Here is a 57,144-nt window from a genome sequence, read left to right as displayed (position 1 = left end):
TCGGCAAGTCGCGGCTCGCGCTGGAGGCGGCGCGGCGGGCGGCCGGACGCCGCGTGACCATGGTGCGGCTGGCGCCCGCGCAGGGCGATGGCGCCGTGACGGCCGCGCTGGCCTCGGCCGCAGGACACGACGGCGAACTGGCGGAGGTGATCGGCGCGCTGGACGGTGTGGTCGTCCTCGACAACGCCGAGCATCTGCTCGACCAGGCGGCCGAGGTCGCCGGAGCGCTGCTGGCGGGCGGGCTGAGCGTGCTGGTCACCTCTCAGCGGTCGTTGCTGGTCGCGGGGGAGGAGCCGTTCCGTGTGGAGCCGCTCGACCTCGCTGCGGCGGCCCGGCTCTTCGGGGAACGCTGCGCCGCCGACGCCCGGCCCGCGCCGGAGCAGGCCCGGGAGATCTGCGCGGCCGTCGACCGGCTGCCGCTCGGGGTGGAGCTCGCCGCCGGTCTCACCCGGACGCTGACCGTACGGCAGCTCGCCGAACGCCTGCACGACCGCCTCGGGCTGCTGGTCGGCGGCGCGCGCGACGAGGGCGGGCGGCACGCGAGCATGCGGGCCGCGCTGGACTGGAGCCACGACCTGCTGCCCGAGCAGGAACGGCGGGTGCTGCGCGGGATCGCGGTCTTCCGCGGCGGCTTCGAGCTGGAGGCGGCCGAGGCCGTCGTCGCCGCTGCCGATGGCGCCGCGGCCCGCGGTGGCGTGGCCGGTGGTGGTGTGGCGGCGGCGCTCACCGAGCTGGTCGACCGGAGCCTGGTCGCGGTGTCGTCCGGCGACGGGCGGCGGCGCTTCGGCCTGCTGGAGTCCGTACGGGACTACGCGCTGGCCAAGCTGGACGCGGCGGGAGAGACACAGGACGGGCGCGGCCGCCATCTGCTGTGGTGCCTCGCCCACGTTCGGCAGGCGGGCGAGCCCGACGACTTCGCGTCCGCTGAGGCGGTCGCCGCAGTTTTCGCCGAGTGGCCCAACCTCAAGGAGGCGCTGGAGAAGGCGCCGGGCACCGACCGCGCGGCCGACGGGCTGCGGCTGGCGCTCGAACTCCACACGCCCTGGCTGATCCGCGGCTGGTACGCCGAGGCGCGCAGGCACATGGCCGCGCTGGTGAACGCCCCGGGCGCGACGGCCGCCGAACGGGCCACGCTGCTCAGCGACCACGGCTTCGTCAGCACCATGGCGGGCGAGCCGGCCGAGGCGGCCGACCTCCTCGACCGCGCCGCCGAGCAGGCCGCGCGGGCCGACGACGACATGCTCACGATGACCGTGCTCTACCACCGCGGCATCGTCGAGATCGAACGCGGCCGGCTGCGGGACGCGTTCGCGCCGCTGCTCGCCGGTGAGGAGCTCGCCCGCAAGGCGCGGCACGAGCAGCGCATGTCCGCGTTCGCCGACGCCCTCGGCACCCTCCACCTCTACTCGGGCGAGCCGGAGATCGCGCTCGAACGCTGCCGTACGGCCGCCGCCTCGGACCTCGCGCTCGGCGACGAGCACGGGCTGGCTCGCGGCCTCAGCAACCAGGCCCAGGCGCTCCTGGACCTGGACCGGCACGCGGAGGCCCTGGTGAAGGCCGCCGAGTCGGATCGGTATGCGCGGCGGCTGGAGGACGTTCACATCCTCGGGCTGAACGAGCTCATCCGTGGCCTGGCCGCGCGTGCGGTCGGCGACCTCGCCGCCTCCGAGCCGCATCTGCGGGAGGCCGCCGCCTCCGAGGGACCCGGCATGGCCGCGGTCGATCTCGCCGACGTGCTCATCCTGCGGGACGCGCTGGACGAGGCCGATGACCTGCTCACCTCCGTCTACGCCGAGGCCGCCGAGGCAAGCACGCCCTGGCTGGCGGCCCGTACGGTCTCGGTCGCGCTGGCCGCGGCGCGCGGGGACCATGCCTGGGCACGCGAACTCGCGAACGAGACCGCCGCCGCGCACGCCGCCGCGGGCTTCGGCTGGCGGCGATATGCCGTACGACTCCAGGAAGTCGCACGGCATATCGACGAACAAGCGCCCTAGCGAACGGCTAGCGAACGCGCACGTGGCGGTTCGCGGACGCGGACTTGTACCAGGTGCCGTTGCCGGTGAACTGCGCCCCCCAGTCACCGGTGGCCCGCGCCTTGAACTTCTTCAGGAACTTGCCGTTCCGGTCCGTTCCGACGACCGCATAGCGAACCCACTTGCGCGTGCCGGCCTTACGGAAGTAGATGACGACGTGGCCCTTCTTATAGGGAGCCCACCGGCCGACGCTGTTCAGCCCCTTCAGCTGGCCGGAGAGGCTGATCGCCTTGCCCTTGCGCGCGACGCCGGGCGCCGCCTTGAATCCCGCGAAATAGGTCCCCCTGCGCAGCTGGAAGCGCGCGTGCGCCTCCGAGTCGTCGGAGTCGGCGTCCATCGCGGTGACGCGCACGTCGTAGGCGCCCGGGTCGTCGACCCAGTTGAGCGAGCCCGTGCCGGTCCAGAGCCCCGGGCGACCTGCCGGTCGCAGCACGCTGACGGGCCCGCCCGTGTGCCCGAGCCTGTTGACCTGTGCCCGCACGCGGGTCGCGTCGGCGACGAGGACGGTGATCGTGACCTTGCGCTCGCCCCTGCCGGTCAGCACGACGGTGGACGGCTGCGCCTTGACCCAGAAGATCGCCGGCGCGGCGGCGGCGGTGGTCGTCCCCGCGTGGGCGGCGGCCGTGACGCCGGTCCCGGCCAGCGCGGTCGCCATGGCCGTCGTGAGAAGTACGGTGCGCTTCATTACGGTGAGTGCCCCTCTCATCGGTTTCGTTGTCATCGATCATGGAGAGGGCGGGTTTCACCGGCCTTTCACGCGCGTCTCACGGCTCCCGGAAAACTCAGATGCCTTGAGCCGGCGTCCTTTGGGACCATCGCGGCATGGACAAGTTAGGCAATTTCGCCGGTGACTTCGAGGTCCATCTGACCGTGGCACCTGGCGACGTCGGGGCCTTGGAGCGGTGGGCGCATCCCCACGGGCTGAAGCTCACGCACATCGTGCTCGAGCGCGGCCGCACGGTCTCGCAGCCGATGCTGACGCTGCGCGCGACCGGCGGGCTGCCCGAGGTGCGCGCCGCCGCCGAACGAGCCGCAGGACAGGTCCGTTCGGCGGGCTTCGCGGTGCGGCGCCTGAAGATCGAGGCCGCACCCTGGAACGAGGGAGTCCCCGTCACCGACGAGGATGCCGTCGCCCAGCCCGTGGACCGCTACTTCGAGCATCACGTCAAGCTCGTTCTGAGCGTTGGCGGGCTCGATGATCTGGCCGCCCTCGCCGTTCCGCACAACGCGCACGTCTCGCGCAACGCGCGCCGCGTACGCCCGGACGGCAGGCAGGAGCGCTTCGTCACGCAGCGGTGCACGCGCGTCGGAGACCGTACCGCCGCCGTACGGCTGGACGCGCTGACCAGCGCGCTCCGCGCCGCCCGCTACGAGATCGCCTCGGTGGAACGCGAGTACGTGGTCGTGGACACCGACGCGTCCCTGGACGACGGATGGATCGACCCGATCGACGAGAGGAGGAATGGACGATGAGCTCTCCCTGGGACGAGCTGAAATACGGCCCCTGGCCCGAGGACGCGGAGGTTCCGCACGACCGTCCCGACGCCGGAACGCGCAAGCGCCTCGGCCTGCCGGCGACGCTGCGGCCCGTGCCCGGCGCCGTGCAGCGGGCCGTGTTCGACCCCGCGCTCAAGCACCACGCGAAGGCCTTGCGCGCCGGGGAGCCGGCGTTCGAGTCGGCCGAGATCAGTGAGCGCTGGTACGCGGCGCGCCGCCAGGCCATCGACCATGTCCTCGCCGTCATCGCCGGTTCGGAGTGGGTCGACAACCTGGTGCTGCGCGGAAGCATCCTGCTGCGCGCCTGGTACGGCGAGGCCGCCCGCGAGCCCGGCGACCTGGACTTCGTCGTCGTCCCGCGTACGTGGGGCATCGCTGAGCGGCGCACGCACGCGATGCTCGACGGCATCGCGCGGCAGGCCGAGGCCACCGCCCCCGAGGGGCTGCGGATGGACGCGCGCGACGCCGTGGCCGAGGACATCTGGACCTATGACCGGGTGCCCGGCCGCCGCCTCGTCCTCACCTGGCAGGCGGGTGGGCTCCCGCACGGCTCGGTGCAGCTCGACTTCGTGTTCAACGAGCTGTTGCCCGCCGACCCGGAGCCGACGCGCGTGCCGAGGTTCGACGGCGGCCCGGCGCCGCTGCTCATGGCGGCGACGCCCGAGCTGTCGCTCGCCTGGAAGGTCATGTGGCTGCTGGACGACGCCTACCCCCAGGGCAAGGACCTCTACGACGCGCTGCTGCTCGCCGCGCACACGTCCCTGTCCTACCGTCTCCTCGCCGACGCCATGGTCGCCTCCGACCCGCACCGGGCCCGGCGGCTGCCGACGCTCGACGAGGTCGCCGCGCTGGACGTCGACTGGGAGGAGTTCCGCAAGGAGTACCCGGAGTTCGCGCCGATGCCGGGCACCGCCGAGGACACCGTCCAGCGGCTCGTGGTCGCGCTGCGGCCGACGTTCACCCGCGAGCACGACCTGCCCGAGGGCGAGTACGCGCGGCGCGCCGAGCTCCTCGGGCCCCGCATCCGCCGCTACGCGATCCTCAAGGCGGAAGGGGGCCTGGACCCGGTCATCGCGATGATGGCCAAGGAGGACGGCATCCCCGTCGAGGAGGCCGTCGTCATCGTCAACGAGCTGCTCGGCCGGAGCGCGAACGCCGTGCCGCACTCGCTCGACCTGGTGATGCGCGGCTACGAGCTCGCCGGGTCGTCGTGGATCGGCTACTACCGGCGCAACCCGGAGAAGCGGGAGGAGATCCTCACGGCGTTGCGATGACGTCGGGCACGCGGTTCTGGAAGTCGAGGACGCCGACCCACGTGGGCCGGAGCGCGATGCGCGCCATCCTGGTGTCCGGGTGGGCGGCGCCCTCGACGTACTGCCTGCCGCCCTCCTCGCCGAGGAAGCGGCGGGCGGCCTCGGCCTGCTCGGGCACCATCCCCTCCACCTCGGTGATGGTGACCTTGCCGCGCATCATCAACACCTCCGGCGGCTGCGGCTCGGTGTCGATCGTGACGGCGACGTTCGGGTCGGCGCGCAGCGCCTTCAGCCGGTACGCGGGCTTGGTCATGCCCATCGGCGGGCACAGCAGGTAGGTCGCCATGACCAGCTCCTCGCCCGACCAGACCCACCACGTCGACATCACCCGCGGCGTCCCGTCGAGCGCGGTGTAGGCGAGCCGCGCCGGGATCGTGGAGCTCAGCAGGCGCTGTGCGACGTCGGTCTCGAGCAGCCGGAGGTCCCCCTGGGGCACGTTCATGAGTCTTCTCCCTGTTCGGTGATGTCCGGAGGTTGAGACCAGGCGCGGCGCCGAAACTCATCGCCGGTATCGGGATCAGCCAGTATCGGCATGATCCACGCGAAACAGTCGCAGGTATGCCAACCTGACATCCGTGATCATCCGGCGACATCGCGTGACGCTGCTCGTGACCGGGGCCTGCGTGCTCTCCGTCGCGTGCGTCGGCTTCACGAGCGCCTGGTACATGGGCTTCTTCACCGCCAAGGGCCGCTTCGGCCCGCGCGACCCGTGCCGGATCCTGCCGCCGCCCGCCAAGCTCGCCGGGCTGGTGCGGGGCGGCGCGCGCGAGCCGGGGGACTCCAAGCCCAAGACCCTGCTCGGGCTGGGCGGCGACGCCTCGGCGGAGTGCAAGTGGAGCAGCGTCCCCGCCGGGCAGGACGAGCCCTTCAGAACGATCCGGATCCACGTCGAGACCAAGACCCGCGAGGGCCGTTCCTCCGCCGAGACCAGGGCCGAGCGAGGCCTGGAGAGCTGGCGGAAGGCCAGGCTCCAGAGCCGCGGCCCGGTCATCGCGGTCCGCGGCGTCGGCGAGAAGGCCTACGGCAACACCGACCAGATGGACGTCCGGATCGTCTTCAGCCGCATCGTCGTGTACGACCTGCATGTCAAGTTCCGCATGTCCAACGCGCTGGTCGACGTCTCGGCGCGCACCCACAGGCACCCGGGCTTCCACGAGGAACGGCTTGTGGAAGGCCTCGCCCGCGAGGTCGCCAAGGAACTCGACCAGACCGCCTGACCCCGGCCGGGACGCGGCGGAGTCGGGGCGGACGGTCATTCCGGAGAAGTTCATCTGGGCGACGCGATGTCCGCCTAACCTGCGTGAAATGCGAAACGATCAAGGAATTTCACGCCGTGCGGCGCTGGCGGGCGGCGCCGCGATCGCCGGGGCGGCGCTCGTCCCGTTCGGCGGCGGCAGCGCCCTCGCCTCCGTCTCCGCCGCAGCGCCGCGCCGCCGTCCCCTCCGGGTGCTGGTCGCGACGAACGAGCCCTGGGGCACCTACCACGTCTCGCCGCTGCTGGATGAGGCCGCCCGGCGCGGCTGGAGCCTGACCCAGCTCGTCCCGGACATGTCGCAGATCAAGCCCGGCGACCCCGTGAAGGTCGCGACCCCGGACCAGGTGACCCGCGCCGACCTGCTGGTGGTGAACGGCGCGAGCGACTGGCCGGTCGCGTGTGCCGAACGGTTCCGGCACCTGCCGCTGGCCGCGAGCTCGCTGGCCTACCTGAACCCCGAGGAGGTCCCGGGCGCGCGCAAGTTGCGGCGTCGGCTCCGCGTGATCACTGCGTCCTCCGCCGCCGAGGCCCGCTCGTTCGCCGCTTACCTGGGCACCGGCACCCGGCGCACGATCGCGGTCGTCGGCTCGGCGCAGACCGACGCGCTGCCCGTCCGCAAGCCGGAACCCGGGCTCGTGCTCGTCCTCACCAGCGTCACCCACCCCGACCCGACCGGCGGCGCGGCACCGGGAACCGAACTGCTCCTCGCCGCCGCCGACAAGCTGCACGCCGCCGGACGCCACATCCTGGTCGGCCTGCACCCGCGCGAGGACCGCAAGCTGTGGGAGAAGTACGAGATCAGCGCGGTCCCCTCGATCCAGGCGTCGGCGCGGGCAGAGGCCGCGATCGGCATCCCCGGCACGGTCTTCCCGCTCGTCGCGGCCGTCGGCACCCCGGTCGTCGGCTGCATCGGCCCCGCCCTCACCGTCCCCGGCTACCTGCTGTCGGTCTGCTCGTCGACCATCCGCGACGCCGGTCAGGCCGTTCCGGCGATCGAGCAGGCGCACCTGCCCTCCGCCGACGTCCTGAAGGACGCGGTCGGGCCGGTCGGCGGGTCCGCGCATCGCCTCATGGATGCCTGGAGCCTGGCCGTTCGCAGCCACGGCCATCACGGTCACCACTGATCGACATGTGGCGGTCCCCGTCTGGACGATCACTGGTAACCGCTGCCGCCAAGCCTGATCGCAGTCTCTTCGGAAGGTGGCGGTGACCATGGCTGAGGTTGCGCGGCGGCGGTTTCTGGCCGGAACGGCGGCGGCCGGGATGGCCGCGGTGGTGATGGACCCGATGGGTTTCGCGCAGGGCGCGGCCGGCAGCGAGCAGACCAAGACGCTGACCGGCCACATCGACTACGGCGCGCCCGACTGGGTGTACGTGCCGGTGGACGTGCCCGACGGCGTCAACCGGATCACGGTCTCCTACGGCTACGAGCGCCCGGCCCCGCCCGAAGGCCAGAACGGGAACGCGCTCGACATCGGCGTCTTCGACGAGAGCGGCCACCAGCTCGGCAACGAGCGCGGCTTCCGCGGCTGGTCCGGCGGCGCCCGCACCTCGTTCACCATCTCGGCGTCCGACGCCACGCCCGGCTACATCCCCGGGCCGGTGAAGCGCGGCCGGTGGAACGTCATCCTCGGCCCGTACACCGTCCACCCGCAGGGCCTGAACTGGACGATCACGGTCAAGCTGGAGTTCGGCCCGGACGGCGCGCCGTTCAAGCCCAACCCCGCCCCGCACAGCGCCAAGGGGCGCGGCCGCGCCTGGTACCGCGGCGACATGCACCTGCACACGATCCACTCCGACGGCGGCCGCACCCCGGCCGAGCTCGCCGCCGGAGCGCGCGCCGCCAAGCTCGACTACATCGTCTCGACCGAGCACAACACCCAGTCCGCGTCCGGGGTGTGGGGCGAGTACGCGGGCGACGACCTGCTCATCATCGACGGCGAGGAGGTCACCACCCGCAACGGCCACTACGGCGCGTACGGGCTGCGTCCGGGCTCCTGGATCGACTGGCGTTACCGCGCGGTCGACGGCGGGCTGCCGCGCTTCGTGCAGGAGATCCACCGGGCGGGCGGCCTCGCGATCGCCAACCACCCCGCGGGCTCGTGCGTCGGCTGCTCGTGGAAGTTCGGGTACGCGGGCATGGACGCCGTCGAGGTCTGGAACGGCCCGTGGGACAACGAGGACGTCGCCGTTCTGCAGGACTGGGACAACCTGCTGGCCGCGCAGGCGCGGTCTGGGCGCTGGCTGCCCGCCGTCGGCAACAGCGACGCCCACCGCGAGCCCAACGTCATCGGCCTGCCCCACAACGTGGTGTACGCCGACCGCCTGGAGCGCGGCGCGATCCTCGCCGGGGTGAAGGCCGGGCGGCTGTGGATCGCCGAGTCCGCGGCGGTCGACCTCTCGTTCACCGCGTCCGGTGCCGGGCGCAAGGCGGACATCGGCCAGCGGCTGGAGGCCGCCGAAGACGCGCCGGTGACGCTGTCCATGACGGTGAACGGGGCCGGTGGCTGCGAGGCGCGCTTCTACACCGACCAGGGGCAGCGGTTCAGCGCCAAGCTTCCAGCCGAGGGCGCGGGCACGGTGACCTGGCAGACCAACGCGCGCAACGCCACGTACGTGCGCGCCGAGGTGCGGCGCCTCCAGGCGACGGCGACGACCCCGAACGCGATGGTGGCCCTCACCAACCCGATCTTCCTGGGCCACCGGTCGCGGTAACTGTCAGTTACTTCTTGATGGCCATGCCGGTGTAGTGGAGCTGCTCGGCGACCGTGAGCATGCCCGGCGCGCGACCGTCCGGACGCCAGTGCGGATTGGGGACGACGCCGGGCTCCAGGAGTTCGTAGCCATCGAAGTAGGCCGTGATCTCCTCGGGGGAGCGGAACCGCCCGGTCCCGAGCAGCCGCAGGAACTTCTCCTGCAGCGCCTCGGCGACCGGGCTGAAGCTGCAGAAGTGGGTGATGAACACCGGGCTCCCGGGCGGGACGGCGTCCATGTAGGCGTCCAGCAGGCCCTTGGGGTCCTCGTCGTCGTGCAGGTGGTGCAGGATCGCCACCAGCATCACCCCGACCGGCTGCTCGAAGTCGATGAGCCGGGTGACCTGCTGCTGCTTGAGCACGCTCTCCGGCTCGCGCAGGTCGGCGGTGATCACGGCGGTCCGGTCGTCCTCGGCCAGCAGGGCCCGGCCGTGCGCCAGCACGATCGGATCCTTGTCGACGTACACCACGCGTGACTCCGGCGCGATCGACTGCGCCACCTGGTGGGTGTTCTCCGCCGACGGGAGCCCGGCGCCAAGGTCCAGGAACTGCCGTACGCCCAGCTCACCGGCCATGACACGGACCGCACGGCCCAGCGTCCTGCGGTTGATCTTGGCCATCTCGGCGACCCCGGGCGTGCCCTCGGCCAGTTGCGCCAGCACGACCCGGTCGACCTCGAAGTTGTCCTTGCCGCCCAGGGCGGCGTCGTAGACGCGCGCCACGCTCGGCTTGGTGACGTCGATGCCCTGTGGTGCCCATTCCGCTTCCATGGAGCCCCTACCAACGGCCGCTATTTGGCATTTGACCTTATATGCGGGGTGCGGGTCAGGGAGGGATGTCTAGGATCAAGACCACTGTCGGACCGGCCGATCTGGAAGGCGGCTGCATGGCCGAGAACCTGCCCCCGGGACTGGACCTGAGCGTCCCGTCCGCTGCGCGGATGTACGACTACTTCCTGGGCGGGAAGGACAACTTCGAGGTCGACCGCGAACGCGCCGAACAGGTCATCAAGGGCTTCCCCGAAGTCCGCGACGTGGCACGCGCCAACCGCGCCTTTCTCGGGGCCGCCGTCCGTACGGTCGCCGAGGCGGGCGTCGCGCAGTTCGTCGACCTGGGTGCCGGACTGCCTACGCAGGGTCACGTTCATGAGGTCGCCCGCCCGATCCGGCCCGACACCCGCGTGGTCTACGTGGACATCGATCCGGTCGCGTGCGTGCACGCCAGGGCGCTGCTGCCCGACGAGGCCACCGCCGTGGTGAACGCCGACATCCGCCGACCCCAGGCCGTCCTGGACGATCCCGCGGTCGGCCGGCTGATCGACTGGGAACGGCCGGTGGCGCTGCTGCTGGTGTCGGTCCTGCAGTTCATCGTCGACGAGGACGACGAGCCGGGCAGGATGCTGGGCGTGTCCAGCATGCTCGGCGCGTTCACCCGCCGCATGGTCCCCGGCAGCCACCTGGTCCTGTCGGTCGCCTCCGGCGCCGAGGACTTCGACGTCGACTCGCTCGCCGACGCCTACAAGGGCTCGGGAACGGGGTCGGGCGGCCTGCGCTCGGCCCAGCAGATCGAGAAGTTCTTCACCGGGTCCGGCTTCGAGCTGCTCGAACCCGGCCTGGTCGACGTCCATGACTGGCCCGTACCGGCGCCCGGACCGCGCGCCGCAGGGCCGATTCGCCTTCTGGGCGGCGTGGGCCGCAAGCCCTGACCGGGCTGGGAGGCGTGGGGCGCAAGGCGTGACCAGAGTCTAGGTATCGGCTTTGTTGAGGTTTGTTGTCATTGCTTGCGCAAGAAGTGAACGGGACACTAGCTTCCTCATAGGTTTGGCCCGCGACTACCCCTCGCCGCGGGTGGCCTAGGGCCTGGGGTCTGGGGAGCCATGAACAAGCGCACCGACAGGAAGATCGCCATCGGCGGCGTCGCCGCGACGGCGGTCCTAGTGCCGAGCCTCCTGTTCGTTCTCAACCAGTCCGGGATCGGGCACCTGTCCGGCCACCCCCAGGCGGCGGCCGACACCCCCACGCCGGGCCCGACGAACGGCCTCGCCCCCGACCAGGGCCTCCCGACGTCGTCCCCGACCTCGCCGACGCCCTCCACGTCACCGAGCACCAAGCCGCCGGCCACCTACCCGTTCAACAACGGCAAGGCCAAGCCGGCCTCGGACGACCCGGACCTGCGCAGGCACGACCACGGCAAGAAGCCCCACCTGCCGAAGGACGCGGAGAAGCTCCCGACCAGCTACCGCAAGGCCGACGACGGCGCCAAGATCGTCAAGCTGGAGAAGGTCTCCAAGTACCAGTTCGACGTCACCATCGCGACGCCGGCACTGGCCTCCTCCGACATCAAGACCCGCGTGCTGGTTCCCAAGTCCTGGAAGCCCGGCGCCAAGCAGACCTGGCCGGTGATCTACGCCTACCACGGCGGCAACAACCGCTACACGTCCTGGACCAAGGACTCCAACCTCGCCCAGGTCGCGGCCGACTACAACGTCATGGTCGTGATGCCCGAGGGCGGCTGGAACGGGTCGTACTCCAACTGGTTCAACGACGGCAAGGGCGGCGTCCCGGAGTGGGAGACCTTCCACATCCAGGAGGTCATCCCGCTGATGGAGCGCAACTTCCACGCGGGCGCCTCGCGCGCCGCGATCGGCCTGTCGTCGGGCGGCCAGGGCGCCATCACCTACGCCGAGCGTCACCCGGGCCTGTTCAAGTACGCGGCGTCCTACAGTGGCCCGCTCAACATCACCGCCCCGGGCATGCCGACCATCCTGATGCAGATGAACGCCAAGGCGGGCGACGACATCTGGGGCAACCCGGTGACCGACCGGTCCAACTGGGAGGCCCACGACGCGACCGTCATGGTGTCGCGCCTGAAGGGCACCGGCGTCTACGTCTCCTCGGGCAACGGCGAGATCGGCCCGTACGACGACTCCAGCATGAAGCCCTGGGACGCGGGCCGCTTCGGTGAGCAGCTGGCCGGCCAGATGAACGTCAACTTCGTCCGCGCCGCGCAGCGCGCCGGGGTTCCGATCACCTCCAACCTCTACGGCCCCGGCACCCACAAGTGGGCCTACTGGAAGCGTGAGCTGGTCAGGAGCTGGCCCGCCATCGTCGGTGCCATCGGCGCCGGCAAGTCCTAGAGGTCGGACGTCTTCCTCTCCCCGGCCCTTGCTTCTGGGCTTGTGTGGGGTTCCTTCGTGAATTGATCCGATGTCTGGTCTGGGCAAGGCATCGAGGAAGCGCGCTTTCCTGTGGATCACGCCACCGTGCCCAGGAGGCTCCTGCTGTGAGGACGAGCCGCCACGAGCGGGACATGCCGGACGCTCACGAGCACACCACTCCGAGGCAGCCGTTCGGATCGTGGGCCGAGGTGTTGCCGCCGCCATCGATGGCGCTGCCGGGCCTGATCTCGATGCCGAAGTCGGCGTTGTGATCGGTCCGGTTGCGGGTCACCTCGACACCACTCGGATCCTTGGTGTCGATGTGCAGACCGTCGTTGACGGTGTTGCCGTACGCGTCGGTCAGGCCGTTGGCCCGATGGCCGTTGCCCTGGAACCGGTTGCCGACGACCGCGAAGTTGCCCGCGGGCCCGCCGCTGTAGAGACTCTCCAGCCATACGCCGGCGGCGCCGTTGCCGACGAAGAGGTTCTTGCTGATGGTGGCGCGCTCGGTGTCGAGCCCGGGCGGGCCGCTGTGCACGCCGACCAGGTTGTGGGCGAAGACATTGCCGGTGATCAGAACGTCCCGGTCGGTGCCGAAGTCCACGGCGCGCTCGGCGCCACTGATCTTGCTGTTCCGGATGGTCACTCCGAAGCTGAAGAACGCGGTGACCGGGGTCCGGACGAGGGTGTCGTGGTCGAGCAGGACGTTGTTGCTCTGCTGGGCGACAATGGCCGCTCGGTCCAGATCGGTGTGCGAGATCGTCGAGCTGCTCAGGCTGTTGACCAGGTTGATCCATCCGCCGAGAACACGGCTGCCGGTGATGGTGAGGTCCGTTCCGCCGAGGCCGCGCACGGCGTAACCGCCGGTCGAGGCGCGCAGCACGCTGTGGTCGACGCGGGCGCCCTTGGTGCCGATGTCCACGCGCAGCGCCGTGTTGGAGCCGGTCGCCTTGAGATTCAGACGGGAAAGCCGTACGTCCTGGGTGTCGACCATCCCGATCGCGGATTCGAAATCGCTGATGGTCCCGTTGCGCACCGTCGTATTGCTCAGCGAGGGATTGGGTCTCACCCCCTCGATCGCGATGCCGCGCCCGGAGCCGTCACCGGTGATGGTGTGACCGTTCAGGTCGACCGTGACGCCGCTCGCCCCGATGCTGAGCGCCGTGCCGGAACACGTGAGGTCGGCGGTCAGTCTCAGGTCGGCGGTGACCACCTGCCCGCATGTCACCGTCGTGGCCTGGGCCGATGTGACCGGCAGTGCCACCGCCCCCGCCGCCAGCGTGAGTGCCGCCGCCCTGGTGACTCCCCGTACGGTGCGCATATGAGCCTCCCGTCGACCGGAACTCTCCGGTCTCGGGCGCACTTTCCCACCGCCCGTCTTGGGCTGTCACCGCCCGCATCCGGTCAGGTATCCATCACGCGTGATGCCTGACCGGATCGGGTCTCGCCGCGCCTTTCCCCGATCAGTAATTTCGAGTCTTAACCCGGCGTTCGATCGCCCGAAAAGGGCATCGTTGGGTCGGCGCGGTCGAGTCGGCGCGGTCGAGTCAGCTGAAGTCGGTGGTGTGCGCGGCGGCCCAGTCGGCGAACGTTCGCGGCTCGCGCCCCGTGACCTCCTTGACGGTCGGCCGAACGATCGACTCGTCGAGCGCCCCGTTCACGTAGAAGTCGAAGAAGGCGTCCACGTATTCGACCGGCATCGAGGCCGTCATCTCCTCGCGCGCCTCCTCGTTCGACAGCTCGACCGCCCGCAGGTCCCGTCCCAGTGCGGCACCGAGGATCAGGACCTGCTCGGCCGGGCGGAGCGCCACCGGCCCGGTCGGCCAGAGGATCTCGCCGCGGTACTCGTCGGTCAGCATCGCCCGCGCCGCGATCGCGCCCAGGTCGAACGGGTCGACGCTCGCGGTCAGAACGTTCGGGAACGACACCCGCACCTCGTCGCCCGCCTGCAGTTGCGGCAGCCAGCGAAGCGCGTTCGTCATGAACGCGGTCGGCCGCAGGAACGTCCACGGCAGCCCCGACTCCTTCACGGCCGTCTCGGTCGCGGCCATGTAGCGGGTCACCGCGTTCGACATGTCACTGTTTCCGGCCGAGCCGCCCGTCAGCTGAACGACCTGCTCGACGCCCGCCTTCTTCGCCTCCGCGAGCACGCCCGGCATGTCCGCGTAGCCGGGTAGCAGGAAGACGGAGCGGACCCCGTATAGCGCCGACGTCAGGGTCTCCGGCTTGTTCAGATCTCCCGCAACCGCTTCTACGCCCTCCGGCAGTTTCGCATTCGCGCTCTCCGGATCGCGTACGAGTGCCCGCGTGGGCTCCCCGGCGGCGGCCAGCGCCTTGACGACCTCAGAGCCCACATTGCCCGTAGCTCCAGCGACCAGATACATGTCGATCTCCTATTCCAATCAGGGGAATCACCAGGGGAGGGGACGCCCGTCGCGGAAGAACCCGCCGGTCGGCCCGTCATCAGGAAGGTTCGCGGCCCACACGATCCCGGCCGCGCCGTCTTTCACCGGCCGCCCACCCGGGCCGCCCATGTCCGTCGCCACCCAGCCGGGGCAGATGGCGTTCACCAGCACTCGGTCGCCGCGCAGCTCGGCGGCGAGCATCCTGGTCAGCGCGTTCAGCCCGACCTTGGACGCGTTGTAGGCGGGCGTCCCGCCGCCCATGTTCGTCAGCGAGGCCGCCTCGCTCGACACGTTCACGATCCGGGGATGCCCGCTGCGCCGCAGCAGCGGCAACAGCGCCTGCACCAGCCGCCAAGGCCCGTACAGATTGGTCTCGGTCGCTTCCCGGACCACGTCCAGGTCGGCGCTCACGGCCCGCTGCCAGGTGTCGTAGTGAATGGCCGCGTTGTTGATCAGGACGTCCAGCCCGCCGACCCGTTCCTCGACCTGTTCCGCCACTTCGGCGAAGTCGCCGTCGGTCAGATCCAGCCGCAGCGGAACCTGCCCCAGCTCCTTGGCCGTCCGTTCCGCCGCCTCCGCCGAACGCGCGGTCACCACCACCGTGTGCCCTTGATCGGCGAGCTGCCGGGCGACCTCGCGCCCGATGCCCCGGTTCGCGCCGGTGACCAGCGCGATCATTGTCCGCTCGCCAGCGAGAGCAGGTCCTTGTTCCCGTCCGCCCAGGTGGCCGTCATGACGACCGCGCTGATCTTCCAGCTGTTCTCGCCCGCCTTCACCAGGTCGAACCGGTAGGTCCCGCCCAGCGTCCACAGCGGCGACCCGAACGGGTTGGCGAGCCGGTGCGTGGCCTGGAACGAGGCCGTGCAGACCGCCCGTTCCCCATCCACGGTGACGATGTGATTGGCGATCAGATGCTGCGTGGCGTCGAAGGCCCCCAGCGTCTGCGACCACGCGCCCACGATCTCCTTGGGACTCAACGCCGCGGGCTCGCCCCCGTTCAGGCTCGTGTAGTCCAGCGCGACGGTGTCGGTGAAGATCGCCTCCAGCTCGTCCCACTCCCGCCGATCAGCGTGCCACCCGAACCGATTGACCGTCTCGATGATCTCGTAGCTCATGACCGAAATCATGCGAGACCAGCCCCTACCAGGTCCAATACACCCTGTGATAACCGTTGGTTATGGACGCCCACCTGCGTGACCTCAGGTACTTCGTCGCCGTCGCCGAGGAGCTCAGCTTCACCCGCGCGGCCGACCGCCTGTTCGTCTCCCAGCCCGCCCTCAGCAAGCAGGTCCGCGCCCTGGAGGAGCAGCTCCGCGTCCGCCTCTTCGAACGAGACCATCGCAGTGTCACCCTGACGGCCCCCGGCGCCGCCCTCCTCCCCGCCGCCCGCGAGCTCCTCCAGCGCTGGAACGAGGCGCAACGCGAGATCAGCGACGCCGCCGCCTCCGACGCCGCCCGCCTCACTGTCGGCATGTCGACCAGCGTCGGCCGCGGCCTCCTCTCCACCATCCGGGCCCGCTTCGCTGAACGCCGCCCGAACTGGCAGCTCCACATGCGCCAGATCAACTGGGACGACGCCACCGCGGGCCTGTCCACGGGCGAGGTCGACGTCGCGTTCATCTGGCTTCCGGTCCCGAACCAGGACCAGTTCAACGTCCGCGTAGTGGCCACGGAGCCCCGCTGGGTCGCCTTCCCCGCCGACCACTGGCTCTCCACCCGCGACGAGGTCGACTTCAAGGAGCTCCTGGGCGAGCCGTTCCTCGCCCTCCCCGAGACCGCGGGCCCGCTCCGCGACTACTGGCTGGCCCTGGACGCCCGTTCCGGCAACCCGCCCCGAATCGCAGGCACGGTCACCAACGCCGAGGAGACGTTCGCCGCCATCGAAGGCGGCGCCGGCATCACCCTCCTGGCCTCCGGCAACGCCGCCATCTACGGCCGCGCAGGCGTGAGCGCCATCCCTGTGACCAACCTGTCCCCAAGCGAACTCGCTCTCGCCTGGCGCCCAGACGACCACCGCTCCGTAATCCGAGACCTAGTAGAAGCCCTCACCTAACAACGCACCTCCGCGCGTCCACTCCGCGCGTCCACTCCGCGCGTCCACTCCGCGCGTCCACTCCGCGCGTCCACTCCCGGGCGCACGCTCCGCGCGACCCCGTTGACAACCGGAATCAAGCTTCCGTATCGTCCGGCACTTTAAACGGAACCGGAGTTCGACTTCCTGTTAGGTGATCCGCATGCGCAAGGGCCTAGCCCTCTCCCTCCTGGTCGCCGTCCAGTTCGTCCTCATCCTGGACGCCTCGATCGTCAACGTCGCCCTCCCCGCCATCGGCCGCGACCTGCACTTCGATCAGGCCGACCTGTCCTGGGTGGCGAACGCCTACACCCTCACGTTCGGCGGCTTCCTCCTCCTGGGCGGCCGAGCCGCCGACCTGGCCGGCCGCCGTCTCCTCTTCATGAGCGGCCTGGCCCTCTTCACCGCCAGCTCACTAGCGGGCGCCCTGTCTCCCAACTCCGCCGCCCTGGTGGGAGCCCGAGCCGCGCAAGGCCTAGGGGCGGCCCTGGTTGCCCCCGCCGCCCTAGCGCTGATCATGACGCTCTTCGAGTCAGGCGCTGAACGCAACCGAGCCCTGGGCCTCTTCGGCGCAGTAGCAGGCGCAGGCGGCGCCACCGGAGCAATCCTCGGCGGCCTGCTCACCGACTGGTTCGGCTGGGAAGCGGTCCTCCTGGTCAACGTCCCCATCGGTGCGGCCGCGATCGCCCTGGCCCCCGTACTGCTCCCCGAAGCAGCCGACCGCAACGTCCAAGGCTTCGACCTCTTCGGCGCCCTGACCATCACCGCAGGCCTGGCCCTCCTCGTCTACGCCCTGGTCGACGCCAACAACCGAGGCTGGACCTCACCCCAGACCTACACGCTGATCGCCCTAGCCCTTTTCCTGGTAATCACGTTCATCACCATCGAAGCCCGCGCCCAGCACCCCCTCGTCCCCCTGCGCATCTTCCGAGACCGCACCCTCCTGAGCGGCAACGTGATCGCGCTGCTGACGACCATGGCCATCTTTCCGATGTTCTTCGTGCTGACGCTCTACCTGCAGCAGATCCTCGGATACGGCCCGATCAAAGCAGGCCTGGGCCAACTGCCCATCGCACTCGCGATCGCGGCCGGTGCCGCCCTGGGCGCCCAGCTGGTCAGCCGCCTGGGCGCCCGCATCCCCATCACCCTCGGCCTGGCGCTAGCCGCCGCCGGCCTGGCCTGGTTCTCCCAGATCTCTCCGAACGGTGCCTACCTCACCGACGTCCTGGGCCCATCCCTCATCACAGGAATCGGCGGCGGCATCCTCTTCGTGGCAACAACCATCGCCGCCACGACATCCGCATCCGCCTCCGAATCCGGCCTGGCCTCCGGCGTCATCAACACGACCCAGCAGATCGGCGGAGCCCTGGGCCTGGCGATGGCCGTAGCGGTCTCCTCAACCGTGACCGGCCACAACCTCACGCCACAATCCCTGAACGACGGCTTCCAAGCCGCGGTGCTCACCAGCGCCGCAATAGCCCTGGCCGGCATCGCCCTCGCACAACTCCTCACCCCACCCCGTTACGATGCAGAACGCACCGAGGAGCCGCACGACATCGAGGTGAGCCAGAACAGTGTCGAGTGATGCCTGAACCCGATCGCCCCCTACGCGCCGACGCTCGTCGCAACCGCGAGCGGATCATGGCTTCCGCCGGAGTGCTCTTCGCCCGCCGCGGCCGTGAAGCGCAAATGGAGGAGATCGCCGCCCACGCGGGCCTAGGCATCGGCACCCTCTACCGACACTTCCCGACCAAGCAGGACCTCCTCACCGCCATGGTCCGAGAACGCTTCCGAGGCATGGCCGACATCGCCCGCCGCGCCGCCGAGATCTCCGACCCCGGCGAGGCCTTCGAGACCCTCCTCCGCGACTATTGCGAAGCCGCCGACGGAGACAGCGCCTTCCAGTTGGCGCTCATGGGCTCCGAAGAGATCGGCTTCGAAGCCCTGGAAGACCAGAAGGCCGAGTTCGCCGACCTGACCGCCCGGATCATCACCCGAGCCGTCGACGCAGGCCACATCCGCGCCGACTTCACCCTCGACGACTTCCCGGTCCTGACCTCCGGCGTGATGTCCACCATGTACTTCAAACCAGGCGGAAACCCAGACTGGCGCCGCCACCTGGAGATCGTCCTAACCGGCCTAAGAACCCGCTGACCAAACTCCTCCCTCGCCCCGCCGGGCCTCCCTCCACTGACCCCTCTAGCTGTACTAACCCCACTGGGGTTACATTGGGGTCATAGTCAATCAAGGAGGGGCCATGCCCAAGATCAACGTCTATCTCCCAGACGACCTGGCCGAGTCCGTCAAAGAAGCCGGCATCCCCGTCTCGGCCGTCTGCCAGCGAGCCCTGGAGTTCGCCGTACGCCGAGTAACAGCCATCCGCGAAACAATCCTGGGCGACCTGGACGACGAGCCCACCGGCGCCATGGCTCACTTCACCGCCAGAACGAGAGCCGTCCTGAAACAAGCCGCCAACGAGGCCAACACCCCGAGAATCGGCACCGACAACCTCCTCGCGGCCCTGCTCAACGAGGGCACCAACCTGTCCCTCCACGTCCTCCGAGCCATGGAGATCGACCCGGCCCAAGTCCTTGCCGACCTAGCCCGCCGCCCCGCCGAACCCCACCCCGAAACCGACAAGGGCCCCTTCAACGCCCCCGCCGCCAACGCCCTAGAACAAGCCGTAACCGAGGCCATCTCCCTGGGCCACAACTACGTAGGCTGCGAGCACCTTCTCCTAGGCCTATCCACGGAACCCGACGGCGTAGCAGGCCAAGTCCTCCGCTCCCTAGGCGCCGACCCCAAACTGGTCCGCCGAGCCGTAACCGCCGCCCTAGCCGGTTACGTCCACCTAAGAGCCGAAAGCCAGCCCACCCCCGCCCAAGCCCTGACCGCCGCCCTAGAGCCCCTAACCCAGCGCATCACCCGCCTAGAAGAACACCTCGGCCTGACCAGCTCATGAAGCGCATCCTCATCCTCGCGACCAACGACCCGGCCTACCCAGACGAAGCCCTCCCCGCCCAGGTCACAGTCGAGCACGTCCTAGCCGAACCCAGCTGGGACACCTCAACAGCCACAATGCTCACCCTCGCCCGCCGCACAAGGTCAGCACTCCTAGAAGACTTCGACGGCGTAGTGATAACCCACGGCCCAGACACAGTCGAAGAAACCGCCTACCTGACAGACCTCTTACTAGGCCCCGCCGCATCCCAAGGCGCCGTCATCTTCACCACCACACCCAACGACCTACCCGCATCCCTAACAGCCGCGGCAGCCCCCGCCCTACAAGGCGCGGGCGCCCTAGTCTGCGCAGCCACCCACCTACACGCAGCCCGCTACGTCACCTACACCGACGCCACTACCCCGACAGGCTTCTCCTCATCCCCCCACCTCCACCTAGCTCAGATCACCCAAGACCGAATAGACCTGCTAGCTCCGCCCCCACCGCCCCACCCGAAAACCCCACCAGAACCAGAACCCAACGTCTCCCTGCTAAAGACCTACCCGGGCATAGACCCCGCCCTCCTGACAACCCTCGTAGACGCCGGAGCCCGCGGCATAGTCCTAGAAGGCACAGGCCAGGGCAACATCCCAGTCACCCTCTTCACCACCATCAGCGACCTAACCGCGTGGGACATCCCCGTAGTGATCGCCTCACGCTCCCAAACAACCACCACACCCCTAGACGACCTCCCCTACGAGATCGGCCTAGCCGCCAAGGTCGGCGCCATCGGCGCCAGAGGCCTACCTCCCACCAAGGCCCGCATAGCCCTAATGGCAGCCCTAGGCAACGGCGGCGGTCTAACCGCCGCCCACTCCTGGTTCGCCACCCTCTAGCTTCGGAGGATTGGCAAGCGTGGTTCCGTTCGTCCGGGCTTGGCCATTGAGGAGGGCGGCCTATCGCCGCGCACTAGGGTGGGCGGCATGAGCGAGGTTGCTCCCGGGGTTTACGAGACCGTTGTTACTGAGGAGCTTCAGCGCCGGTTGCGGGAGATTGATCCAGCGCTCGTTGAACGGACTGGGCTGGAGAAGCTCGACGCCGAGGAGATGCTCGTCCGCCACGTTGCGACGTTGACTCGGCGGGCCTTGAAGATCGCGGGTGAGCGAGAAGGCGGGCTGAAGGACCAGGTTGAGGCGGCCAACCAGATCGCGCAGGCGATCGCGAGTGTTGCTGAGGGTGCGAGCACTCCGGACGATCAGCTTGTAGGACTTGAGGCGCTGCTCGGGGTCGCCAGAGCTCGGCTCCCCGACGGGTCAGTCAGTTTTCCCGTAAGGCCTGACATCCCGCTCTCGGCGAGTGCGCTCCTGGTGAACGGACGGGACCAGCCACAGATCGGCCGTGAGGTGGCCAAAGAGCTGGCCACGGCGGACCACGTCGATCTGCTGATCGCGTTCATCAAGTGGCACGGCCTGAGGTTGATCGAGGACGAGCTAAGCGCGTTCCTAGAGCGGGGTGGAACGCTTCGGGTCATCACGACCACATACATGGGGGCGACCGAGGCGCGTGCCGTCGATCGGCTGGTCGAACTCGGTGCTCAGGTAGCGATCTCGTACGAAACGCGGCGCACGCGCCTGCACGCCAAGGCATGGCTGTTCCGGCGCGCATCCGGGCTGGACACGGCCTACATTGGGTCGTCCAACCTCTCGCGAACGGCTCTACTTGACGGTGTCGAGTGGAACATGCGGATCTCGGCCCACGAGCAGGCCCATCTCATCGACACGTTCGCGGCCACGTTCGAGGAGTACTGGAACGACCCGGCGTTCGAGGCCTACGACCCGGAGGAGGATGGCGCCCATCTCCGAGAGGCGCTCGGGTCAGCGCAGACCGGGCCGGCCTTGCAGATCGCCAACATTGACGTTCGGCCGCATCCTTACCAGCAGGAAATCCTGGACGAGCTCGACGCCGTTCGAGAGGTCCACGGGCACTGGCGCAACCTGGTCGTCATGGCGACCGGCACGGGCAAGACCGTCGTGTCTGCACTGGACTACCAACGGCTGCGGCGCCAGGGCAAGGTTGATTCGCTGCTGTTCATCGCGCATCGCAAGGAGATCCTCGAACAGAGCCTCACGACGTTCCGCACGGTGCTCAAGGACGGCTCGTTCGGCGAACTCCTCGTTGACAGCAAGCGTCCCGCAGAGTGGAAGCACGTCTTTGCCTCGATCCAGTCCCTGAATCGGCTGTCGCATCTCACGCCGGATCGCTTCAGCATGGTGATCGTCGACGAGTTCCATCATGCGGCGGCGGCCAGCTACAGCGGGCTTCTCGATCACATCGATCCGGTCGTTCTGCTGGGGCTGACCGCGACTCCGGAACGGCCTGACGGCGACGACATCCTGCACTGGTTTGACGGGCGCAAGCCGGATGTCGAGCTGAGGCTGTGGGAAGCACTCGAACGCGGTTACCTCGTGCCGTTCCACTATTTCGGCATTCACGATGACGTTGACCTGACCGGGGTGACGTGGCGGCGAGGACGGGGTTACGACGCGAACGAGCTGACCGAGCTCTACACCAATGCCAAGACCCGCGTCGACATGATCGTCAAGGCGTTGATCGACAAGCTGGGCAACGTGTCGTCGATGAAGGCCGTCGGTTTCTGTGTCAGCATCCAGCACGCCCGGTACATGGCAGAACAGTTCGCCTTCCGCGGCATCCCGGCGCGCGCCGTCACCTCGGCCCTCAACAGCGAGGAACGAGCGGATGCCTTGAAGGAACTGCGAGCCGGTTCGATCAACGCGGTCTTCACCGTTGACCTGTTCAACGAGGGCGTGGACGTTCCAGACATCGACACCGTGCTCTTTCTGCGGCCAACCGACAGTGCCACTGTCTTCCTGCAACAGCTCGGCCGCGGGCTGCGGCTGACCCCCGACAAGCCCGTGCTGACCGTCCTGGACTTCGTTGGTCACCAGCACAAGGAGTTCCGCTTCGATCGCCGCTTCACCGCGCTGACCGGGATCTCGCGCGGACGGCTGTCGGACGAGGTGGAGGCGGGCTTCCCGACCCTCCCACCGGGGTGCGCCATTGACCTGGACCGTGAGGTCAGCAAGATCGTTCTGGACAACATCAAACGGTCGCTGGCGTTCCGCGTCGACGACGTCATCGCAGAACTGCGAGACATCGGCGACGTTCCGCTTCGCGACTTCCTGGACCAGTCCGGTCGCGAACTGGAGGACCTCTACGCCAACAGGCGAGGCGGCTGGGCGAGGCTTCGTCGCGGCGCCGGCTTCGACGAGCATCCGCCAGTCAACCTCCAGCAAGACCAAGAGGCCGGCGCAGCCATCGGTCGCTTGCTGCACGTCGACGATCCAGAACGGCTCGGCTTCCTCAGAGAGGCCTTGGCATCGACGAACGTTCCGAGTTGGCACTCGTTGGACGAGCGGCAACAGCAGATCATGGGGATGCTGCACTCGGCGATCGACCCAAGCCAGCCGTTCAGCATGGCCGAGCAGAACCTCGCGCGCATCTGGCGGAACGTCGCACGCCGCGAGGAGCTAGGCCAGGTCGTCGACGTTCTCTGGGACCGCATTCATCGCGTCACTCCGTCCGTGCCGGAGGTCGCCCACCTGCCGCTGCACCTGCACGCCAGCTACAGCAAGGACGAGCTGCTCGCTGCGTTTGGCGTTGAACGCACGCGTTCGTGGGTGCAGGGCGTGCGATGGATCGAGCCGCAGCGAGCAGACGTGTTCATGGTGACGATCAACAAGACGGAGAAGGGCTTCTCCCCGAGCACCATGTACAACGACCGCGCAATCAGCCCGACGTTGTTCCAGTGGGAGTCCCAGAGCAACACGCGTGAGAACTCACGCGACGGTCAGCGCTACATCCACCACGTGGACCGCGGCTCGGCTGTGCACATGTTTATTCGCGAGACGAAGGCCGGAGCGCCGCCTTACCTCTACGCCGGGCCGATGACGTACGTCAGCCATGAAAGTGAGCGGCCAATGCGGATCCTCTGGGAACTGGCGCATCCGCTACCGGCCGATGTCTTCCACTACGCGAAGGTGAGCACTGGCTGACCTCGGCGGGATCGGCGTTTACCTTCCCCGCAACCGCCGATCGCTTTGGGGTACACAGGTACTGCCACGTGTTCCGGTATCTCTTCACATTGAGCCGATCTTTCTGCCAGCATCCCGGTTCATGGCGAAATGGGGGACCTTGTGAAGTTGATCATTCGGGTTGAGGGTGCCGATACCGAGGCCGAGCTGAATTCGCTGTACAGGTGGCTGCGCGACGAGGACGAGTTGCGCGGTGTTGCCCGCCTGAACCTGGTCAACGCGCCGCCAGTAGCAGGGGAGATGGGCGGCACGCTTGAAGCCATCCAGGCCGTCTTCGACTCTGGGATGGAGGCAGGCTCGCTCGCCGTGGCGCTCATCTCCTGGTTGGAGTCCCGACGCCACCGCCGCAGCGCGCAACCTGCTGAGCCTGCACCACCGACCCGGCCAGAGCTGATCCTGGCCAGCGGCGACAGCGAGTTCGCGGCTACTGACGCCTCTCCTGAGGAGATCAAGCAGTTCCTCGAGACGTCCGACGACCACCTCTCGTAAAGCGGACTCTCGTGAAGCAGCCCGATCCGCGCGCGTCGCGCGCCGTTCTCATCGGCACCGCCGAGTATGAGTACCTCCCACAGTTGCCTGCCGTCGCCAACAACCTTGTCGATATGAAGCAGGAGTTGACGCGCCCTGAGGTCTGGGGGCTTGCTCCGCAGCATTGCGAGGTCGTTCTTGGCCCCAAAGATGCCCGGGAGATGCTGAGCCCGGTCACTCAAGCAGGGCGGGAGGCGACCGAAGTTCTGCTGGTGTACGTAGCCGGCCATGGGCTTCGAGATGACCAAGGCAATCTCCTTCTAGGCCTCCCGTATGCCGAGGACGACGCGGACACTTATGAGTACACGGCCGTCGCCTATGACCAACTGCGGCGGACCATGCGGCGTACCAGCGCTAAGTACCGCATCGTCATCCTGGATTGCTGCTACAGCGGCGCCGCCATCAACACCATGGGTTCCGGTGACATAGCTGCGCAGACACCGATCGCAGGAAGCTATGTATTGGCCTCAGCGCCACCCAACAGGCAATCGATGGCTCCGGAGGGAAAGCGGCTAACCGCGTTCACTAATCAACTCATCGATGTCATCCGGGACGGCATCGCGGAGGGCGACAAGCTCCTCACTCTCGACGCGATCTTCGGCCATATCTACAACCAACTGAGGTCTGAGGGGCTCCCTAAGCCGTGGCAGCAAGACAACAACAGTGCCGGGCAGCTTCCCCTCCTCAAGAACCGTGCTCTCGCTAGTCAGTCCACGCCGCCCGGCTACGGCGAGATTCCCGGTGTTAACGAGGGAACGCTCTTCGCTAGTCGACAAGACCTCCACGAGGCTCACGTGCATAGGCCGTTGCAGGCCGGCATCTGCGGCCGCAGGTCTGAGGGTGGCGCCGAGTCAATCGTGGTCTCTGGCGGATACGTCGACGACGAAGACCACGGCGACGTCATCATCTACACCGGCCATGGCGGCCAAGATGAGCGGAACCATCAGGTCAGAGACCAGAGCCCCACTGACTCCGGCAATGCTGCCCTCATTGCCAGCATCACAAGCCGCTATCCAGTGCGAGTGATCCGGGGCGCTGGCGGGGACTCCGACCACTCTCCACCTGTCGGGTTCAGCTATGACGGTCTCTACACGGTGGAGAGCTACTGGGCTAAGAAGAGCATCGACGGTCCCCGGATCATTCAGTTCCGGCTTGAGAAGATGCGGGAAGGCAGACCCCCGGTCGTACCCACTGGAACGCCCGGTGATCGGGCCGGCGTCGACCTGACGCGATGGGAGCCGGCCTCGCTCGGCGTCTATCGAGACCGTCGCGTCGCCGCCAAGGTCTGTCGCGCACACGCCTACCAATGCCAGATCTGCGGGCTCGTTCTGGAGACTCCCGACGGCTTTAAGATCACCCCAACTACGCACCTGAAAAGCCTGGCCGTCCCGCACAGGGGTCCCGACATCCCAGCGAACGTGTTGTGCCTATGCCCCACCCACCGAGTCCAGTTCGACCTCGGCATGATCACGATCGACGATGACCTCACGGTGATCGACGAGACTGCCAAGGTCCCCCTCGGCAAGCTGGCCGAGGCCAGCCAGCACAAGGTGGGCCTGGAGTACATCCGCTACCACCGCAGCCTCTACCGGCGAGAAGCTTGAAGTGAGGCTTCCCGGGGAAGCCGGTCAAGACTTCTTGATGACTTCCAGGAAGTGGCCGAAATCTGCGCGCGAAATCAGGAGCTGCGGACCTCTGGGTTCTTTACTGTCACGTAGTGCGACCAGTTCGCTTCGACCGGCAACCTCGATGCAGTTGTCTCCTGCCTCGCTGCTTCGAGTGGCTTTGCGCCAAGTCAGGTCGTCCATCGGTCGAGTAGTACCTCTCGCATCCGTTCTCGCGTGTCGTCAGGCGTAAGGGCGTTGGCCTGGAGCCTCGCGAACGTGGCGGAAACCCACTTGGCGAAGCAGAACCGTCTCATCCATGACCACCCAGACCGTGGGAGGTCGTTCTTTCGTCAGGAGAGCCTGCCGCGACAGCCGACTCTGTACAGAGGTACGCGAACGCAGCAACGTCTCGGCATAGCGTTCGGTCTGGAACAGCCCGTAGATCAAGCGATGCTCGTACGAACGGAGCATCACTGCCGTCGACTCAGCGCGCGGGAAACTTGTGAAGTAGCGCGGGTAACGGTGCTCTTAAGTAGGTCGTCCCAGGCTTCAGCCAGGGCGCCGCCCGTGTTGAGCGCGCGGTCCCTTCTTGGCCGATCGGTTCCGGTCATGGGGCATCGAGAATGACTACTTCGCGCGCCTTGTTATCTCGGAACTGGTGACGAATGCATGGCGCCACGGTAAGGGCGAGATCGTGGTGCGGGTCGCCCATGACGGGTGCGGACCCCTGATTCAGGTCCGCGACGACAGCCCGGAGCTGCCCGAGGCGCGGCATGAGGACCATTCGGCCGAGGACGGCCGAGGCCTGATCACGGTCGCAGATCTCACGACCGAGTGGGGCGTTCGTCCGTGTGAAGACAGCGGAAAGATCGTATGGGCCCGCCCGAGACGGGACTCGACGTTCCGTGACCCGGCCGTGCACCATGCGCAGATGCCGCTCCAGCCCCAGGAGCAGGGCGATCCAGGCACGTTGCTCGCGTTCGGCGGCTGGTGGGAGCCGTCAGGGATTGTTCGCCGGTGGGCTGTTGGCTGTTGGGGGCAGGTCGGTACGTTGCGGGTGACTTTGGCGGTGGGTGGGAGGCGCTATGCGGCGGGTGTTGTTGCTTGGGCGTAGTGAAGCTGTGGTGGAAGCGGCGCGGGCGGGGGCTGCTGGGGCTGCGTTCGAGATCGTTGGTGGGACTGGGCTGGACGATCTGCGGGCGGTGTTCGCTCAAGGGCCGGTCGCGCACGTGATTATGGGGGCGGGGCTCGATCTGGAGACTCGACTGGCGGTGATCCGGGAGATCTTTGAGACCAGCGACGTGACGACGGTGCACATGAAGGACAGCGAGTCGGGGGCTGAGGGCTTTCTGCCGTTCATCCAGGCGGTTCTGGGTGGGCTGGAGGGTTGGGTCTAGGGCGCAGCCGGGGATTTCGGGTTTGTGGGGGTGTGGCTTCGTGGCGGCGGTAGGGTCTCGTGATCATGAAGCTGCGTGGGCGCACGGTCGTGTTGTTCGGGGACTTTCGGGAGATCGAGAGGCGGTCGGCGATACGGCGGCTTCAGGCGCTTGGTGCACTGGTGGCGCATGAGGTGACCGAGGAGACCGATCTGATTTTCCTCGGGCCTGGGGAGCGGGGGCCGATTCCTCGGACTGATGTGATGCTCCGGACGCCTTATCTCAATGAGGACGCCTTGATTGGGATGCTGGAGCGGGAAGAGGGGGTTGCTCCGGAGGGCGTGGCTTCGGGGTTTTTCTTGGCGGCTTCGGAGGTGGCGGGGGCGCGGGACTCGGGGGAGTTGTACGCGCTGCTGGACGGGGCTGATTGGGCGGCTGTTGCGCCTGAGCGGGATGGTTTGGTGCTGCGTGATCGGCTGGTTGAGCTGGAGCGCGATGAGGGCGTGACGGATGCGCATCGGCTGGCTACGCGGAAGTTGATTGAGGCTGGGGTTGCGGAGCTTCAGCAGCCGTACGGGCATGACACGGAGATCGTTGCTCATGCGATCAGCCCGGACGGGCGGTATTTGGCCACTGGGAGTTGGGTCGGGGACGACTACGACGCGGGTGGCGTTCTGCAGATCTGGGAAGTTGCCAGCGGGCGGTGCGTTAATGCTGTGCGTTATGTGGCTGGTGGGGTTGGGTGGCCGGGGTATCGGCACGCGATCCAGTGGTCGGCGGACTCGTCTCGGATCGCTATGGCGCACCGCACGAACATGGTGGGGGTGTGGAGCTTTGAGGGTGAGCTTCTCGCGACCGTTGATGTGTCGGACGGCAATTCTCGGCCGTCGGAGTACGCGCTCTCGCCTGATGGGCGCAGTGTCTACTTCCACTGCGGAACGAATGGGGACGGCGGGCTGCAGGGGTGTGTCGTTCCGGTGGATCGTGGGCGGCTGAGCTGGCTGCCCAATCACGTGGAGAGCGACCATCCGTATTTGATGGCGCGACAGCTGCCCGAGAGGGTTCGGGAGGACTTCGCTGAGCGTGATCAGGGGGATGAGGAGTGGAAGGTCGGGCAGTGGATTGATGAGCCTGTGTGGTCGCCTGATGGGAGCCGGCTGTACGGGAGTAACGCGATCTGTGTGGATGCCGAGTCGCGTGAGGTGGTTTGGTATGCGCCTGGCAAGTTCGCTCGGCTTAGTCCGGACGGGAAGCTGGTCGCTGCAGTCAGTCGGCGTGGGTTGTTCTTGCGGGAGGCCGATAGTGGGCGGATTCGCTGTGGGCCGTACGCGTTGGGGAAGCCCGTCGCGCTGTTTTGGGCGCCTGGGCGGGCCGTCAATCGGCTTGCTGTTCTGACTCCGCCTACGGGCACTGCGGAGACGGGAGGCGTTCATGTCTTTGATGACGATCGCCTGGTCTTTAGTGCTGAGGTTCCGCATTCGGGGTGGGAGGAACGGGAGGGCGACCACAATGCTTGGGCCTGGGCTCCGGGTGGGGAACGGGCTGCATTCCTGACCATCGTGGGGGTCGTCGAGGTCTGGTCGTTCGAGGATTCGGCTCGGCCGGAGCTGGTGCAGAGCGTGCCGGCTGGGGGCGCGGACGCCGTTTACTGGGGCGCGGACGACACGTTGGTGCTGCTCGACGACGTGGTGATGCAGTTCGTCAAGGTCGAGACCGGCGAGGTCGTGGGGGACTTCTACTCGCTGTACGTTCCGCCGGGACCGCGTCCGGTGGAGGGTGAGCTCGTCGAGTTGTTGGCGGGCCGGACGTTCGCCCTTGATGAGGACGACTGGGCGATGATCCTCCAGCCCGATGCAGTGATCGCTCCGGAGGGCAGTGAGGACGAGCTGGACGACCTGCTCGCCTGGGGGATCGGGGCGCGGCACGCCTGGCCTGTGCGGTGGGGCGAGCTGCGCGTTCTGCCGGACGCCCTGACCGCCGCCGACGTTCTGGACTCCGAGGACGGCGAGCTCCTCCGCGCTTATCGAGAAGAGCTGGAGGAGATGGAGGAGGCGGACGGCGAGTCCGTGGAATGGCCACCGGAGAATACGGCCAGCGTTGATGAGTTGTTTGAGGTCGCGCGTCGTTCGCTCGTTGATCTCGACCCGTACAGCTGGGGCTATCACATCGGCGAATACCTGCGGGCGGCCGCTCGGCTGCGGGCGCGGTACGGCGAGGCCGAGGCGGCGATGACTCTGGTCGGTGACATTCCTGAGGCGGCGGAACGGCTCGCCGCGGCATCCGATGTCGCGACCATTCTTGCCCGGGCGGGGGACCTCCGTTCTGCGGGTGCTGCGTTCTCGCTTGCGCAGTCGCTGTTCCCATCGGTGGATCAGAAGATGTTCCAGGCCGACAGGTCGGCCTCGTTCGGCGCGGCGTTCCAGGCGCTGGGGCATGCGGGTGACGCCGAGCAATGGTTCCGGCATGCGCGAACGTCCATCACGGTCGAGCCCAATCCCTGGGAGGACCACATCGCGGTCATGCACTCGCTATTGGAGTGCGGGCGCGACGACCTCGTGCGCGTTCTGCTGAACGATCGCGCCGCGCATCCGGTCGGCAGCTTCTTCTCGGAGGCGGAGTGGCTGGTGTACCTGCTCCGCACCGGTCGGCTCGATCTGGCGCGCGCGTTTCAGGGCCTGCCTGGGTGGGACGTTCCGTACGAGGTGCTGACGGTGCTTGCCGAGCTTGGACGGTCTGACCTGCTGGAGACCTGGGGCGACCATAACTGGGCGGTTGATGACGAGCTCGTTGAGCTGGCTCAGCAGGGCATCCCGCCGTCACGGCCGCCGACGCCGAGTGACCAGGACGTTCACGATCTGGCCAAGCGCTACGCCGAGATTCAGGGGATATCGCACGCACAGCGTGAGCATCCGATCAAGGAGCTGATCGAGAGCGCTGCGCGGTGCGGGCATATCTCCGCCGTCCTCGACCTCCTGGAGCTGCTGCCCGACCGCGGTGACTTCAACGATCGTCCCTCGTCGTCGTTCGGCGCGATCTGGCTTCTCTATACCGGCTTCAACCGGCCGCCGTTCTAGGTCATCCAGATCGGTACGGGGGGCGAATACCTTGCGACGGAAGGACTACGCGTGCCCGCTCTTGGAGCGGGCGGTGGGAGGTACCTGATGCGCAAGACCGTGATGGTGATCGCCACCCTCATCGGCGTTCTGCTCGCGCTCCTGGCTCTCGCCGGCAGCGCCGAGGCAGCCACTGCCATTGAGTACGGCCTGATCGCTGCCCCTTGAGCGAATCTGCCGGCCGGAGGGTTGGCCGCCGACTGAAGGTTAGTCGGCGGCCAGCTCTTGCAGGAACTGGTGGTAGATGGTGTTGAACATGTCGGTGCTGGTCCTGCAGATGTCGTCGATGGTGCCTCCGCTGTGACCTAGCAGCCATTCGCCTGCCAGGTCGGCCACGCCGCCGACGAGAATGGTCACGCCCATCTCGATGCGGGTGCTGCGGGGGGTGGAGAGAGACTCGGTGAGCAGGGTGATGATCAGTTCGTAGAACTGGTGCCTGACCTCGTGGCGGCGGGCTTCGGCCGTGGGGCCGCCGCGGAAGATCTCGACGAAGATGAGGCGGCCGGCGCGTTCGTCGGCCAGGACCTGGTGAACGTAGGCGTCGATGCTCGCCTCGACCATGTCCTCGATGCGGGGGCCCGCGGCGGCCACGGCATTGAGGACCGCCCCTTGGAGGCGCTGGATCTGGACGTCGTAGACGGCCAGGAGCAGCGCCTCGCGGTCGGCGAACGACTCGTAGAAGAAACGCCTGGCCACTCCCGCCTGGCGGCAGATGTCGACGACGGTCGTGTCGTGGTAGCCGACCGTTCCGAAGAGGTCCAGGCCGGTCTGCAACAGGCGCTCGCGGCGGTTCGCCTCGCGCTCGTGCCCGTCCATGCCCTGGTAGCGGCGTTTGCTGTTGCTCGCTGCTATCTCGGCCATGCGGTTTCTATCCTCGATTTTCTTTTTTCCTCCTCGTGCGCCCTGCCACAGTGAGGCGCCATCACATCAGGAACACGGTGTTCTCGATGAGCCCGAGGAGGAAGAGCGCGGAGGCCATCAACGTGTTCGCGGCCCTGAGTCTAGGCGCCGCGATGCTCGTCCCAACGCTGAGCGGCGTCGCCGTAGCCGATCCGGGCGGATGTACGGCCAGCGAGGCCGACATCTACAAGCCCCCCGCCAGCGTGACCGGCAACCCCGGCGACATCCTCGCCTGCCGCCCCACGCAGCTGACGTTCGTGCCGAACGCCCCGAACCTGCACGTCTGGAAGATCCAGTACGTCACCACCGATGCAAAGGGAGCGAAGGTCGCGGCCTCGGGCACCGTCGCCATTCCCGACGCGGCCTGGGACAAGGGCGGCTCCCGGCCGACCATCAACTACGATCCGTTCACCCACGGGTCGGGATCGTCCTGCTCGCTGTCCAAGCAAATGACCACCGGCTTCCAGGACCAGTTCGAGGCGCCGAACCTTTCGGCCTTCCTCGGCCAGGGCTGGGCGCTGGCGGCGACCGACGGGGTCGGCTACCTGGACGGCCAGACCCACCTGTATGTGAACGGCAAGGCCAACGGCCCGGCCTCCCTCGACATCGTGCGGGCCTCCCGCAAGATTCCCGACCAGATCCCCGGAGGAGCGCTGGCCGCCGACGGCAAGGTCGGCATCACCGGCTACTCCGAGGGCGCCAACACCTCCGCGTGGGCCGCGCAGCTCGCTGCCTCGTACGCGCCCGAACTCAAGGTCGTGAGCCCGCCCGCGCTCCACCCACCACCCGCCCGCGGCCCGAGCGCGGGTACGAGCGCGGGTACGAGTGCGGCGTGATCAAGGAGGACCCGAGTCCTTGATCACGCCGCGCTCGTGGTCGTCAGGGGTGGGCGGGCAGGGGGTTGGGCTCGGGGATGAGCTTCGCGTCTTCGGCGGTGGCGGGCTGGGGGCGCGGGGTGTTCATGACGGCGGCGACGATCAGGGCGCCGACGATGATGATCCCGGCGGCCCAGGCGCCGGCGGTGGAGAAGCCTTCGACCACGGCCTGCTTGGCGATCGCGGGAGTACGGCCGTGCGAGGCGATGTAGTCGGCGGTCGCGCTGGTGGCGATGGTGTTGAGGAGTGCCGTGCCGAGCGAGCCGCCGACCTGCTGAGAGGTGTTGACGGTGGCCGAGGCGACGCCCATGTCGTTCATCGCCACGCCGTGGGTGGCGTAGTTCATGGCGGGCGGCATGATCAGGCCTGAGCCGAGGCCCAGCAGGAGCTGGGCGACCAGAACGCCGCTCGCGTAGCTGGTGGTGGGGTCGAGCGTCTGCATCCACAGCATGCCGGCGGCGCAGACGAGCATGCCGGGGACGATCAGCGTCCGCGGCGGGAGCTTGGGCATGAGGCGGCTGGTGAGCCCGGCGGCCGACACCAGGACCGCGACGGCCATCGGGAGGAAGCCGACACCCGTCTTGACCGGCGAGTATCCCTTCACGACCTGCAGGTAGTACGTCATGAAGAGGAACGCGCCGAACATCCCGATGACCGACAGCGCGACGGCGAAGTAGGCGCCGCCTCGGGTGCGGTCGGTGATCACGCGCAGGGGGAGGAGCGGCTGCCGTACGCGGCTCTCGACGAAGAAGAACGCGGCGAGCAGCACGGCGCCGGCGGCCAGCAGGCCGGTGACCTTCGCCGAACCCCAGCCGTCGGCCTCGGCGCGGCTCGTGGCGTACACGATCGAGACGAGACCGGCCGTCACCAGAACGACGCCGGGGATGTCGAAGCGGGCCTTGTCCTCGCGCCGCGAGTCGGTCAGGATCGCGTACCCGCCGATGGCGGCGACGACGGCGATCGGGATGTTGACGTACAGGCACCAGCGCCAGTCCAGGTACTCGGTCAGCGCGCCGCCTGCCAGCAGCCCGATCGCGCCGCCCGCGGCGGTGATGCCACCCCAGATGCCGAACGCCTTGGCACGGTCCTTCTGCTCGGTGAACGTCACGCTGAGCAGGGACAGCGCGGACGGCTGGAGCAGCGCGCCGAACGCACCCTGCAGGGCACGGGCGGCCAGCAGCATCTCGGCGTTCTGCGCCGCGCCGCCGAGCGCCGACGCGGCGGTGAAGCCGACCAGCGCGATCAGGAACGTGCGCTTGCGCCCGACGCTGTCGGCGATGCGGCCGCCGAGCAGCAGCAGGCTGCCGAACGCCAGGGAGTACGCGGTGATGACCCATTGCCGGTCGGCGTCGGAGATCCCCAGGTCTCGCTGTATGGACGGCAGCGCGATGTTCACGACGGTGGCGTCCAGAATCAGCATGAGCTGGGCCAACCCGATGAAGAACAGCGCGACCCAGCGGCGCGACGAGGCCGCGGGGGCCTGCGCCTCCATGGTTGCCATGAGTGTGTCCTTACTCGTGTTCCTTAGATGCCGCACGGGTCCTTCTCGGATCGTTCGCGCAGCGTCCTGACGAACACGAGACGGTGGCCGCCCTACGCCCATAACAGGCCGTGACGTGTGACCTATGCCACCGCATGCCGATGTCACAAAGCCGCAGTGTGCGTCGTCTCGTGCATACGGGATAAGAGCGCGGCGGCTTAGGTGGGAGTCAGGCATGAGCAAGCGCAGCGAGCAAACGACAAACCCTGCCGAGCAAGCAGCGAACCCTGCCGAGCAAGAGACGGGCCCTGCCGAGGAAGCGGCAAGCCCTCCCGAGGCGTTCGAGGGCGACGGCGTGATGGATCCCGCTACCGAGGCGTTCGTGGCCCATCGCAACCTGCTCTTCACCGTTGCCTACGAGATGCTCGGCTCGGTCGCCGATGCCGAAGACGTTCTGCAGGAGACCTGGCTGCGCTGGGGGACCGTCGACCTGGCGACCGTACGGAATCAGCGCGCGTTCCTAGTACGCATCACGACCCGCCTGGCGCTGGACCGGCTGCGTGTGCTCGGCCGTCGTAAGGAGTCCTACGTCGGACCGTGGCTGCCCGAGCCCCTGCTGACCGCGCCCGACGTGGCCGAAGACGTCGAGCTGGCCGACAGCGTCTCGATGGCGATGTTGCTGGTCCTGGAGACGCTCGCTCCTACCGAACGGGCTGTCTTCGTTCTCCACGAGGTGTTCGACCTGAACTACGTCGAGATCGCCGGCGCCATCGGCAAGAGCCACGCCGCGGTCCGCCAGATCGCCTACCGGGCACGCGCGCACGTCGCGGCCCGGCGTCCGCGCGACGTCATCTCCCAGGCCGACACCAGGGCCGCACTCGAAGCGTTCCAGCGAGCGGTCGAGACCGGCGACCTGCAGAGCCTGGTCGACATCCTCGCGCCGGACGTCGTCGCGCTGACCGACGGAGGCGGGGTCAAGCAGGCCGCACTACGGCCCATCGTGGGCGTCAGCAAGGTGGCCCAGGGCCTTGCCATCGGCCTGAAGAACTTCGGCCTCAACGACTCTCTGGAACCGGTCCAGATCAACGGCTGCCCAGGGCTCATCGTGCGCCGCGATGGAGAAATCGACGCCGTCATAGCGATCCGCATGGACGGAGGCCTCATCACTGGCCTCTACGGCGTCCGCAACCCCGCCAAGCTTTCCCGCATCAAGCAAGAGACAGTCCTGGCCCGCTGACCTGCAACCGTCAGCAGGCCAGTCGCCGCCACCGAGTGCGCCAGTGGGTGTCGGTGGGCGAGCGAGCCCGCTCTTACCCCTGGTTCCCCTGCGTCGCGAGCCATTCGTCGAACGTGGTCGGGGCGATGCGGGCGCCCTCCCCGGGAAGCATCGTGTTCCCGGCCATCTCGACTCCGAACAGCGAGGACCAGGTCGGTACGAGCTTGACCTTCACGCCACGGGCGTCGTTCGTGCGGCGTGCCATGTCCACCATGTCCTGCGGCTCGGGTCCGGCGACGTCGACATAGCGACCCTGCGGCGAGCCCGTCGCGATCTCAGCCAATACGTCGGCAACGTCCTGCGGCGCGATCGGCTGCAGGAGCAGGGGAGCGACCGAGGCGGCGCCGTCCTGGGTGGTCCACATGGCCACCATCGCGGCGAAGTCGTGGAACTGCGTGGCCGGAACGATCGTCCACGGCACCGAGCCCTCGCTCACGAGCCGTTCCTGCTCACGCTTGCCCGCGTAGTGGGCGTTCCCCTCCACGCGATCGACGCCGGCGATCGACAGCAGCACGTGGTGCCGTACGCCCGCCCGTTCCGCAGCGGCGAGCAGGTTCCGCGTGATCGTGCCGAAGTAGTTGACCGCCTCATCCCGGTCGGTCGCGCCGGAGTTGGTGGCGTCGACGACGACCTCGACCCCGGCCAGGGCGGCGTCGAGACCGTCGCCCGTGGTCAGGTCCACGCCGAGCGACCGGCTGATGCGCACGACGTCATGTCCGCCCTGCTCCAGGACCTCGGCGGTGAGCTTCCCGATGTTCCCGGTGGCGCCCGCGATGGCGATTCGCATGAGATGTCCTCCCGTTTCGCTGAACGACGCCAACCTATCACGGACAAAATAGGTCCCTAATGTCTCCGTTATACTCGGGGACCGTGAAGCTGCCTGCGAGCACCGAGTGGGTCCTGCACTGCGCCACGACGCTGGCCCAGCTGGAACCGGGCGAGACCGCGTCCACCGCCCAACTGGCGCAGTACTACGACCTGCCCGCGCCCTACCTCGCCAAGCAGCTGAAGGCACTGGTCAAGGCCGGAGTCCTGGCCGCCACCACAGGCCCCCGAGGCGGCTACCGCCTGGCCCGCCCCGTCACCGAAATCACACTCCTGGACATAGTCGAGGCCCTGGACGGCGCGTCCTCGCCGTACGAATGCCGCGAGATCCGCCAGCAGGGCCGCGGAGCGCTACGTCCCGAAGACTGCCGCGACACCTGCGTTCTGGCCGCCCGCATGGGCGACGCCCACCAGGCCTGGCGAGCCAGCCTCGCCGGAGTGGCCCTGGCCGAGATCCTCGCCGACATCCCCGCGACCGCCCCGTCCCGAACCCGCTCCATCCTCCGAGACACCCCTTAGTCCAGGGCGGCGAACGCACGTCACCCCACGTTCGCCGATCATGCGGACGCTTGATCGTCCGCAACGGATGCCACGGTTTCTGGCCTTCCTCGGCCAAGCTCCCGACCTGCGATAACGAGGCGGGAAATGGCAGCTTCCGTCCTTGTTGATCACGTACGTCTCACCGGCCCCCGTCGGCTTCGTCGAGACAGTCACATCTTGGGGAGCATCGGGTGGCACAGGGATGGCGCGGGCTGAGCACGGCCGCGGTACTGGTGTCGTTGGTATCCACCGGAGTGTCCGCGGCACCCGCGACCTCAGCCTTGGCAGCGCCCACGGCCTCGGCGTCCGCCTCTGCCTCAGCGGCACCCGCAGCCTCAGCCTCGCGGGCGGCCTCAGCCTCGCGGGCGGCCTCAGCCTCGCGGGCGGCCTCAGCCTCGCGGGCGGCCTCAGCCGCGGCGGCAGCGGCAACCAGCGGCTACGTCAGGCCGAGCTCAGACTTCAACGGTGATGGCTTCCAGGACCTGGTCGTGAAGTCGAGGTCCGGCCCGAACGGAGGCGTCGCCGCGGGCCACATCACCGTTCTGTACGGTTCCAAGAGCGGACTCCGCAAAGACCGGCGTCAGAGCCTGAACCAAGACTCACCCGGGGTTCCCGGAGTGAGCCGGGCGTACATCAACTTCGGCGTCAGCACCGCCGCCGGCGACTTCAACGGCGATCACTTCGCGGATCTCGCGGTCGGCGCGTTCACCGAACGCACCCCCGCCGGAGTGGACGCTGGAACGATCACCGTCTTCTACGGAAGCGCCAAGGGCCTGGGCCGAGCCATCGCGTTCACCGAGCCGAACGCGGGCGCGTACGGTCACTGGGGCGCCCACCTGGCGGCCACCGACATCAACCGCGACGGACGAGCCGAACTGGTGATCGGCGGCGGAGCCGAGGCCGCCACCCACATCGGATGGTTCCCCTCCCAGCCAGGCCGCCCCGCCTACACCGTCCTGCCCGAACCGCAGTACTACTACTCGATGGACGTGGTGGCGGGTGACATCACCGGGGACGGCTATGGCGATGTGATCGTCACCAACGCCGGGGAGAAGATGGCCGTCTACCTCGGCGGCCCCAACGGGCTTGGTCCGCGCCAGCAGGAGCAGTACCTCGCGGCCACCAGCCTTGCCCTCGGGGACATCAACGGTGATGGCCGAGCCGACCTTGTCGCCGGACAAGGGACATGGGGACGAGGCGGCGCGATCAAGGTGTTCCTGGGTGCGCCCAAGGGCCTGCAGACGCGGCTCACCATCACCCAGAACACACCCGGCGTTCCCGGTCAGGACCCGGGCCGCGGCGGGTTCAGCGACGAGTTCGGCGCCGACGCCGCCGTTGGGAACGTCAACGGAGACCGCTACGCGGACGTCGCCATCGGGGTCCCCGAAAGCCACATCGGCCGGAAGCTGGGAGGCTACGGCGCCGTGGTGATTCTCAAGGGCGGTCCCAAGGGCCTCATCACCTCAGGCGCCCAGTACATCCACAAGGACACCAAGGGCGTTCCCGGCACACCCCAGTCCGGCGGCCGATTCGGCGGAGCCGTCTCCCTGGTCGACCACAACCGCGACGGCAAGGCCGACCTGGTCGTAGGAGGCTGGGGCGAGAACCACTCCATGGGTGGAATCTGGCTCTTCACCGGAACCAAGGCCGGAGTCTCCACAACGGGTACCCGCTTCATCAGCCCCCGCGACGTCGCCGCCCCACTCAAGCCGAATCCCGAATTCGGATTCCGCCTCTCCAACTAGACGCAGAGGCTCAGACCCCTCGCGTCCTTACGTGGAGATGGGCTTCGCGAGGGAAGTCCGGTGGTGCAGGGGGTAGCAGCCCGCTCAGCTCGTACCGGCACTTCATCGCAACGCGACAGGACGCGATGTTGTCCACCTGATGGAGGAGCGCAAGCTTCTCCATCTCCTCGAACGTGCTGAACGCCCACTCCGTCAAAGCCAGCACCGCCCTGGGCGCCACACCCTTGCCCCGGGCATGTGCTGCAGTCCAGTAACCGACTTCCCCCGACGGCGCCCCATCCTCTGAACGCCTGAGGACGACGTGCCCCACAAGCCGTTCAGCATCCCCAGAGGCCAACGGCTCCACCACCGCCAGCCCAAAGCGATCCCCGGCCTCCCACCCTTCCCCCTGCTTGCGAATCCACTGCGCCGCCCCAGCCACATCCTCAACGGTCGCACTGGTCCAGCGGCGCAAGGCCTCATCGCGGTAGAGCCCCACCAACTCCTCAGCGTCCGCCGTTTCCCAGCGCCGCAAGAGAAGCGCCGGCCCCGCAGGAGTAGCGCTTACGTCGATCACCGCCATACCCGCCAGCGTACGATCACGCAGCAACGCGAGAACGCAGCGCCGCAACCGACCAATCAAGCGCCGGCGCCAGACGTTCCGGCGCCGACCACCCGTTGATCAGTGACAGCAAGTAGAGGTACCGATCCCTACGCACATCGTTTGCCGCGGACCATCGCCGCAGCACCAACCGATGCAACTCTCGATCGTCAGGCCGCCTCAGACTGCGCGCGCAGTCCGCAGTGAGCGCAGCGACGATTTCATCGGCCTCTGAAGACTCCGGTGCAATTCCAGAGGCCAGCGCCTGCTCCGCATAGTCCCGAGCAATAGCGACAACACCTGGCCGCGGCGGGCAGGACACACCATCAGCCGCATGCTCCTCAGCTCCGCGCCTAACACTGGCCCGAAACCCCGGATCCAGAGCCAGCTCCGCCAACTCCACCCAAGCCTCAACCTGCTCCTCAGTCGGGTCGCCCGGCAGCTCAGGCTTCATAGAACACCGAGGGGCACCACCCTCAAGCCCCCCGAAAACCGCCTCGAGAAACTCCTCAATCAGCCGCTCACGTTCGGTCTCCGTCAGCCGGGCAAGTCGATGCATACGTTCCATCTCCTCAGGTGTGGGCCTGCGTCTGGCCGCGGCCGCCAAGACCGTCCGCCGCAGTCGCAGAACGCCGATCTGGACCTCCAAGGCGGCGGCATGCTGCGCAGCGACCTCACTCAGCGTCAGTTCCCGTTCAACGACCTGCCGGATCGCGTCAAGGCCGACCCCCAACTCCCGAAGCGTCCGCACCAGCGCCAACCGCGCGACCGCGTCCGCCCCATAAAGCCGATAGCCGCCGGCAGTCCGCTCCGCAGGCACCACGATGCCGCGCTCCGAATAGAACCGGATCGTCTTGACCGTCAGCCCAGTCCGCCGAGCCAACTCGCCGATCGTGCAAAGCGTGCCGCCGTCCATCGCCCCATCCTCGACTCTCCCCCTAATGGAGACTCAACCCACGCACACCGCTGCTCTCGCCCCCCAACGAGAGCAGCGGAGCGGTGCAATCAGCAGTCCTGCGGGGAGTCCACGACGTCGGTGGCCCGCGACCACATCAGGGTGAAGTTCCCCTTGTAGTCGGCGTAGGCCGAACGAGAAGGAGTGGTGTCCATGATCCTGATCATGGACTCGTCGTTCTGGTCGAGATCGCCCGCAGCTTCTTGGCGACCGCCGTGCGGGTGAACGACCAGTGCGCGACGTTGATCACTGTGGAGTCGCACGTGGTGGACTTCAGCGAGTTCAGCACCGTGTCCCGCTCGGGATACACGTTCTGGCTGCCCATTGACGGCCTTGTCGTCCATCAGGTACTCGCCGACCCAGATCTGCGAGCCCGGCTTGGCCCCTTCGATGAGCCCCTGCCACCACGAGCAGGGTTTTCAAGCGTGTCATGCGCATGAAGTGGGTTCCTTCCCCCGTCGGATCAACCCGAGTGCAAGAACGCGCTGGATTCGTGGTGATCCTGGGGGAGAGCGCCCGGTTTCCCATCCCCTTTCAGCTCTACCTGAAAGGGGGAAGTGCACAGCAGCCTCGGCTGGCGAGTACCCCCTAGGGGGTACGCAAAGCATGGGTGCGGATGAATGGTCGTCCCGTCCTGAATCCTCAATCGCCAGAGCCTCCTGAGCCGCTCGTTGCTGGGCTCGGATGGCAGCCGCAGCAAGTGTGATCTGGCACTCGGCCTCGTCGGTGCGCCGGTCGTAGCGGATCTGAAGGCGGAACGCCTCGAATAGCTTGCGCTGGAGCTCTTCGGGCATCGCGTCGATCCGGATCGGCCCCGTGGGCAGGAGATCGAGAAGCTCTGGCCTGGGGCGGACTGGCTTGGTCTGCTCCAGCTCTTCGAGCCGGGCGAGCTTGCTGTTGCGGTCGCTGCTGAGTTCGGCCGAGCGTGTGCGGATGTCGTTGAAGAGATCATCGTCCGGATCGCCAGTGCGTTCCAGAGTGCGGACGAGGTTCCGGCGGCGCGCCTCGATGTCCTCGATCGCGCGGCGGACCGTGTCGAGTCGGGCTTGGTGGTCGCGGAGGGCCCGGTCATCGGCCTCGGTCAGCATGGTTCCAAGGAGGTTCTGCCGGTGTGGACCAAAGACGTTGTCGCTGAAGAAGTCTGAGACCGCGTCCATGAGGATGTCTTCGCGAAGCCAGAAGCTCTTGGGGTGTCCGTCAGGGACGTATCCCTTGGCGGGGTCACAGAGGTAGTACACGGTCTCGCGATGGAACTTGCCTCGCATGCGGTGCTCACAGATCGCGCAGATGAGGTAGGAGCGGAAGGCATAGGAGCGTTTGCAGTCAGGGTGGGCCGAGTTGGTTTTGGAGCCGTTCCGTGAGCCTTTCCTCTCGTTGGCTACTTTCTGCGCCTCGATGAAGGTCTCTTTGGTGGCCAGGGGTTCGTGCGTGGGCACGCTCGACCACACCCACTCCTGGGGAGGGTTGAGCTTTCCTCCGTTGGATTTGGTGGCGCGACGGTTCCAGACCATGTAGCCGGTGTGTTTGGGGTTAGTGAGCACCTCACGTACGGATGAGGCGGTCCAGCGGCCGACTGCTCGGTTCGGGTCTACCGGCTCTGGTGGCGGGAACTGGTCCAAGTCCTGGTTGAGCACGTTCGCGATGGCTTTGTAGCCGAGTCGGTCTTCCACTCGCAGAGCGAAGATTCGGGTGACGACGGGGCCTCTTACCGGATCAGGCTTGAGCCGGTGCTTGGAGGCCCCTTCGGCGCGACGGGCCGGTACAGGGTGGGGGATCTTCTCGGCGATGTGGCCATAGGGAGGTTTGCCGACGTTGTAGCCCTGCTCGGTGTGCTCCTCGAAGCCGCCCCATGACTTCTCCAGCAGTTCGAGCACATACCACTCGGCTACGCCCTGCTTCACGCGCCGGGTGAGGACCTGGGTCGCCCGCTTGCCGGTCAGATTGATCGGTTCGTCGGAGGCGAGGAGCGGTACGCCCGCTTCCTCTAGGCGGTTCTCGATGAGAGTTCCGACATAGGTGCGCCGGGCGATTCGCTCGATGGATTCGCAGATCACCACGTCGAACCTGCGGTCTGAGCGCTCAGCCTCCTCCAGGAGGTCTTGGATGCCGCCTTCACGGGGCACCGGGATGGAGAAGCGCTCGTGTCCCCGACCGTAGCCACGAGCCTCAAGCTTCTTCCGGCCCGATTCGATGTCGTAGAAGTGGGCGACGATGACTGCTTGATCAGGGAGGACCCCCCGGCAGCTGTTGAGCTGCCGGGGGATCGACAATGTCGGATCCTGCTGGTCCTCTGTGGAGGTGCGTCCTAGGAACGCGACTCGTAGAGGACCGGGGGCGCGATGCCGTCCACCTGGGCCAATCAGGCGCGTTCTGCTGTCTCCTCGCGTTCCGGTTGCGAGGACGTCGAGCGGGATGGGTGCTGATCCGCTGCCCATTGCAGAACCTCCTTGATGACACGCGCCTGGGCGCGCTCCAGGTGCTCGCCCGCGTCACCTTCGGCGGTGACGACCGTCCAGTTGAACCGAGGGCCAGCCCGGGCGATCATCCGCCCGGCCGCCCCGATCGGGACGCACGCCATGACCGCTCGACTCGGTTGACAAGGTCAAGGCCGGTCTGTCTGTCCAGCCCGGGCGTCCAGGCGATCACCGGTGAGACGGTGCACTCGGGACCGCCGGCGGGTGAGCGGAGGTGCCAAGACCCTCCACACATGTAGGCACGGAGCCGGATCCCAGGAGCTGCGATGCGGGCCGCATGGCGGGCCTCCCGCCTGGAGACGTAGCGGGCCCGGCCGCATGCGCCGCAGGTTCCCACCTGAAGCCAGGCCAGCAGCTCAGGCACGCGTTCTCGTCCGGTGCGGACGGGCACGCGCCGCCGCATGGATTCAGTGGAAGGCGGCTGGCTCATGGGCGGCCCCCGTCCAGGTCGCGCGCTGCCTGGAAGACCAGGAGGTCTTCGTGGGCGGTAGCGCAGGCAGGGATGCCTTTGGCTCGGGCGCGGCGGGTTTCGAGCATCTGGAAGAACGAGGCCCGGTTCACTAGGCCCTCGCCACGGACACCGCAAAGCAGAGCGGCAAGCCGGTTGGTCAGCACCAGCCCGGATCGTTCGGCGACCTCGGCCACACGTCCGGGGAGGTCGACCAGCTCACCGTTGACCCTGATCGGACGCACGGTGACAGCGACGACTCCGTACGGCTTGAGCAGCTCCGCACAGCCGGAGAGGATCTGCCCGAACCCGTCGAGCAACGTGTCGAGTCTCTGGTGGGCAAGGTTGCCGGGGTCGGTGGAGTAACGGTGGTTGCTCTTTTCGATCTTGCCGCCGCTGCTCTTGGTGCCGGACTTGATGTGTCCGTGGGTGTAGGAGCCATACGGCGGCGAGGTCAGCACCAGCGCTATCTCGCCGTGCAGCGAGGCGTAGGCGGTGGTGATGTTGCGGGCGTCGCCGCACACCACCCGTGCCGTTCCTGCGGCGCCTTGGTTTTGGGCTTGCCGGACGTTGTGGGCCGTCATGGTGGCGAAGTCGCTCTCGTACTCCATGCCCGCGGCGTCACGGCCGAGGTGGATCGCCTCCACAAGCGTCGTGCCCACCCCGCACATAGGGTCGAGCACCACCTCACCCGGCTGGGTGAACGCCTCGATTACGCGCGAGGCGATCGCGGGCAGCATCTTGCCCGGGTGCCGCATCGACTCCTCGGTGTAGCGGCCCTTGCGTTGGATGCGTGACGGTTGCTGCCCAGTGGCCAGCACCGAGGGCATCACCTCTTCGAAGCGAAGGCGTGGGTTCTTGTGCGGGCTCTCGCAGTTGCTGGGCTGATCGGGCGCGTTCATCGGGCCTCACCGCCACGCCGGACGCGAGGCCGGGTAAGGAGAAGGACATCCGCGTGTACCCGTGCCGGTGGTGGTAGGACGCCGGAGTGGGCGTCGCGGAACTGCGCTATCTCGGTTGGAATGGCCTGGACGACCAGAGCGTCACCCTCGATGGGGACGCGCAGCGCGATGACGTGCTGGACGTAGCGGAACCCCAGCAGGCTGGCCTGCCGCACGATGCGCGGCGCCGGATCCACTAGCCGCGCGCCTTCGTGTCGGGCGGTCGTGATGATGGCCAAGGTCCCGCCTGGCCGCAGCACCTGCCAGGCGGCTACTAGAAACGCGCCGAGCTGTTCAGTGGTGAGCATCCACAGATCGGCTCGACAGGCCGGGCAGCCCCGGCTGCCCATCTGTTTGGGGACACGTCCGCCGACTTCATAAGGCGGGGGCGCGGCGACTATGAGCCCCACCTGGCCCGCAACGTCGGCCAGACCTCGCGCCATCTGGTCGGGACGGCATGGCCTCATCTCCGCACGTCGGAGAAGGTCCTGGGGCAGCGTCGCCCGCAGCCGGGCGCCGATGTGCTGGGCGAGTGGGAAGTGTGGCACCAAGGCCAACCCACGCCGGCCTGACTCCACGGCGGCGAGCATTGTGGCTTCACTGGTGGTGAACGCTTCCGCGACGACGTCGCCCTCACGTGTGCACGCAGAAATCAAGTGCCGGGCAAGCTGGCGTCCGACGGTTGCACGGTGCTGAACGCACAGCTCGCCACGTGCGGTCGCAGGGTTGTTTGTGGTTGCGCTCGGTGTGGCGGGAGCGACGGGCGCCGCAGCGCCTTCGCTGCTGGTGGTGTCGGAGCAAAGCCAGACCGACAGCGGCAGCAGCCGGGCGTTGGCTTGGCTGTCGCGACCAGGCTGGTCAGCGCCGGAGGCTTCCGGGTTGGAAGGCGTGTAGGTCATTGGTTGGGTGACCCAAGACGGTCACCCGATCGCCGTTGCACCCATGAAGAACCAGCGCCAGGCCCTCAACGCGACAGACCGACATGCAAAGCCTCAGCAAAGCGAGCGGCCGCCTTCGCAGCCGATTCAAGTTTTCGCAGTTCAGAAGGGTGATGAAGGGTTGAGGGAAGGAGGCTGGGCACGCAGGCATAGCGGCATTTAGGGCTCGCGGGGGGCTTGGCGAGTCCCGTTTTCGTACTGTGCTGCGCCGGGGACCGTGGGCGGCCATTTCACCTGCTCAACGAAGGTCGTGGGCCTGGTCGCCCGGTGTTTGAGTATCCGGGCCGTGTGTTGGCCGGTTTGCCAATTCCTTGCCCTCAGCGACGCGCGCGGGGATATCGGCGCAGGTCAGGACCTGTGTGAGGCGGATATCTAGACAGACTCTCCGATGCATCTCCTGGAACTGCGTTGTGGCGGTGTTAGCGCAGGTCGTCGAGGTGATCCGAGTGGTTCGGGTGGGTGACGCTCTCGACTCGATCGTTCTCGCTTCTTACCGGCAACCTCCTCTGTGGCACCTCCAGGGGCTTCTTGCGGAGGTGGACACCTGACGGCATCCGATCCGGCCCGCAATCTTCGGGGGAGCCGTCATGACCCACCGCACGAACACCACCGCCCGTAACCCGGGTGCCGCCTTGACCATCGCCGAGAACGCGTTTCGCTGCCTGGTCACCGGCCCGCGCCCGCTGGCCCTGGACGGCCTCAGCGTCGGGCACGGCCTGCCTGGCCGCATGGTCGATCTCGCTGAACTACGTGGCCTCCTCCTGGACCGGCAGGTGACCCAGGAGATGAAGGACGCCGCATGGGCCGAGCTGGTACGCCTGGCGCGCACGGGTGACCCGGCCTGGGTTGTCGGCTGCGTCGGTGTTGCGATCCCTGGTCTGAAAGCCATCGCGGGCCGCGCGATCCGCCACAACGACGCGCGCTTCGCCGAGGACATCGTGTCGGAGATCCTGACGGAGTTCGTCGCGCAGCTCCAGCGCATTGACCTTGCCCGCCCCGCGATCGCAGCCCGCCTTCTGGTGTGGGCCGACCGCAAGGCACCGGCACGCGCCCGCGCCGGTGCTCTTCGTCAGTGCCCCACTGACCCCACGGAACTCACCGCCGCAACCGCGGCGCCCTCCGGAGACCCTTCCGACGTGCTGCGCGAGGGAGTCCGGCTACAGGTCATCACCGCCGATGAAGCAGCAATCATCCAGGCGACCCGGCTCGACGGCGTCCCGTTGCCCGAGTTCGCGCACACGCAGGGCGAGCCTCGGACTCGGGTCGCCAAGCGGCGTGAACGCGCCGAGGCCCGTCTGGTCGCGGCCATTCGCTCAGGTCAAGTCTCGGCAATCTCTGGCGACTGGCTGTCGCGATCAGCGCCCTGAAGCAGTGATTCATCACTGCCAGATGATCACGGGCTCGGGGCTGGTGCGGGCGGACGGACACCCGGTCGCCGCCGCATCCACCTTCTCCTGAGTTCTTTCGAGGAGGACACCCGAAGCCCTACCGGCCCCGGTCCGTGCTCATCGGCACCCGAAACCCATCCACACACCCCGCGCTCAATCTCGGAGGCCACCGTGAACACCCACCACGAACCCCAGCGGCCGCCCCGCTGTACCTGCGCCGGTCAGCGGCGCGGAGTGAGCTGGATCCGGCTCACCCTCGCCATCGTCATCTGGACGGCCGGGTGTGTGACCGCAGCGCTCACCGTGCCAGGGATCGCGGACGCGACTACCCATCTTGCTGCGGCGACCCAGCTCAACCAGGTCATCACCAACATTCGCAACGTCATCGTCGGTCTCCTGGTCGGGTTGGCCACGCTGTTCGCCACGATCGGCGGAGTCCGCTACATCCTGGGCGGCGGTGACCCGAGTGAGATCGAGTCGGCCAAGCGCACGTTGCGGTATGCGGCGATCGGTTATGGCGTCGCGGTGCTGGCCCCGGCCCTGGTGGAGATCCTCAAGGGCATCGTGGGGACCAAGTGAAACCCCCGCTCACGCCGTGGCGGCTCCTCGCTGTGGTGGTCTTGGCGGCCTCGATCGCAGCCGGGTTGGTGGTGGTCGAGATCGCCCAGGCCCACGCCGCCGCCTCCAGCACCGTGGGTGTGACCCTGGATCCGGCCGGGTATCCGCTCGAGCCGACCCCGCCTGCGCCGTTGCCGTCGCAGCAGCCGTGGATCGAGGCGCCCGGAGGTCAGGATGGGACGCCGGTGAATCCGGCGCCCTCCAAGCCTCCGCCAGGGACGTTGTCGGGGCCGGGGAAGGTGTGCCAGGGCAAGACCAAGATGAAGACCCACGGGCTGAACCCCAACCCGGAAATGTGGTGCGAGGTATCGCCCGGCACGTGGGTCAAGGTCGACCCGAACGACGTCGAGGCCGTCCCGGGTCAGAAGGCGTGCGCGGGCAAGCAGAAACAGCTCATCAACCCGGCCGCGCCGCTCCCCGACACCCTGTGTGAGACCACTCCCGGGAAGTGGGAGCAGGATCCGACCTCGCCCTACAAGGCGCAGAGCGCGGCCAAGAAGGATCAGTCGTGCGGCTTTGGTGACGTCGCGTGTTACGCCAAGCAGGCGATCAATGGCTGGTTCGCCGACCTGATCGCCTCGGCGAAGAAGCCGATCCTGGATTTCGTCGCCCGGTCGTTGATGGGCACCCCGGAGATCAGCTCCACGAGCATGCAGCGCGTGCGGGAGATGTGGGGCGTGACCCGCACCATCGCCAACACCTGCTTTGTTCTTCTGGTCACCGTCGCCGGCGTCTTGCTCATGGCGGGCCAGTCGTTGCCCGGGCAGATGTCGGCCAGGGACCTGTTGCCTCGGGTGGTGCTGGCGTTCCTGGCGGTCAACTTGTCGCTGATCTTCCTCAGCTACGGGATCGACTTCGCCAACGGGCTAGCCGAGGCGTTCCTGCGCGACGGCCCGCAGAAGATCAACCCGAGCGTGCTGGCCGACGTGATCGGCGGCAGCATGACAGCCAACATCGCCTCCGGCGGAACCTTCTTCGCCATCATCGCCCTGGTCGTCCTGGCCCTGGCGCTGTGCCTGGCCTTCATCTACATCATCCGCATCGCCTTGACCATGGTGCTGGTCTCGGCCGCGCCGCTGGCGTTGATGTTCCACGCACTGCCGCAGACCGACGGCCTCGCCCGGTTCTGGTGGCGCAGCACCCTCGGCGTCGGCGTCATCCCCGTATTGCAGGCGCTCACCGCCGCGACCGCCGCGCACCTGTTGTTCACCGAGACCAAGGACAGCAGTAGCGACTTCGCCGGAGTCCCCACCGGCAACGACCACTGGGACCTGCTGCTGGCGGTGGCGCTGCTGTACGTGATGGTCCGCATCCCGTCCTGGACCGCCCGCACGATCTGGCGCGCCGCCACACCCCGCATGCTCACCCAGCTCGCCAAGACCTTCATCCTCTACCGCGGAATCGGAGCCCTCATGAACCGCGCCGGACAAGCCAACCGCACCCAGGCCGCCGGACGAGGCACCGGCGGCACGGGCCGAGCCACTCGCAACCAACCACTACCGGATCGGCGCCAGCCCGGCCCCCGCCCTCAGCGGGAACAGGCTTTCCGACCCAGGCGGCCCGGACGCGGGCGAGGAAGTTCCTGGGACAACCCGCCGCCGTTCACGCCCAGAATGCCTCCCCTGCCGCCCGAACCAGGTGACCCCGAGCCGCCCGGCAACGGGCGAGGCGGGCGGCCGGTGCAGCTCCCGCTGTTCCCCACCCCGGCCCGGCCCTCGGGGGGCGCCGCCGGGCCGATGCAGCTGGCGCTGCCGATCCCGGTCTCGCGCGTCCCGCGCCCGACACCACCACCAGCCGCGCCGCCCGCGCCTCGGCCGGTCCGGCCGCCTCAGGCTCGGCAGTTGATGTTGCCCGGCATGCCCAGACGACCGGTCCCGCACCGGCAGATGGTGCTGTTCCGCGACCCGCCCCGGCGCACCCGGAGGAACCGATGACCCGCCAACTGGACGAGCCGCCGTTGACGGCCAAGATCCCCGCCGACGTCGACCAGCCCGACAAACTCATGTACGGGCTCACCGGACGGCAACTGGCCATCCTGGCTGCTACCGCCCTCGCCAGCTTCGGAGTCTTCACGGCGGTCCGCGCATGGTTGCCGCTACCGGTGGTGGTCGCTGTGGTCTTTCCTGTGGTCGCGGCAGGGGTCGTGGTGGCGGTCGCACGGCGCGACGGGATGGGCCTGGACCGGTTCGCCCTCGCCGCCCTCGCCCACGGACGCACGCCCAAGGAGCGAGTGACGGCCACCGATGGTGTCGCGCCGCCGCCTGGCTGGTGCCGGATGCGCGGAAAGCTTCCGGCGCCGTTGCGGCTACCGGCGCGGGCGGTCCGCGAAGACGGCGTCTTGGAGCTGGCCGAGGGCGGCACGGCGGTCTTGGTGCGGGCGGGAACCGTGGCGTTCGCGCTGCGCACCGCCAGCGAGCAGGCCGCACTGGTGGCGATGTTCGGCCGCTGGCTCAACTCCCTCGACGCACCCGTCCAAATCCTCGTGCGGGCCCGCCCCATGGACCTGTCCGGGCTGGCCTGCCACCTCACCGACACCGCGCACGAGTTGCCCGACCCCGCCCTAGAACGCGCGGCGCTCGACCACGCCGCGTTCCTCACCGACCTGCACCACTCCCGCGACCTTCTAGTCCGCGAGGTCCTCATCGTGATCCGCGACCACACACCAGCCCAACCCGCGCCATGGCTACCAGGCCGCAAGCGGCAGACGGCGCGCGAGGCCGGAGCCGCCGTCGTACTGCGGCGGGCCGCCGAGACCGAACGCGCCCTAGCAGCACTCGGGGTCACCACCGAAGTCCTGGACGCCGACGCCTGCACCACCGCCCTCGCCGAAGCCCTATCCCCAAGCGAGCCCCACCTCGCCGAAACCGCCGGCACCGGCGAGGTCATCACCACCAGCACCCACGACCAGGAGGCAAGTCGATGAAACTCGCGCTTGCACAGTTGCGATCAAAGACGCGTCGAGCCGACGGCGCCGCGGACCTCACGCAAGACCCGGCGGGCGTGCCCGGCCCCTCCGCGCTACGGGTCGGGGCCCAGTCGGTGGAGCTGCCCGGAGGTGTGTGTGCCTCCTTCGCGGTGGCCGGCTACCCGCGAGAAGTCACCGCGGGATGGCTAGAGCCTCTGCTCACCTACCCCGGCCGCCTGGACATGTCCCTGCACATCGAGCCGATCCCGCCGCTGATCGCGGCGCAGCGGCTGCGCCGCCAGCTCGCCCGGCTGGAGTCCTCCACCCGCGCCAACACCGAACACGGACGGCTCGCCGATTTCGGCGCCGAGGCCGCCGCCGACGACGCCGCCGAGCTTGCCGCATCCCTGGCGCGGGGCCACGGGCGGTTGTTTCGCCTTGGCCTCTACCTGACCGTGCACGCCACCGACCACACCGAGCTGAGCGCTGAGGTCGAACGGGTTCGGGCATTGGCCGCGTCGCTGCTGTTGGACGCGCAGCCGACCACCTTCCGCGCGCTGCAGGGCTGGACTTCCACGCTGCCGCTCGGCACCGACACGATCAGGATGCGGCGGGCCTTCGACACCAGCGCGCTCGCCGCCGCGTTTCCCTTCACCTCACCCGACCTGCACCCCCGGCTCGGGGAAACGCCGGTGGTGTACGGGCTCAACGCCTACTCCTCGGGCGTGGTGTTGTGGGACCGGTTCGAGCAGGACAACTACAACTCAGTCACCATCGCCAGATCCGGCGCCGGGAAGTCCTACTTCACCAAGCTCGAAGCCGCCCGGCTGATGTGTCACGGCGTGCACGTCGCGGTGATCGACCCCGAAGACGAATACGCCCTCCTCGCCGACGCTGTCGGCGGAACCCGCATCGCCCTCGGCTCCCCCCAAGTCCGCTTCAACCCCTTCGACCTGCCACCCGGGCAAGGCGAAGACACCCTGATCCGCCGGGCGCTGTTCATCCAGACCCTGATCGCCACGATGCTCGGTGAACCGCTCACCCCGACCGGGCGGGCTGTGCTAGATCGGACGGTCATCGCTACTTACGCCAAGGCTGGAGTGACCGCCGACCCGCGCACTTGGAAACGCCCTGCACCGGTCCTGGCAGACCTCGCCGCCCAGCTCGATCACGCCGCCACTGGCAAGGACGGCACCGACGCCGACCGAGAAGCGGCGGCCGAGCTGGCTGGACGGCTTGCCCCGTACGTGGCTGGTTCGTATCGCGGGTTGTTCGCCGGGGCGACTACGACCCGGCCCGAGGGGCATCTGATCGTGTTCTCGCTGCGGGACCTGGCCGATGAGGTCCGCCCGGTCGGGATGCTGCTGGCCTTGGATGCGATCTGGCGGCAGGTCGCCAACCCCGCAGACCGCCGCCGTCGCTTGGTCGTGGTCGACGAGGCATGGACGCTGATGCAGCAGAGCGAGGGCGCCAAGTTCCTCTACCGACTCGCCAAGTCCGCCCGCAAACACTGGACCGGGCTCGCGGTCGTCACCCAGGACGCCGCCGACCTACTGTCCTCCGATCTGGGCCGGGCGGTCATCGCCAACTCCGCGACCCAGCTCCTGCTCCGCCAAGCACCCCAGGTCATCGACCAGATCGCCGACACCTTCGGGCTCACTGAAGGTGAGCGGGCGTTCCTGCTGGCCGCCGACCGAGGCGAAGGGCTCCTGTGCGGCGGCGGCACCGCCGGAGAACGAGCCGCGTTCTGCGGCCACGCCAGCCCCTTCGAACACCACCTGGCCACCACCGACCCCGCCGAACTCGCCACCAGCACCGCCGCCCAGCCCGGTATCCAGCCCGACGAGGACGGAGACCCGCTGTGAGCCATCTCGCGCACACGCCGACCGGTCTCCTCCACGATGCCGGCGCCTGGACCGAGGTCCTCGTCCACTGGATCGATCACATGGTGAAGGAGCCGGTCCGCCTCGCCGAACTCGCCACCGGCTACGGGGCGGCGTTCACCGCGACCGCTCTCACCGTCGCCGGGACGCGGGCGCTGGTGTGGCGATGGCGCAACCGCCGCTTGGCCGAAGGTGCCCGGCTGGTCGAGATCGCGGTTCCACCCAAAGTTGAGGACGCCAGCGCTGCGGCCTGGTGGGCGCGGCTGATCGGCCTGACCGCACCCTGGTGGAAGCGGCTGATGTTCGGGCAGCAGCACCTTGCCTGGGAGTACCTCGCCGACATCAACGGGCTACGGGTGCAGGTGTGGGTACCTGGCACGATCCCGCTCGGTCTCGTGGAGAAGTCCATCCGAGCCGCCTGGCCCGGCGCCACCCTCACCACCCACCCGAGTCCAAGCCCGCCGATCCCGCTCGAAGCGGCGTGCGCCGGGGGACGTCTCACCGTGGCGCGCACGGACCATTTTCCGCTCGCCACCGACCACAAGGCCGACCCACTCCGGGGGTTGCTGGGCGCGGTCGCCGGACTGGGCAAGGGCGAGTACGCCGCCGTGCAGATCCTCGCCCGGCCCGTCGCTGGGCGCCGCCTAGCTCGTGCGCACAAGGCCGCCGCCGCGCTGCGCGGCGGCCGGTCCACCGCACCGCAGGCCGCCTTCTTCGACCTGATCACCCCCAGCGCGGGGAGTCGGAGCACTCACACGCACCTGGGCGACATCACCCGCACGCATCCCGAGAGGGCCGACCAGGTCCGGGCCATCCTCGGCAAGGCGGCCGGGCCGCGGTTCGAAGTCCAGATCCTGTACGCCGTCGCCACCACGCGCCGCGTCTCACTCAACAAGGCCCAGGGCCAGGCCACCGGCAAGGCCGACGGAGTCGGCGCCGCGGAGAAGGGCTGGCTACGCGGACACGCGCACGAAATCGCCTCCACCTTCGCCTCCTACACCTCCGCCCACCAATACCTCCGTCGCAAGCGGCTGCACGCACCAGCCGAGGCCATGGCCGCACGCAGACTAGACCGCGGCTATCTGCTGTGCGCCGAAGAACTGGCCGCGCTCGCGCACCTGCCCTACGATCTGGCCGCGCCCGGAGTGGTCCGCGCCGGTGCTGCCCCCGTCGCGCCCTCACCCGCCGTACCCGCCAGCCACCTCGACGGCGCCGGGCCCGTCCGCATCCTCGGCGACGCCGAGGCCGGACCCGCGCGCCCGGTCGCGATGCCGGTCACAGGAGGCAGAGAGCACACCCACATGGTCGGGCAGACCGGCGTCGGCAAGTCCACCCTGCTGTCCAGCATGATCCTGGCCGACGCGCACGCCGGACGCGGCGCCCTGGTCATCGACCCCAAGGGCGACCTGATCGCCGACATCCTCGACCGGCTCCCCGAACGCGCCATCGGCAACACGGTGGTGTTCGACCCGCTCAGCTCCGACCCGCCGCCCTGCATCAACGTGCTCGCCGGACCAGACCCGGCGTTCGCGGTCGAGTCGATCGTCACCACCTTCCGCCGCTGCTTCTCCTCAGCCTGGGGACCCCGGCTGGACGACCTGCTGCGGTCGGCGTGCCTCACCCTCACCCGCACCCAAGGCCCGACCGCCACCTTGGGTGAGGTCCCCCGGCTGCTGACCGACTCCGACTTCCGCGCCCGGCTGATCGGCAGGCTCGGCCCAGACGATGCGCTGCTGCGGGGGTTCTGGGACACCTACGAAGACCAGGGGCCGGGCGGCCGAGCGGCGATGATCAGCCCGGTCATGAACAAACTCCGGGCGGTGCTGCTGCGGCCCTTCGTCCGCCAAGCCCTGTCAGGGTCGTCCTCGACCGTGGACCTGAGGCGGATGCTGGATGACGGCGGGCTGGTGCTGGCCCGGCTACCCAAGGGCGTCCTGGGCGAGGACGCCACCCGGCTGTGCGGATCACTCCTGCTCGCCCACACCTGGCAGGCCATCACCCCACGCGCAAACGTCCCCGAAGCGCAGCGACGCGACGCCGCCGCCTACGTGGACGAGGCACACAACTTCCTCAACCTGCCCGGCTCCATCTCCGACATCCTCGCCGAGGCCCGCGGCTACCGCTTCGGCCTCACCCTCGCCCACCAGCACCTCACCCAACTACCCGCCGACCTGCGCGAAGCGCTGTCGGCCGACGCCCGCAACAAGCTGTACTTCGCCGTCTCACCCGAAGACGCCGACCGCCTCGCCAAACCCCTAGAACCGCTGATCACCGCACACGACCTATCCCACCTCGGCGGCTATCAAGCGGTCGGCCGGGTCATGAACGGCAGCTCGCCGACACCAGCGTTCACCTTCCGCACCCGACCACTACCCGAACCCGTGCCCGGTCGCGCGCAAGCCGTACGCGCCGCCTCCCAACATCACTACGGCGCTAAGACTGGTCCGGACGTGCGGCGCTTCCGCGCCCGTGACCCGTTCAGCCAGCCCGGCCAGCCCGGCGGGGAGGTGTCATGACGCCGCGCACCAGGCCCGCGCGCCGCAGCCGTTCCGGGGGCGGGCGGGCGCCGAGGACCAGTCCGGAGCTCATCGCCGAGCTGGCGTTCCGGCTCACCGATCGCGACCGGCAGATCCTTCGGCTGGTGTGGGAGCACCGCGTTCTCACCACCCAGCAGCTCGCCGCCTTGCGGTTCCCGAGCCTGGTCCGTACGCAACAGCGGCTGCGGGTGCTGCACCGGTGGCAGGCGCTGCTGCGCTTCCAGCCATGGGTCCCGGTCGGCACCGCCGCTCTTCACTGGGTGCTCGGGCCCGCCGGTGCTCACGTGCTGGCAGTCGAAGATGGCATCAGCATCCGCGAACTGGGCTACCGGCAAGACACCGCTTTGGATATCGCGGTGTCGTCCAAGCTCGGCCACCAAGTCGGAGTGAACGACTTCTTCGCCCGCTTGCACGCCTACGCCCGCCACCGCGACGACGGCACCCAGCTCCAGCAGTGGACACCCGAGCGGCGCTGCGCCTCGCTAGACGGAGGCCGGGTCAGACCCGATGCGTACGGCCGATGGAGCGAGACGGTCTTGGGGCGGGGGCCGGCGAGTGTGGAGTTCTTCCTCGAGCACGACAACGGCACCGAAACCCTCGCCCGCGTCGCCGCCAAACTCCACGGCTACGCCGCCCACGCCCGCACCACCGGCCACCTCACCCCGGTCTTGTTCTGGCTACCCAGCCCTACCCGAGAAGCCAACCTCCGCCGACTCCTGACCGATCCACCCGTACCGGTGGCCACCGCCGTCCACACACCAGACACGGCGCTGGAGGGACCAGCCGGAGCGGTGTGGTTCCCGGCCGGGGTCACCGCGCCTCGCCGCCGCTTGGCCGACCTCGCCAACGCATGGGAATTCACCGACCCCGAACCTGCGCGTGACGGCGACCAGTTCACGAGGGACACCTAATGCCCTTGGCCATCCTCGCGGCCGCCGCGTTCGTCCTGGTGTCGCTGTTCCTTGGTGCACTTGGCGGCGCGCTCGGCGCCACCTTCAGCAACGGCCCTGGCGAAGGACTGATGTGCCAGACCACACCCGGCAAGGCCGCCGCGCAGATCCCAGCGAACTATCTTGCGGCGTATGCGAAGGCGGGCGCCGAGTACGGGATCTCGTGGAACGTGCTCGCGGCAGTCGGGGCGGTGGAGTCCGACCACGGCCGGGGCAGGGGCTCGGGGATCAGGTCGGGTCGCAACTCGGCGGGCGCGGCCGGACCGATGCAGTTCATCTCCGGGACCTGGGACGGCTACGGCGTGGACGGCAACCACGACGGCAAGAAGGATGTGTACGACCCAGCGGACGCGATCCCCGCCGGAGCACGCCTGCTGAAGGCCAACGGCGCGCCCGAGCACATGGAGCGGGCACTGTTCGCCTACAACCACTCCGACATCTACGTGAAGAAGGTCCTGGCCCAGGCCGCCGCCTACGGCAAGGACGCGGGCGCGGCCTCATGCCCGGTGGTGCCGGTGGCGGCATCGGGGCGTGCGGCGGTCGCGATGCGTGCCGCGCTGCGCTACCTGGGCACCCCGTACTCGTGGGGTGGCGGCGGATCTGACGGACCCACCTCGGGCATCGCGCAAGGCGCGGGCATCGTCGGGTTCGACTGTTCCGGCCTCACCCTCTACGCCTGGCATCAGGCCGGGGTCTCCATCCCGCGGACCTCACAAGACCAGTGGGCGACCTTGCCGCACGTGCCGGCCGGACGCGAGGCTCCCGGCGATCTGGTGTTCTTCCAAGGCGCACTGGGCACCATGAGCCAACCCGGACACGTCGGCCTCGTCCTGGGTGGCGGAAAGATGATCGAGGCTCCCCACACCGGCGCCCGCGTCCGGATCAGCTCCATCCGGACCCGATCGGACCTGGTCGGCTACGCCCGCCCCGGAACCGGGCCCTACACGGCCTGACCGCATCAAGCTGCCCACATGACCTAGCGCTCCCTGCCGAGAATTCCGAAGCCGAGCGCACTGCCAGCCGGATGGCAACTTGGTTGCCCACGTACCGACTGGTCAACTACTCGCTGTGCTGCGCCGCCTCGTGCGCGGCGGTCTCCAACTCGGCCAGCGCAACCGGGTCGGTCGCGACGTTGAGATCGATCAGGCCCAGGTGCTCGGCCCGCTCGATGATCGCCATGAGGTTGATGATGTTCTGTCTGGTCCAGTTGAGCCGCTCTGCCAGTTCCTCGACCTCGATGAGCGTCTGGTCGCGGTCGCCTTCCGCCGCCGCTCGGTCGGCCTGTGATGCCGTCCGGTCACGGCGCGCGGCGAACCGGTTCTGCGCGTCGGCGTGCCGGTCGTGCCGCTCCGCCTCCCGGTCCACCTTCAGCGTCAACAAGAAAGCCCGCAGCGCTGCGCGATCAACGCGATTGGAGGCCCGGTCCTCATCATCCGCGCGCTGCTGCTGCTCCGGCGTTCGTTGCCCAACCGGCTGCCCTGCCGCGCGGTCATCACGCAACTCGGCAAGGCGCAACAACTCCGACATCCGTGACGCACCCGTCTCGGCCAACCGCGTCGCCTCGACCGCCCGCGCGGCCCGCACCGCAGCCCGCTCGTCACGACCCTCAGCAGCGTCGTCCCGGGCCTCGGCGGCCAGGTCACGGCTCTGGCCGACCTCTCGGCGCCGCTCAGCCGCAGCAACCGGCTCCGGCCCGGGACCAGGCCTCGCATCTGAACCGAGACCAGGATCGGGCGGCGCGCCCGCCTCACCAGTGGTCGCCAACCGCCCGTGCAAAGCCGCCGCGACCCGCACCGCCAACACACTCAACGGCTCGTCTGGATGCTGCGCCGCCATCCCCTCCAGCAACACCACCACAGCGCCGACCTCGCCCCGGTCCAACATCGTCCCCCATCTCCTCGGCCGGACAAGACCTCTACACAAAGGCTAGACCGGCGCTGTCGACCGCCGAAACCGTGTTCACCATGAACCTCACTTCGGAACGGGACATTCATCCTCAGCCGCCTATGCCGTCCACTCAACGCCCTAGTGAACGCGCATCAGCCGGTGATTCCGGTCGCAGGCCGCAGGTATGAACGACGCGGAGGTCAGGCTGTACCGCGCGGGTGCGACGGGAAGGTCCAACTCGCCCTCGCGCATCAGACGATCGTCAAGGACTGGCGCACTGCACGACCTCGGCCCGGAATAGGCGAGCACGATCGTCCACGAAAGCGACGCAGGCTGGCGGCGGCCGAGTCCCCCACGGTCTCGGCCGCACGCCGCACCCACAAATATCGGCCGGGCTCAACGACGCCTAGCGTGCCCTAAACCCCCCAGCTCAGGCGCCCCCTGAACGTCGGATCCAGCGGCCGATGCGCACGAGATTAGAGGCGCGATCCCCACACCTCCACCGCTCATGCCACCGGTGCGATGAGCGGCCGGTCCTGCGCGGCCAACGGCCACAACCCGCCGGGGCAGGTACGGGCTCGGATGCGCGGAAATTGGGCGGCAACCATCGGCCTGGCATCGGGGTCCGGACGCGCGGCGCTCGGGCCGTAGAGCGCGTCACCGCGCCCCTGGCGGGACGCGGTGACCTCCGGGTGCACTGCGCGGCGGGCGCGCGGACGCACCGGTTTAGGGGGCGGTGGTGCCGCAGCTGTGCGGGTCCAGGAAGCTGCATAGGCTGCACCCGCCCGCACCGTCGCAGCCGTTCACCTCGGAAGCAGGCACGATGCCGTGGCTGAGA

The 57,144-nt window shown here is 68.4% G+C and carries 50 protein-coding genes and 1 pseudogene (1 of these 51 only partly in view); 32 read left to right on the top strand and 19 right to left on the bottom strand.

The window, feature by feature from the left end:
* Positions 1–1,994, top strand: partial view of an ATP-binding protein gene (locus J4573_RS45450; RefSeq protein WP_208262610.1) — the 3' portion only. It extends 892 nt beyond the left edge of the window; only the last 1,994 of its 2,886 coding nucleotides appear in the window; its start codon lies beyond the left edge, outside the window; it ends in the stop codon at positions 1,992–1,994.
* 7 nt (positions 1,995–2,001) lie between these two features.
* Here J4573_RS45450 and J4573_RS45445 read toward each other — a convergent pair whose 3' ends face one another.
* The gene (locus J4573_RS45445) at positions 2,002–2,718 is read right to left on the bottom strand and encodes a hypothetical protein (RefSeq protein ID WP_208262609.1); all 717 of its coding nucleotides are present in this window, start codon (positions 2,716–2,718) and stop codon (positions 2,002–2,004) included.
* A gap of 137 nt (positions 2,719–2,855) precedes the next feature.
* Between J4573_RS45445 and J4573_RS45440 the strand changes: the two genes are divergently transcribed.
* Complete coding sequence (locus J4573_RS45440) at positions 2,856–3,506, top strand: hypothetical protein (protein WP_208262608.1); 651 nt, start codon at positions 2,856–2,858, stop codon at positions 3,504–3,506.
* Positions 3,503–4,804: a nucleotidyl transferase AbiEii/AbiGii toxin family protein gene (locus J4573_RS45435; RefSeq protein WP_208262607.1), complete on the top strand. Its 1,302-nt coding sequence runs from the start codon at positions 3,503–3,505 to the stop codon at positions 4,802–4,804. Before J4573_RS45440 ends, J4573_RS45435 begins: the two co-directional genes overlap by 4 nt.
* Here J4573_RS45435 and J4573_RS45430 read toward each other — a convergent pair.
* On the bottom strand, positions 4,788–5,285 hold the full coding sequence (locus tag J4573_RS45430; protein WP_208262606.1) for a pyridoxamine 5'-phosphate oxidase: 498 nt from the start codon (positions 5,283–5,285) through the stop codon (positions 4,788–4,790). The genes J4573_RS45435 and J4573_RS45430 overlap by 17 nt on opposite strands.
* A 154-nt stretch (positions 5,286–5,439) precedes the next feature.
* Between J4573_RS45430 and J4573_RS45425 the strand changes: the two genes are divergently transcribed.
* The 3 genes from J4573_RS45425 (at position 5,440) to J4573_RS45415 (ending at position 8,813) form a co-directional block, all read left to right on the top strand.
* The gene (locus tag J4573_RS45425) at positions 5,440–6,060 is read left to right on the top strand and encodes a hypothetical protein (RefSeq protein ID WP_208262605.1); all 621 of its coding nucleotides are present in this window, start codon (positions 5,440–5,442) and stop codon (positions 6,058–6,060) included.
* 88 nt (positions 6,061–6,148) lie between these two features.
* A complete protein-coding gene (locus tag J4573_RS45420; RefSeq protein ID WP_208262604.1) occupies positions 6,149–7,222 on the top strand; it encodes a hypothetical protein in 1,074 nt (357 codons plus the stop codon).
* An 88-nt stretch (positions 7,223–7,310) separates the two neighbouring features.
* Positions 7,311–8,813, top strand: coding sequence for a CehA/McbA family metallohydrolase (locus J4573_RS45415; RefSeq protein WP_208262603.1), 1,503 nt, complete (start codon positions 7,311–7,313; stop codon positions 8,811–8,813).
* A gap of 7 nt (positions 8,814–8,820) precedes the next feature.
* Here the strand turns inward: J4573_RS45415 and J4573_RS45410 are convergent, their stop codons facing one another.
* Complete coding sequence (locus J4573_RS45410; RefSeq protein WP_208262602.1) at positions 8,821–9,621, bottom strand: SAM-dependent methyltransferase; 801 nt, start codon at positions 9,619–9,621, stop codon at positions 8,821–8,823.
* Between the two features lie 65 nt (positions 9,622–9,686).
* Here J4573_RS45410 and J4573_RS45405 point away from each other — a divergent pair, with 65 nt between their 5' ends.
* Positions 9,687–10,556 (top strand): SAM-dependent methyltransferase, encoded by an 870-nt coding sequence (locus tag J4573_RS45405; RefSeq protein WP_208262601.1) that lies wholly within the window; start codon positions 9,687–9,689, stop codon positions 10,554–10,556.
* A 171-nt stretch (positions 10,557–10,727) separates the two neighbouring features.
* On the top strand, positions 10,728–11,987 hold the full coding sequence (locus J4573_RS45400; RefSeq protein WP_208262600.1) for an alpha/beta hydrolase: 1,260 nt from the start codon (positions 10,728–10,730) through the stop codon (positions 11,985–11,987).
* A 184-nt stretch (positions 11,988–12,171) separates the two neighbouring features.
* Here the strand turns inward: J4573_RS45400 and J4573_RS45395 are convergent, their stop codons facing one another.
* From J4573_RS45395 to J4573_RS45380, 4 genes are all read right to left on the bottom strand, one after another.
* Entirely contained in the window at positions 12,172–13,329 is a 1,158-nt protein-coding gene (locus tag J4573_RS45395; protein ID WP_208262599.1) for a right-handed parallel beta-helix repeat-containing protein, read from the bottom strand.
* Positions 13,330–13,555: 226 nt separating this feature from the next.
* Entirely contained in the window at positions 13,556–14,392 is an 837-nt protein-coding gene (locus tag J4573_RS45390; RefSeq protein ID WP_208262598.1) for an NAD(P)H-binding protein, read from the bottom strand.
* Positions 14,393–14,419: 27 nt separating this feature from the next.
* A complete protein-coding gene (locus J4573_RS45385) occupies positions 14,420–15,091 on the bottom strand; it encodes an SDR family oxidoreductase (RefSeq protein ID WP_208262597.1) in 672 nt (223 codons plus the stop codon).
* A complete protein-coding gene (locus J4573_RS45380; RefSeq protein WP_208262596.1) occupies positions 15,088–15,528 on the bottom strand; it encodes a nuclear transport factor 2 family protein in 441 nt (146 codons plus the stop codon). Before J4573_RS45380 ends, J4573_RS45385 begins: the two co-directional genes overlap by 4 nt.
* Before the next feature lie 62 nt (positions 15,529–15,590).
* On the opposite strand from J4573_RS45380, the gene J4573_RS45375 reads away from it, so the two are divergent.
* The 8 genes from J4573_RS45375 to J4573_RS56465 all read left to right on the top strand — a co-directional run bounded on the left by J4573_RS45375 (position 15,591) and on the right by J4573_RS56465 (position 25,669).
* The gene (locus tag J4573_RS45375) at positions 15,591–16,466 is read left to right on the top strand and encodes a LysR family transcriptional regulator (protein ID WP_279575814.1); all 876 of its coding nucleotides are present in this window, start codon (positions 15,591–15,593) and stop codon (positions 16,464–16,466) included.
* Between the two features lie 181 nt (positions 16,467–16,647).
* Complete coding sequence (locus J4573_RS45370) at positions 16,648–18,069, top strand: MFS transporter (protein WP_208262594.1); 1,422 nt, start codon at positions 16,648–16,650, stop codon at positions 18,067–18,069.
* The gene (locus tag J4573_RS45365; protein ID WP_208262593.1) at positions 18,069–18,638 is read left to right on the top strand and encodes a TetR/AcrR family transcriptional regulator; all 570 of its coding nucleotides are present in this window, start codon (positions 18,069–18,071) and stop codon (positions 18,636–18,638) included. The genes J4573_RS45370 and J4573_RS45365 overlap by 1 nt, the downstream gene beginning before the upstream one ends.
* Positions 18,639–18,741: 103 nt before the next feature.
* A complete protein-coding gene (locus tag J4573_RS45360) occupies positions 18,742–19,446 on the top strand; it encodes a Clp protease N-terminal domain-containing protein (protein ID WP_208262592.1) in 705 nt (234 codons plus the stop codon).
* On the top strand, positions 19,443–20,321 hold the full coding sequence (locus tag J4573_RS45355; protein WP_208262591.1) for an asparaginase: 879 nt from the start codon (positions 19,443–19,445) through the stop codon (positions 20,319–20,321). The genes J4573_RS45360 and J4573_RS45355 overlap by 4 nt, the downstream gene beginning before the upstream one ends.
* An 87-nt stretch (positions 20,322–20,408) precedes the next feature.
* Complete coding sequence (locus tag J4573_RS45350) at positions 20,409–23,498, top strand: DEAD/DEAH box helicase (protein ID WP_208262590.1); 3,090 nt, start codon at positions 20,409–20,411, stop codon at positions 23,496–23,498.
* A gap of 141 nt (positions 23,499–23,639) precedes the next feature.
* Positions 23,640–24,026, top strand: coding sequence for an effector-associated constant component EACC1 (locus J4573_RS45345; protein ID WP_208262589.1), 387 nt, complete (start codon positions 23,640–23,642; stop codon positions 24,024–24,026).
* Between the two features lie 11 nt (positions 24,027–24,037).
* The gene (locus J4573_RS56465) at positions 24,038–25,669 is read left to right on the top strand and encodes a caspase, EACC1-associated type (RefSeq protein WP_208262588.1); all 1,632 of its coding nucleotides are present in this window, start codon (positions 24,038–24,040) and stop codon (positions 25,667–25,669) included.
* Positions 25,670–25,693: 24 nt separating this feature from the next.
* Here J4573_RS56465 and J4573_RS45335 read toward each other — a convergent pair whose 3' ends face one another.
* A complete protein-coding gene (locus tag J4573_RS45335; RefSeq protein WP_208262587.1) occupies positions 25,694–25,873 on the bottom strand; it encodes a DUF397 domain-containing protein in 180 nt (59 codons plus the stop codon).
* Between the two features lie 39 nt (positions 25,874–25,912).
* Positions 25,913–26,164, bottom strand: a pseudogene (locus tag J4573_RS56850) (Scr1 family TA system antitoxin-like transcriptional regulator); the annotation flags it as partial.
* 97 nt (positions 26,165–26,261) lie between these two features.
* On the opposite strand from J4573_RS56850, the gene J4573_RS45330 reads away from it, so the two are divergent.
* From J4573_RS45330 to J4573_RS45320, 3 genes are all read left to right on the top strand, one after another.
* Complete coding sequence (locus J4573_RS45330; protein WP_208262586.1) at positions 26,262–26,786, top strand: ATP-binding protein; 525 nt, start codon at positions 26,262–26,264, stop codon at positions 26,784–26,786.
* Positions 26,758–27,069, top strand: a complete 312-nt coding sequence (locus J4573_RS45325; protein ID WP_208262585.1) for a hypothetical protein — start codon at positions 26,758–26,760, stop codon at positions 27,067–27,069. Before J4573_RS45330 ends, J4573_RS45325 begins: the two co-directional genes overlap by 29 nt.
* A 65-nt stretch (positions 27,070–27,134) precedes the next feature.
* A complete protein-coding gene (locus tag J4573_RS45320; protein WP_208262584.1) occupies positions 27,135–30,122 on the top strand; it encodes a BRCT domain-containing protein in 2,988 nt (995 codons plus the stop codon).
* Between the two features lie 246 nt (positions 30,123–30,368).
* Here J4573_RS45320 and J4573_RS45315 read toward each other — a convergent pair whose 3' ends face one another.
* Positions 30,369–31,022, bottom strand: coding sequence for a TetR/AcrR family transcriptional regulator (locus tag J4573_RS45315; RefSeq protein WP_208262583.1), 654 nt, complete (start codon positions 31,020–31,022; stop codon positions 30,369–30,371).
* Positions 31,023–31,108: 86 nt separating this feature from the next.
* Between J4573_RS45315 and J4573_RS45310 the strand changes: the two genes are divergently transcribed.
* Positions 31,109–31,897, top strand: a complete 789-nt coding sequence (locus J4573_RS45310; protein WP_243774648.1) for a lipase family protein — start codon at positions 31,109–31,111, stop codon at positions 31,895–31,897.
* A 43-nt stretch (positions 31,898–31,940) separates the two neighbouring features.
* Here J4573_RS45310 and J4573_RS45305 read toward each other — a convergent pair whose 3' ends face one another.
* Positions 31,941–33,437 carry an MFS transporter gene (locus tag J4573_RS45305; RefSeq protein ID WP_243774647.1) on the bottom strand — a complete coding sequence of 499 codons (1,497 nt, stop codon included), beginning with the start codon at positions 33,435–33,437 and terminating at the stop codon, positions 31,941–31,943.
* Positions 33,438–33,774: 337 nt separating this feature from the next.
* Here J4573_RS45305 and J4573_RS45300 point away from each other — a divergent pair, with 337 nt between their 5' ends.
* Entirely contained in the window at positions 33,775–34,653 is an 879-nt protein-coding gene (locus J4573_RS45300; RefSeq protein ID WP_208262582.1) for an RNA polymerase sigma-70 factor, read from the top strand.
* 73 nt (positions 34,654–34,726) lie between these two features.
* On the opposite strand, the gene J4573_RS45295 is transcribed toward J4573_RS45300, so the two are convergent.
* Complete coding sequence (locus J4573_RS45295) at positions 34,727–35,479, bottom strand: SDR family oxidoreductase (protein ID WP_208262581.1); 753 nt, start codon at positions 35,477–35,479, stop codon at positions 34,727–34,729.
* Positions 35,480–35,562: 83 nt separating this feature from the next.
* Here J4573_RS45295 and J4573_RS45290 point away from each other — a divergent pair, with 83 nt between their 5' ends.
* The 3 genes from J4573_RS45290 to J4573_RS45280 all read left to right on the top strand — a co-directional run bounded on the left by J4573_RS45290 (position 35,563) and on the right by J4573_RS45280 (position 37,802).
* Positions 35,563–36,036 (top strand): RrF2 family transcriptional regulator, encoded by a 474-nt coding sequence (locus tag J4573_RS45290; protein ID WP_208262580.1) that lies wholly within the window; start codon positions 35,563–35,565, stop codon positions 36,034–36,036.
* A 223-nt stretch (positions 36,037–36,259) separates the two neighbouring features.
* Positions 36,260–36,526 (top strand): hypothetical protein, encoded by a 267-nt coding sequence (locus tag J4573_RS45285; RefSeq protein ID WP_208262579.1) that lies wholly within the window; start codon positions 36,260–36,262, stop codon positions 36,524–36,526.
* Positions 36,527–36,545: 19 nt separating this feature from the next.
* On the top strand, positions 36,546–37,802 hold the full coding sequence (locus J4573_RS45280; protein WP_208262578.1) for an FG-GAP-like repeat-containing protein: 1,257 nt from the start codon (positions 36,546–36,548) through the stop codon (positions 37,800–37,802).
* A gap of 10 nt (positions 37,803–37,812) precedes the next feature.
* On the opposite strand, the gene J4573_RS45275 is transcribed toward J4573_RS45280, so the two are convergent.
* The 6 genes from J4573_RS45275 to J4573_RS45250 form a co-directional block, all read right to left on the bottom strand.
* Positions 37,813–38,364 carry a GNAT family N-acetyltransferase gene (locus tag J4573_RS45275; protein ID WP_208262577.1) on the bottom strand — a complete coding sequence of 184 codons (552 nt, stop codon included), beginning with the start codon at positions 38,362–38,364 and terminating at the stop codon, positions 37,813–37,815.
* 16 nt (positions 38,365–38,380) lie between these two features.
* Entirely contained in the window at positions 38,381–39,298 is a 918-nt protein-coding gene (locus J4573_RS45270) for a MerR family transcriptional regulator (RefSeq protein ID WP_208262576.1), read from the bottom strand.
* A 202-nt stretch (positions 39,299–39,500) separates the two neighbouring features.
* Complete coding sequence (locus J4573_RS45265) at positions 39,501–39,662, bottom strand: hypothetical protein (protein WP_208262575.1); 162 nt, start codon at positions 39,660–39,662, stop codon at positions 39,501–39,503.
* A gap of 103 nt (positions 39,663–39,765) precedes the next feature.
* Complete coding sequence (locus J4573_RS45260) at positions 39,766–41,772, bottom strand: recombinase family protein (protein ID WP_279575813.1); 2,007 nt, start codon at positions 41,770–41,772, stop codon at positions 39,766–39,768.
* A gap of 465 nt (positions 41,773–42,237) precedes the next feature.
* Positions 42,238–43,161: a TRM11 family SAM-dependent methyltransferase gene (locus J4573_RS45255; RefSeq protein WP_243774646.1), complete on the bottom strand. Its 924-nt coding sequence runs from the start codon at positions 43,159–43,161 to the stop codon at positions 42,238–42,240.
* Positions 43,158–44,099, bottom strand: a complete 942-nt coding sequence (locus J4573_RS45250; protein WP_208262573.1) for a class I SAM-dependent methyltransferase — start codon at positions 44,097–44,099, stop codon at positions 43,158–43,160. Before J4573_RS45250 ends, J4573_RS45255 begins: the two co-directional genes overlap by 4 nt.
* A 626-nt stretch (positions 44,100–44,725) precedes the next feature.
* Here J4573_RS45250 and J4573_RS45245 point away from each other — a divergent pair.
* The 8 genes from J4573_RS45245 (at position 44,726) to J4573_RS45210 (ending at position 55,372) form a co-directional block, all read left to right on the top strand.
* Complete coding sequence (locus J4573_RS45245; protein WP_208262572.1) at positions 44,726–45,505, top strand: hypothetical protein; 780 nt, start codon at positions 44,726–44,728, stop codon at positions 45,503–45,505.
* Positions 45,506–45,697: 192 nt separating this feature from the next.
* Complete coding sequence (locus tag J4573_RS55740; RefSeq protein WP_208262571.1) at positions 45,698–46,105, top strand: pilin; 408 nt, start codon at positions 45,698–45,700, stop codon at positions 46,103–46,105.
* Complete coding sequence (locus tag J4573_RS45235) at positions 46,102–48,078, top strand: TrbL/VirB6 family protein (RefSeq protein ID WP_208262570.1); 1,977 nt, start codon at positions 46,102–46,104, stop codon at positions 48,076–48,078. The genes J4573_RS55740 and J4573_RS45235 overlap by 4 nt, the downstream gene beginning before the upstream one ends.
* Positions 48,075–49,067 (top strand): PrgI family protein, encoded by a 993-nt coding sequence (locus J4573_RS55735; RefSeq protein ID WP_208262569.1) that lies wholly within the window; start codon positions 48,075–48,077, stop codon positions 49,065–49,067. Before J4573_RS45235 ends, J4573_RS55735 begins: the two co-directional genes overlap by 4 nt.
* Positions 49,064–50,914 carry a VirB4 family type IV secretion system protein gene (locus tag J4573_RS45225; protein ID WP_208262568.1) on the top strand — a complete coding sequence of 617 codons (1,851 nt, stop codon included), beginning with the start codon at positions 49,064–49,066 and terminating at the stop codon, positions 50,912–50,914. The genes J4573_RS55735 and J4573_RS45225 overlap by 4 nt, the downstream gene beginning before the upstream one ends.
* Positions 50,911–53,448 (top strand): type IV secretory system conjugative DNA transfer family protein, encoded by a 2,538-nt coding sequence (locus tag J4573_RS56460; RefSeq protein WP_208262567.1) that lies wholly within the window; start codon positions 50,911–50,913, stop codon positions 53,446–53,448. Before J4573_RS45225 ends, J4573_RS56460 begins: the two co-directional genes overlap by 4 nt.
* On the top strand, positions 53,445–54,380 hold the full coding sequence (locus tag J4573_RS45215) for a replication-relaxation family protein (protein WP_208262566.1): 936 nt from the start codon (positions 53,445–53,447) through the stop codon (positions 54,378–54,380). The genes J4573_RS56460 and J4573_RS45215 overlap by 4 nt, the downstream gene beginning before the upstream one ends.
* Entirely contained in the window at positions 54,380–55,372 is a 993-nt protein-coding gene (locus tag J4573_RS45210) for a C40 family peptidase (protein ID WP_208262565.1), read from the top strand. Before J4573_RS45215 ends, J4573_RS45210 begins: the two co-directional genes overlap by 1 nt.
* 106 nt (positions 55,373–55,478) lie before the next feature.
* Here J4573_RS45210 and J4573_RS45205 read toward each other — a convergent pair whose 3' ends face one another.
* Complete coding sequence (locus J4573_RS45205) at positions 55,479–56,303, bottom strand: hypothetical protein (protein WP_208262564.1); 825 nt, start codon at positions 56,301–56,303, stop codon at positions 55,479–55,481.
* Between the last annotated feature and the right edge of the window lie 841 nt (positions 56,304–57,144).

The sequence above is a fragment of the Actinomadura barringtoniae genome (genome assembly GCF_017573505.1).
In the GTDB taxonomy this organism is placed as follows: domain Bacteria; phylum Actinomycetota; class Actinomycetes; order Streptosporangiales; family Streptosporangiaceae; genus Spirillospora; species Spirillospora barringtoniae.
Note: the sequence above shows the minus strand (reverse complement) of the source record. Positions and strands in the feature narration are given on the sequence as shown.

What these genes read in the sequence shown, in the direction of transcription:
- J4573_RS45445 (WP_208262609.1), bottom strand. Translation starts at nt 2,718, where the DNA reads ATGAAGCGCACCGTACTTCTCACGACGGCCATGGCGACCGCGCTGGCC.
- J4573_RS45440 (WP_208262608.1), top strand. Translation starts at nt 2,856, where the DNA reads ATGGACAAGTTAGGCAATTTCGCCGGTGACTTCGAGGTCCATCTGACC.
- J4573_RS45435 (WP_208262607.1), top strand. Translation starts at nt 3,503, where the DNA reads ATGAGCTCTCCCTGGGACGAGCTGAAATACGGCCCCTGGCCCGAGGAC.
- J4573_RS45430 (WP_208262606.1), bottom strand. Translation starts at nt 5,285, where the DNA reads ATGAACGTGCCCCAGGGGGACCTCCGGCTGCTCGAGACCGACGTCGCA.
- J4573_RS45420 (WP_208262604.1), top strand. Translation starts at nt 6,149, where the DNA reads ATGCGAAACGATCAAGGAATTTCACGCCGTGCGGCGCTGGCGGGCGGC.
- J4573_RS45415 (WP_208262603.1), top strand. Translation starts at nt 7,311, where the DNA reads ATGGCTGAGGTTGCGCGGCGGCGGTTTCTGGCCGGAACGGCGGCGGCC.
- J4573_RS45410 (WP_208262602.1), bottom strand. Translation starts at nt 9,621, where the DNA reads ATGGAAGCGGAATGGGCACCACAGGGCATCGACGTCACCAAGCCGAGC.
- J4573_RS45405 (WP_208262601.1), top strand. Translation starts at nt 9,687, where the DNA reads ATGTCTAGGATCAAGACCACTGTCGGACCGGCCGATCTGGAAGGCGGC.
- J4573_RS45400 (WP_208262600.1), top strand. Translation starts at nt 10,728, where the DNA reads ATGAACAAGCGCACCGACAGGAAGATCGCCATCGGCGGCGTCGCCGCG.
- J4573_RS45395 (WP_208262599.1), bottom strand. Translation starts at nt 13,329, where the DNA reads ATGCGCACCGTACGGGGAGTCACCAGGGCGGCGGCACTCACGCTGGCG.
- J4573_RS45390 (WP_208262598.1), bottom strand. Translation starts at nt 14,392, where the DNA reads ATGTATCTGGTCGCTGGAGCTACGGGCAATGTGGGCTCTGAGGTCGTC.
- J4573_RS45385 (WP_208262597.1), bottom strand. Translation starts at nt 15,091, where the DNA reads ATGATCGCGCTGGTCACCGGCGCGAACCGGGGCATCGGGCGCGAGGTC.
- J4573_RS45380 (WP_208262596.1), bottom strand. Translation starts at nt 15,528, where the DNA reads ATGAGCTACGAGATCATCGAGACGGTCAATCGGTTCGGGTGGCACGCT.
- J4573_RS45375 (WP_279575814.1), top strand. Translation starts at nt 15,591, where the DNA reads ATGGACGCCCACCTGCGTGACCTCAGGTACTTCGTCGCCGTCGCCGAG.
- J4573_RS45370 (WP_208262594.1), top strand. Translation starts at nt 16,648, where the DNA reads ATGCGCAAGGGCCTAGCCCTCTCCCTCCTGGTCGCCGTCCAGTTCGTC.
- J4573_RS45365 (WP_208262593.1), top strand. Translation starts at nt 18,069, where the DNA reads ATGCCTGAACCCGATCGCCCCCTACGCGCCGACGCTCGTCGCAACCGC.
- J4573_RS45360 (WP_208262592.1), top strand. Translation starts at nt 18,742, where the DNA reads ATGCCCAAGATCAACGTCTATCTCCCAGACGACCTGGCCGAGTCCGTC.
- J4573_RS45355 (WP_208262591.1), top strand. Translation starts at nt 19,443, where the DNA reads ATGAAGCGCATCCTCATCCTCGCGACCAACGACCCGGCCTACCCAGAC.
- J4573_RS45350 (WP_208262590.1), top strand. Translation starts at nt 20,409, where the DNA reads ATGAGCGAGGTTGCTCCCGGGGTTTACGAGACCGTTGTTACTGAGGAG.
- J4573_RS45335 (WP_208262587.1), bottom strand. Translation starts at nt 25,873, where the DNA reads ATGGACGACCTGACTTGGCGCAAAGCCACTCGAAGCAGCGAGGCAGGA.
- J4573_RS45325 (WP_208262585.1), top strand. Translation starts at nt 26,758, where the DNA reads ATGCGGCGGGTGTTGTTGCTTGGGCGTAGTGAAGCTGTGGTGGAAGCG.
- J4573_RS45320 (WP_208262584.1), top strand. Translation starts at nt 27,135, where the DNA reads ATGAAGCTGCGTGGGCGCACGGTCGTGTTGTTCGGGGACTTTCGGGAG.
- J4573_RS45315 (WP_208262583.1), bottom strand. Translation starts at nt 31,022, where the DNA reads ATGGCCGAGATAGCAGCGAGCAACAGCAAACGCCGCTACCAGGGCATG.
- J4573_RS45310 (WP_243774648.1), top strand. Translation starts at nt 31,109, where the DNA reads ATGAGCCCGAGGAGGAAGAGCGCGGAGGCCATCAACGTGTTCGCGGCC.
- J4573_RS45305 (WP_243774647.1), bottom strand. Translation starts at nt 33,437, where the DNA reads ATGGCAACCATGGAGGCGCAGGCCCCCGCGGCCTCGTCGCGCCGCTGG.
- J4573_RS45300 (WP_208262582.1), top strand. Translation starts at nt 33,775, where the DNA reads ATGGATCCCGCTACCGAGGCGTTCGTGGCCCATCGCAACCTGCTCTTC.
- J4573_RS45295 (WP_208262581.1), bottom strand. Translation starts at nt 35,479, where the DNA reads ATGCGAATCGCCATCGCGGGCGCCACCGGGAACATCGGGAAGCTCACC.
- J4573_RS45285 (WP_208262579.1), top strand. Translation starts at nt 36,260, where the DNA reads ATGGCGCGGGCTGAGCACGGCCGCGGTACTGGTGTCGTTGGTATCCAC.
- J4573_RS45275 (WP_208262577.1), bottom strand. Translation starts at nt 38,364, where the DNA reads ATGGCGGTGATCGACGTAAGCGCTACTCCTGCGGGGCCGGCGCTTCTC.
- J4573_RS45270 (WP_208262576.1), bottom strand. Translation starts at nt 39,298, where the DNA reads ATGGACGGCGGCACGCTTTGCACGATCGGCGAGTTGGCTCGGCGGACT.
- J4573_RS45265 (WP_208262575.1), bottom strand. Translation starts at nt 39,662, where the DNA reads ATGGGCAGCCAGAACGTGTATCCCGAGCGGGACACGGTGCTGAACTCG.
- J4573_RS45260 (WP_279575813.1), bottom strand. Translation starts at nt 41,772, where the DNA reads ATGGGCAGCGGATCAGCACCCATCCCGCTCGACGTCCTCGCAACCGGA.
- J4573_RS45255 (WP_243774646.1), bottom strand. Translation starts at nt 43,161, where the DNA reads ATGAACGCGCCCGATCAGCCCAGCAACTGCGAGAGCCCGCACAAGAAC.
- J4573_RS45250 (WP_208262573.1), bottom strand. Translation starts at nt 44,099, where the DNA reads ATGACCTACACGCCTTCCAACCCGGAAGCCTCCGGCGCTGACCAGCCT.
- J4573_RS45245 (WP_208262572.1), top strand. Translation starts at nt 44,726, where the DNA reads ATGACCCACCGCACGAACACCACCGCCCGTAACCCGGGTGCCGCCTTG.
- J4573_RS55735 (WP_208262569.1), top strand. Translation starts at nt 48,075, where the DNA reads ATGACCCGCCAACTGGACGAGCCGCCGTTGACGGCCAAGATCCCCGCC.
- J4573_RS45225 (WP_208262568.1), top strand. Translation starts at nt 49,064, where the DNA reads ATGAAACTCGCGCTTGCACAGTTGCGATCAAAGACGCGTCGAGCCGAC.
- J4573_RS45215 (WP_208262566.1), top strand. Translation starts at nt 53,445, where the DNA reads ATGACGCCGCGCACCAGGCCCGCGCGCCGCAGCCGTTCCGGGGGCGGG.
- J4573_RS45210 (WP_208262565.1), top strand. Translation starts at nt 54,380, where the DNA reads ATGCCCTTGGCCATCCTCGCGGCCGCCGCGTTCGTCCTGGTGTCGCTG.
- J4573_RS45205 (WP_208262564.1), bottom strand. Translation starts at nt 56,303, where the DNA reads ATGTTGGACCGGGGCGAGGTCGGCGCTGTGGTGGTGTTGCTGGAGGGG.